General features: G+C 59.2%; 62 protein-coding genes and 2 pseudogenes (2 of these 64 running past the window's edge). 12 read left to right on the top strand and 52 right to left on the bottom strand.

Annotation, left to right across the window (positions count from 1 at the left end; genetic code table 11):
• The 6 genes from rimO to tsaA all read left to right on the top strand — a co-directional run.
• Positions 1-827, top strand: the 3' portion of a protein-coding gene (gene rimO, locus ACZZZ4_RS14810; protein WP_463548107.1) for a 30S ribosomal protein S12 methylthiotransferase RimO. The gene continues 511 nt to the left of window position 1, outside the view; the window shows 827 of its 1338 coding nt (coding positions 512-1338); its start codon lies beyond the left edge, outside the window; it ends in the stop codon at positions 825-827.
• Between the two features lie 218 nt (positions 828-1045).
• A complete protein-coding gene (locus ACZZZ4_RS14805; RefSeq protein WP_463548106.1) occupies positions 1046-1519 on the top strand; it encodes a GNAT family N-acetyltransferase in 474 nt (157 codons plus the stop codon).
• A 189-nt stretch (positions 1520-1708) separates the two neighbouring features.
• The gene (locus ACZZZ4_RS14800) at positions 1709-2419 is read left to right on the top strand and encodes an rRNA pseudouridine synthase (RefSeq protein ID WP_129998808.1); all 711 of its coding nucleotides are present in this window, start codon (positions 1709-1711) and stop codon (positions 2417-2419) included.
• A 70-nt stretch (positions 2420-2489) separates the two neighbouring features.
• On the top strand, positions 2490-2957 hold the full coding sequence (locus ACZZZ4_RS14795) for a YehS family protein (RefSeq protein WP_016771408.1): 468 nt from the start codon (positions 2490-2492) through the stop codon (positions 2955-2957).
• A gap of 167 nt (positions 2958-3124) precedes the next feature.
• Positions 3125-3895 (top strand): SDR family oxidoreductase, encoded by a 771-nt coding sequence (locus ACZZZ4_RS14790; RefSeq protein WP_463548105.1) that lies wholly within the window; start codon positions 3125-3127, stop codon positions 3893-3895.
• A 156-nt stretch (positions 3896-4051) separates the two neighbouring features.
• On the top strand, positions 4052-4759 hold the full coding sequence (gene tsaA, locus ACZZZ4_RS14785; RefSeq protein WP_463548104.1) for a tRNA (N6-threonylcarbamoyladenosine(37)-N6)-methyltransferase TrmO: 708 nt from the start codon (positions 4052-4054) through the stop codon (positions 4757-4759).
• A gap of 156 nt (positions 4760-4915) precedes the next feature.
• Here the strand turns inward: tsaA and fpr are convergent, their stop codons facing one another.
• Positions 4916-5695, bottom strand: coding sequence for a ferredoxin-NADP reductase (fpr, locus tag ACZZZ4_RS14780; RefSeq protein WP_007908723.1), 780 nt, complete (start codon positions 5693-5695; stop codon positions 4916-4918).
• 132 nt (positions 5696-5827) lie between these two features.
• Between fpr and ACZZZ4_RS14775 the strand changes: the two genes are divergently transcribed.
• The gene (locus tag ACZZZ4_RS14775) at positions 5828-6754 is read left to right on the top strand and encodes a LysR family transcriptional regulator (protein WP_024011881.1); all 927 of its coding nucleotides are present in this window, start codon (positions 5828-5830) and stop codon (positions 6752-6754) included.
• Here ACZZZ4_RS14775 and ACZZZ4_RS14770 read toward each other — a convergent pair.
• The 3 genes from ACZZZ4_RS14770 to ACZZZ4_RS14760 form a co-directional block, all read right to left on the bottom strand.
• The gene (locus ACZZZ4_RS14770; protein WP_016771411.1) at positions 6751-7113 is read right to left on the bottom strand and encodes a diacylglycerol kinase; all 363 of its coding nucleotides are present in this window, start codon (positions 7111-7113) and stop codon (positions 6751-6753) included. The genes ACZZZ4_RS14775 and ACZZZ4_RS14770 overlap by 4 nt on opposite strands.
• A gap of 74 nt (positions 7114-7187) precedes the next feature.
• Positions 7188-7838: a response regulator transcription factor ErdR gene (gene erdR, locus ACZZZ4_RS14765; RefSeq protein WP_129998806.1), complete on the bottom strand. Its 651-nt coding sequence runs from the start codon at positions 7836-7838 to the stop codon at positions 7188-7190.
• A 222-nt stretch (positions 7839-8060) separates the two neighbouring features.
• Positions 8061-8807 carry a tRNA-uridine aminocarboxypropyltransferase gene (locus ACZZZ4_RS14760; protein WP_463548103.1) on the bottom strand — a complete coding sequence of 249 codons (747 nt, stop codon included), beginning with the start codon at positions 8805-8807 and terminating at the stop codon, positions 8061-8063.
• A 189-nt stretch (positions 8808-8996) separates the two neighbouring features.
• On the opposite strand from ACZZZ4_RS14760, the gene ACZZZ4_RS14755 reads away from it, so the two are divergent.
• On the top strand, positions 8997-9422 hold the full coding sequence (locus tag ACZZZ4_RS14755; protein ID WP_463548102.1) for a PA3611 family quorum-sensing-regulated virulence factor: 426 nt from the start codon (positions 8997-8999) through the stop codon (positions 9420-9422).
• Here the strand turns inward: ACZZZ4_RS14755 and ACZZZ4_RS14750 are convergent, their stop codons facing one another.
• Positions 9423-9620, bottom strand: a complete 198-nt coding sequence (locus tag ACZZZ4_RS14750) for a hypothetical protein (RefSeq protein ID WP_463548101.1) — start codon at positions 9618-9620, stop codon at positions 9423-9425.
• A gap of 338 nt (positions 9621-9958) precedes the next feature.
• Between ACZZZ4_RS14750 and ACZZZ4_RS14745 the strand changes: the two genes are divergently transcribed.
• Positions 9959-11074, top strand: coding sequence for an LOG family protein (locus ACZZZ4_RS14745; RefSeq protein ID WP_463548100.1), 1116 nt, complete (start codon positions 9959-9961; stop codon positions 11072-11074).
• A gap of 58 nt (positions 11075-11132) precedes the next feature.
• Here the strand turns inward: ACZZZ4_RS14745 and recX are convergent, their stop codons facing one another.
• From recX to ACZZZ4_RS14545, 40 genes and pseudogenes are all read right to left on the bottom strand, one after another.
• Complete coding sequence (recX, locus tag ACZZZ4_RS14740) at positions 11133-11600, bottom strand: recombination regulator RecX (protein WP_039762574.1); 468 nt, start codon at positions 11598-11600, stop codon at positions 11133-11135.
• 8 nt (positions 11601-11608) lie between these two features.
• Positions 11609-12667, bottom strand: a complete 1059-nt coding sequence (gene recA / locus ACZZZ4_RS14735) for a recombinase RecA (protein WP_039762573.1) — start codon at positions 12665-12667, stop codon at positions 11609-11611.
• An 83-nt stretch (positions 12668-12750) separates the two neighbouring features.
• On the bottom strand, positions 12751-13251 hold the full coding sequence (locus ACZZZ4_RS14730; RefSeq protein WP_039762709.1) for a CinA family protein: 501 nt from the start codon (positions 13249-13251) through the stop codon (positions 12751-12753).
• Between the two features lie 67 nt (positions 13252-13318).
• Positions 13319-13837, bottom strand: coding sequence for a lysis system i-spanin subunit Rz (locus ACZZZ4_RS14725; RefSeq protein WP_039762571.1), 519 nt, complete (start codon positions 13835-13837; stop codon positions 13319-13321).
• A complete protein-coding gene (locus ACZZZ4_RS14720; protein ID WP_463548099.1) occupies positions 13816-14382 on the bottom strand; it encodes a glycoside hydrolase family 19 protein in 567 nt (188 codons plus the stop codon). Before ACZZZ4_RS14720 ends, ACZZZ4_RS14725 begins: the two co-directional genes overlap by 22 nt.
• A gap of 111 nt (positions 14383-14493) precedes the next feature.
• Positions 14494-14940: a tail fiber assembly protein gene (locus tag ACZZZ4_RS14715; RefSeq protein WP_039762567.1), complete on the bottom strand. Its 447-nt coding sequence runs from the start codon at positions 14938-14940 to the stop codon at positions 14494-14496.
• Entirely contained in the window at positions 14941-15828 is an 888-nt protein-coding gene (locus ACZZZ4_RS14710; protein WP_129998800.1) for a gp53-like domain-containing protein, read from the bottom strand.
• Positions 15829-15961: 133 nt separating this feature from the next.
• Positions 15962-16429 (bottom strand): tail fiber assembly protein, encoded by a 468-nt coding sequence (locus ACZZZ4_RS14705; protein ID WP_039762562.1) that lies wholly within the window; start codon positions 16427-16429, stop codon positions 15962-15964.
• Position 16430: 1 nt separating this feature from the next.
• Positions 16431-17984, bottom strand: a complete 1554-nt coding sequence (locus tag ACZZZ4_RS14700) for a hypothetical protein (protein WP_039762561.1) — start codon at positions 17982-17984, stop codon at positions 16431-16433.
• Between the two features lie 12 nt (positions 17985-17996).
• Positions 17997-18596 carry a YmfQ family protein gene (locus ACZZZ4_RS14695; RefSeq protein WP_080769426.1) on the bottom strand — a complete coding sequence of 200 codons (600 nt, stop codon included), beginning with the start codon at positions 18594-18596 and terminating at the stop codon, positions 17997-17999.
• Positions 18584-19627, bottom strand: coding sequence for a baseplate J/gp47 family protein (locus ACZZZ4_RS14690; protein WP_463548098.1), 1044 nt, complete (start codon positions 19625-19627; stop codon positions 18584-18586). The genes ACZZZ4_RS14695 and ACZZZ4_RS14690 overlap by 13 nt, the downstream gene beginning before the upstream one ends.
• Positions 19617-20015, bottom strand: a complete 399-nt coding sequence (locus ACZZZ4_RS14685; RefSeq protein WP_016771422.1) for a phage GP46 family protein — start codon at positions 20013-20015, stop codon at positions 19617-19619. Before ACZZZ4_RS14685 ends, ACZZZ4_RS14690 begins: the two co-directional genes overlap by 11 nt.
• Positions 20015-20524, bottom strand: a complete 510-nt coding sequence (locus ACZZZ4_RS14680) for a phage baseplate assembly protein V (RefSeq protein WP_463548097.1) — start codon at positions 20522-20524, stop codon at positions 20015-20017. The genes ACZZZ4_RS14685 and ACZZZ4_RS14680 overlap by 1 nt, the downstream gene beginning before the upstream one ends.
• 151 nt (positions 20525-20675) lie before the next feature.
• A complete protein-coding gene (locus ACZZZ4_RS14675) occupies positions 20676-21725 on the bottom strand; it encodes a phage baseplate assembly protein (RefSeq protein ID WP_463548096.1) in 1050 nt (349 codons plus the stop codon).
• 4 nt (positions 21726-21729) lie between these two features.
• Entirely contained in the window at positions 21730-22965 is a 1236-nt protein-coding gene (locus tag ACZZZ4_RS14670; protein ID WP_463548095.1) for a DNA circularization protein, read from the bottom strand.
• Positions 22962-24851: a phage tail protein gene (locus tag ACZZZ4_RS14665; protein ID WP_463548094.1), complete on the bottom strand. Its 1890-nt coding sequence runs from the start codon at positions 24849-24851 to the stop codon at positions 22962-22964. The genes ACZZZ4_RS14670 and ACZZZ4_RS14665 overlap by 4 nt, the downstream gene beginning before the upstream one ends.
• A 130-nt stretch (positions 24852-24981) precedes the next feature.
• Positions 24982-25278, bottom strand: a complete 297-nt coding sequence (locus tag ACZZZ4_RS14660) for a phage tail assembly protein (protein WP_007908778.1) — start codon at positions 25276-25278, stop codon at positions 24982-24984.
• Entirely contained in the window at positions 25275-25622 is a 348-nt protein-coding gene (locus ACZZZ4_RS14655; RefSeq protein WP_007908779.1) for a phage tail tube protein, read from the bottom strand. The genes ACZZZ4_RS14660 and ACZZZ4_RS14655 overlap by 4 nt, the downstream gene beginning before the upstream one ends.
• 67 nt (positions 25623-25689) lie before the next feature.
• Positions 25690-27186 (bottom strand): phage tail sheath subtilisin-like domain-containing protein, encoded by a 1497-nt coding sequence (locus ACZZZ4_RS14650; protein WP_129998795.1) that lies wholly within the window; start codon positions 27184-27186, stop codon positions 25690-25692.
• Positions 27186-27368, bottom strand: a complete 183-nt coding sequence (locus tag ACZZZ4_RS14645; protein WP_039762541.1) for a DUF2635 domain-containing protein — start codon at positions 27366-27368, stop codon at positions 27186-27188. Before ACZZZ4_RS14645 ends, ACZZZ4_RS14650 begins: the two co-directional genes overlap by 1 nt.
• The gene (locus ACZZZ4_RS14640) at positions 27365-27946 is read right to left on the bottom strand and encodes a phage tail terminator protein (RefSeq protein WP_463548093.1); all 582 of its coding nucleotides are present in this window, start codon (positions 27944-27946) and stop codon (positions 27365-27367) included. The genes ACZZZ4_RS14645 and ACZZZ4_RS14640 overlap by 4 nt, the downstream gene beginning before the upstream one ends.
• Positions 27947-28103: 157 nt before the next feature.
• Positions 28104-29126, bottom strand: coding sequence for a phage late control D family protein (locus tag ACZZZ4_RS14635; protein ID WP_415763503.1), 1023 nt, complete (start codon positions 29124-29126; stop codon positions 28104-28106).
• Between the two features lie 9 nt (positions 29127-29135).
• A complete protein-coding gene (locus ACZZZ4_RS14630) occupies positions 29136-29348 on the bottom strand; it encodes a tail protein X (protein ID WP_463548092.1) in 213 nt (70 codons plus the stop codon).
• Positions 29341-29724, bottom strand: coding sequence for a phage tail protein (locus ACZZZ4_RS14625; protein WP_129998792.1), 384 nt, complete (start codon positions 29722-29724; stop codon positions 29341-29343). Before ACZZZ4_RS14625 ends, ACZZZ4_RS14630 begins: the two co-directional genes overlap by 8 nt.
• Complete coding sequence (locus tag ACZZZ4_RS14620; RefSeq protein WP_463548091.1) at positions 29724-31922, bottom strand: phage tail tape measure protein; 2199 nt, start codon at positions 31920-31922, stop codon at positions 29724-29726. Before ACZZZ4_RS14620 ends, ACZZZ4_RS14625 begins: the two co-directional genes overlap by 1 nt.
• A 129-nt stretch (positions 31923-32051) precedes the next feature.
• Entirely contained in the window at positions 32052-32633 is a 582-nt protein-coding gene (locus ACZZZ4_RS14615; RefSeq protein WP_463548090.1) for a phage tail assembly protein, read from the bottom strand.
• A 158-nt stretch (positions 32634-32791) separates the two neighbouring features.
• Positions 32792-33298, bottom strand: a complete 507-nt coding sequence (locus ACZZZ4_RS14610; RefSeq protein ID WP_039762530.1) for a phage major tail tube protein — start codon at positions 33296-33298, stop codon at positions 32792-32794.
• A complete protein-coding gene (locus tag ACZZZ4_RS14605; RefSeq protein WP_463548089.1) occupies positions 33298-34464 on the bottom strand; it encodes a phage tail sheath protein in 1167 nt (388 codons plus the stop codon). The genes ACZZZ4_RS14610 and ACZZZ4_RS14605 overlap by 1 nt, the downstream gene beginning before the upstream one ends.
• 2 nt (positions 34465-34466) lie before the next feature.
• Complete coding sequence (locus ACZZZ4_RS14600; protein ID WP_129998788.1) at positions 34467-34652, bottom strand: hypothetical protein; 186 nt, start codon at positions 34650-34652, stop codon at positions 34467-34469.
• A 99-nt stretch (positions 34653-34751) separates the two neighbouring features.
• Positions 34752-35180, bottom strand: a complete 429-nt coding sequence (locus tag ACZZZ4_RS14595; protein ID WP_039762524.1) for a phage tail assembly chaperone — start codon at positions 35178-35180, stop codon at positions 34752-34754.
• Between the two features lies 1 nt (position 35181).
• A pseudogene (locus tag ACZZZ4_RS14590) lies at positions 35182-37565 on the bottom strand (phage tail-collar fiber domain-containing protein).
• The gene (locus ACZZZ4_RS14585) at positions 37566-38201 is read right to left on the bottom strand and encodes a phage tail protein I (RefSeq protein ID WP_463548088.1); all 636 of its coding nucleotides are present in this window, start codon (positions 38199-38201) and stop codon (positions 37566-37568) included.
• Positions 38198-39193, bottom strand: a complete 996-nt coding sequence (locus tag ACZZZ4_RS14580) for a baseplate J/gp47 family protein (protein WP_463548087.1) — start codon at positions 39191-39193, stop codon at positions 38198-38200. The genes ACZZZ4_RS14585 and ACZZZ4_RS14580 overlap by 4 nt, the downstream gene beginning before the upstream one ends.
• The gene (locus ACZZZ4_RS14575) at positions 39190-39522 is read right to left on the bottom strand and encodes a phage baseplate protein (protein WP_463548086.1); all 333 of its coding nucleotides are present in this window, start codon (positions 39520-39522) and stop codon (positions 39190-39192) included. Before ACZZZ4_RS14575 ends, ACZZZ4_RS14580 begins: the two co-directional genes overlap by 4 nt.
• 14 nt (positions 39523-39536) lie before the next feature.
• The gene (locus ACZZZ4_RS14570) at positions 39537-40145 is read right to left on the bottom strand and encodes a phage baseplate assembly protein V (protein WP_039762513.1); all 609 of its coding nucleotides are present in this window, start codon (positions 40143-40145) and stop codon (positions 39537-39539) included.
• Positions 40146-40148: 3 nt separating this feature from the next.
• Positions 40149-40670: a hypothetical protein gene (locus tag ACZZZ4_RS14565; RefSeq protein WP_129998784.1), complete on the bottom strand. Its 522-nt coding sequence runs from the start codon at positions 40668-40670 to the stop codon at positions 40149-40151.
• A 70-nt stretch (positions 40671-40740) separates the two neighbouring features.
• Complete coding sequence (locus ACZZZ4_RS14560) at positions 40741-41079, bottom strand: phage holin family protein (protein ID WP_024011844.1); 339 nt, start codon at positions 41077-41079, stop codon at positions 40741-40743.
• A gap of 138 nt (positions 41080-41217) precedes the next feature.
• Positions 41218-41622 carry a tail fiber assembly protein gene (locus ACZZZ4_RS14555; protein ID WP_463548085.1) on the bottom strand — a complete coding sequence of 135 codons (405 nt, stop codon included), beginning with the start codon at positions 41620-41622 and terminating at the stop codon, positions 41218-41220.
• A 132-nt stretch (positions 41623-41754) separates the two neighbouring features.
• Positions 41755-42171: a tail fiber assembly protein gene (locus ACZZZ4_RS14550; protein WP_039762506.1), complete on the bottom strand. Its 417-nt coding sequence runs from the start codon at positions 42169-42171 to the stop codon at positions 41755-41757.
• 517 nt (positions 42172-42688) lie between these two features.
• The gene (locus ACZZZ4_RS14545) at positions 42689-43432 is read right to left on the bottom strand and encodes a LexA family transcriptional regulator (protein ID WP_463549279.1); all 744 of its coding nucleotides are present in this window, start codon (positions 43430-43432) and stop codon (positions 42689-42691) included.
• Positions 43433-43539: 107 nt separating this feature from the next.
• Here ACZZZ4_RS14545 and ACZZZ4_RS14540 point away from each other — a divergent pair, with 107 nt between their 5' ends.
• The 3 genes from ACZZZ4_RS14540 to fdxA all read left to right on the top strand — a co-directional run bounded on the left by ACZZZ4_RS14540 (position 43540) and on the right by fdxA (position 48170).
• Positions 43540-44718 carry an acyltransferase family protein gene (locus ACZZZ4_RS14540; RefSeq protein WP_152641590.1) on the top strand — a complete coding sequence of 393 codons (1179 nt, stop codon included), beginning with the start codon at positions 43540-43542 and terminating at the stop codon, positions 44716-44718.
• Between the two features lie 394 nt (positions 44719-45112).
• Positions 45113-47683, top strand: a complete 2571-nt coding sequence (mutS, locus tag ACZZZ4_RS14535; RefSeq protein ID WP_310406895.1) for a DNA mismatch repair protein MutS — start codon at positions 45113-45115, stop codon at positions 47681-47683.
• A gap of 163 nt (positions 47684-47846) precedes the next feature.
• Positions 47847-48170 carry a ferredoxin FdxA gene (gene fdxA / locus ACZZZ4_RS14530; protein WP_310406754.1) on the top strand — a complete coding sequence of 108 codons (324 nt, stop codon included), beginning with the start codon at positions 47847-47849 and terminating at the stop codon, positions 48168-48170.
• Between the two features lie 533 nt (positions 48171-48703).
• On the opposite strand, the gene rpoS is transcribed toward fdxA, so the two are convergent.
• The 7 genes and pseudogenes from rpoS to fghA all read right to left on the bottom strand — a co-directional run.
• Entirely contained in the window at positions 48704-49711 is a 1008-nt protein-coding gene (rpoS, locus tag ACZZZ4_RS14525; RefSeq protein WP_016771451.1) for an RNA polymerase sigma factor RpoS, read from the bottom strand.
• A gap of 106 nt (positions 49712-49817) precedes the next feature.
• On the bottom strand, positions 49818-50687 hold the full coding sequence (locus ACZZZ4_RS14520) for a peptidoglycan DD-metalloendopeptidase family protein (protein ID WP_039762497.1): 870 nt from the start codon (positions 50685-50687) through the stop codon (positions 49818-49820).
• A gap of 211 nt (positions 50688-50898) precedes the next feature.
• Positions 50899-51534: a protein-L-isoaspartate(D-aspartate) O-methyltransferase gene (locus ACZZZ4_RS14515; RefSeq protein ID WP_160768345.1), complete on the bottom strand. Its 636-nt coding sequence runs from the start codon at positions 51532-51534 to the stop codon at positions 50899-50901.
• Positions 51535-51582: 48 nt separating this feature from the next.
• A pseudogene (surE, locus tag ACZZZ4_RS14510) lies at positions 51583-52320 on the bottom strand (5'/3'-nucleotidase SurE); the annotation flags it as partial.
• A complete protein-coding gene (gene truD, locus ACZZZ4_RS14505) occupies positions 52308-53366 on the bottom strand; it encodes a tRNA pseudouridine(13) synthase TruD (protein WP_463548084.1) in 1059 nt (352 codons plus the stop codon). The pseudogene surE and the gene truD, both read right to left, overlap by 13 nt.
• Positions 53363-53836 carry a 2-C-methyl-D-erythritol 2,4-cyclodiphosphate synthase gene (gene ispF / locus ACZZZ4_RS14500; protein WP_129998776.1) on the bottom strand — a complete coding sequence of 158 codons (474 nt, stop codon included), beginning with the start codon at positions 53834-53836 and terminating at the stop codon, positions 53363-53365. Before ispF ends, truD begins: the two co-directional genes overlap by 4 nt.
• A 43-nt stretch (positions 53837-53879) precedes the next feature.
• Positions 53880-54466, bottom strand: the 3' portion of a protein-coding gene (fghA, locus tag ACZZZ4_RS14495) for an S-formylglutathione hydrolase (protein ID WP_415763515.1). It continues 259 nt past the right edge of the window; the window shows 587 of its 846 coding nt (coding positions 260-846); its start codon lies beyond the right edge, outside the window — the gene reads right to left on this strand; its stop codon occupies positions 53880-53882.

Here is a 54466-nt window from a genome sequence, read left to right as displayed (position 1 = left end):
GCCGTCCGGTTGGCGATGTGCTCGACGAGGCGCAGCGCCTGGTCAAATCCGGCGTTAAAGAGCTGTTGGTGATTTCGCAAGACACCAGCGCTTACGGCATTGACGTGAAGTACCGCACCGGTTTCTGGAACGGCGCGCCGGTGAAAACCCGCATGACCGAACTCTGCGAAGCCTTGAGCACTTTGGGCGTCTGGGTCCGCTTGCACTACGTCTATCCATACCCGCATGTCGACGAGCTGATTCCGCTGATGGCCGCGGGCAAAATCCTGCCGTACCTGGATATCCCGTTCCAGCACGCCAGCCCGAAAGTGCTGAAGTCGATGAAACGCCCGGCGTTCGAAGACAAGACCCTGGCGCGGATCAAGAACTGGCGCGAAATCTGCCCGGACCTGATCATCCGTTCGACCTTCATCGTCGGCTTCCCGGGCGAAACCGAAGAAGACTTCCAGTACCTGCTCAACTGGCTGACCGAAGCCCAGCTCGACCGCGTCGGCTGCTTCCAGTACTCGCCGGTTGACGGCGCGCCAGCGAATGATCTGGATCTGGAAGTGGTGCCGGACGACGTCAAGCAGGATCGTTGGGAGCGCTTCATGGCGCACCAGCAGGCGATCAGCTCGGCACGCCTGCAAATGCGCATCGGTCGTGAGATTGAAGTGCTGGTGGATGAAGTTGACGAGCAAGGTGCGGTCGGCCGCTGCTTCTTCGACGCCCCGGAAATCGATGGCAACGTGTTTATCGACAATGGCAGCAACCTGAAGCCGGGCGACAAGGTCTGGTGCAAGGTGACCGATGCCGACGAATACGACCTGTGGGCTGAGCAGATCTAAGCACCGCAAAATACCTGTGGGAGCGAGCCTGCTCGCGAATGCGCTGGGTCAGTCGCTGTAAATATTGCCTGCCACAATGCCTTCGCGAGCAGGCTCGCTCCCACAAGTGAATAGCGCTGTATCCAGAAGCCCCGCTCTTTTACGAGATGCGGGGTTTTTTTGCGGCTATCGTTTAGCGGGGGACGGACTCCCTTGAACCGCACAAGAGGCACACGCACATGCGCCAGCATTCGGTCATTCACACACCGAAAATCAGCGATTACGAAGAACTGACCCGGGTCTGGGAGACCTCGGTCCGTGCGACTCACCAGTTCCTGCCGGACAGCTACATCGAGCTGCTGCGCAATCTGGTGCTCACCCGCTATCTTGATGCGGTCATGCTGATCTGCACCAAGGATCGCCAGCAGCGCATCACCGGGTTTGCCGGTGTGGCGGCGGGCAAGATTGAAATGTTGTTCATCGATCCTGATCATCGTGGTCAAGGCTTGGGCAAGCAGTTGCTCCGATATGCGATCGAACGGCTCAACGCCGATGAACTCGACGTCAATGAGCAGAACCCGCAAGCCTTGGGTTTTTATGAAAAGCAGGGATTTGAAGTGATCGGCCGCTCCGAGGTCGATGGCATGGGCCAGCCGTATCCGCTGCTGCATATGCGCTTGAGGCAAAACCAGCAGCGCGCGAACCATGCCTGACACCACATAGAACCCTGTGGGAGCTGGCTTGCCAGCGATGCAGACGCCGCGGTGACCGACAAATGCCAAGGCGATGCCATCGCTGGCAAGCCAGCTCCCACAGGCAAAGCGACCATCCAGCAAATGGAACCGGGCTTAACCGCTTCCACACAGGTACAATGCCCACCCCTTTTTTGTTACGGCCCCGTCATGACTGACCCGATTCGCCTCTCCAAACGCCTCATCGAACTGGTCGGTTGCTCCCGCCGGGAGGCCGAGCTGTTCATCGAGGGCGGCTGGGTCACCGTGGACGGCGAAGTCATCGATGAGCCGCAATTCAAGGTCGGCGAGCAAAAGGTCGAGCTCGACAAGGACGCCAAGGCCACCGCGCCGGAGCCGGTGACCATCCTGCTCAACGCGCCGCCCGGCATGGATGTCGACAGCGCCATGCAATCGCTCAGCGCCGAAACCCTCAGCGAAGAGCATCGCTATGGCAAGCGTCCGTTGCGCGGGCATTTCCTGCGCCTGACCGCCAGCGCCGACCTGCAGCCCAAGGCCAGCGGCCTGCTGGTGTTCACCCAGGACTGGAAAATCCTGCGCAAGCTCACCGCCGACGCTGCGAAGATCGAGCAGGAGTACATCGTCGAAGTCGAAGGTGAGATGGCTGCCCACGGCCTCAACCGTTTGCAGCATGGCCTGACCCACAAGGGCAAGGAGCTGCCGCCGGTCAAGGCCAGTTGGCAGAACGAAAACCGACTGCGCTTCGCCATGAAAAACCCGCAGCCGGGAATTATTGCGCAGTTCTGCGAAGCGGTTGGCCTGAAGGTCATCGGCATCCGCCGCATCCGCATCGGCGGCGTCTCGATCGGCAAGGTCCCGCTCGGCCAATGGCGCTACCTGTCCGGCAAAGAGAAGTTTTAAGACTTCCCCTGCCGCCCCACATTTCGGCAGCGCCCGCGAGCGCTGCCCACAACGCATCAGGAATACCGACATGGTTCATAACGACGTACTGCGCAGCGTGCGCTACATGCTCGACATCAGCGACAAGAAAGTTGTCGAAATCATCAAACTGGGCGGCATGGACGTCACGCTCGCCGATGTCATCACCTGGCTCGACAAGAAAGAAGAAGACGAAGAAGGCTTCGTGCGCTGCCCGGACGAAGTCATCGCGCACTTCCTCGACGGCCTGGTGATCTTCAAGCGCGGCAAGGACGAAAGCCGTCCGCCGCAACCGATCGAAGTACCAGTGACCAACAACATCATTCTGAAAAAACTGCGCGTGGCCTTCGAACTGAAAGAAGACGACATGCACGCGATCCTCAAGGCTGCCGAGTTTCCGGTATCCAAGCCTGAACTGAGCGCGCTGTTCCGCAAGGTCGGCCACACCAACTATCGCCCGTGCGGCGACCAGTTGCTGCGTAACTTCCTCAAAGGGCTCACGCTGCGCGTGAGAGCCTGAAAACAGCTGCAAGCTGCAAGCTGCAAGTTAGCCCCTGCTTTAACTTGCCGCTTGTGGCTTGCAACTCGAAGCTGGCCGCATGGCCCCTCATTCCCTCCGAAAATAGTGGCTCCGCTTTTCGCGGCTGACGACTAGGGTGTACTGATCCCTAATCTTCAGGACTCGCCATGCATCCCTATTTTTCCCTGCAAGGCCGCACCGCTCTGGTGACTGGCGGCACCCGTGGTATCGGCAAAATGATCGCCATGGCATTCGTCGAGGCCGGCGCCCATGTCTACGTGTGCTCGCGCGACGTTGAAGCCTGCCATCAAACCGCCGAAGAACTTGGCGCCACGGGCATTTGCCACGGCGTGGCGGCAAATCTGGCGACCGAAGAAGGCGTACGGGAATTGGCCGCGCGTCTGGGCGAGCAGATCACTCATCTGGACATTCTGGTGAACAATGCGGGCACCACGTGGGGCGCGCCGCTGGAGAGTTATCCGGTCAAGGGCTGGGAGAAGGTCATGCAGCTCAACGTGACCTCGGTGTTCAGTTGCATCCAGCAGTTTCTGCCGTTGCTGCGCAAGGCTGGCTCGGCGGCGAATCCGGCTCGGATCATAAATATCGGTTCGGTGGCGGGGATTTCTTCGTTTGGCGAGCAGGCGTATGCCTATGGGCCGAGCAAGGCCGCCCTGCATCAGTTGTCGCGAATTCTGGCGCGGGAACTGGTGAGCCAGCACATCAACGTCAACGTGATTGCGCCGGGACGGTTCCCGAGCAAGATGACCCAGCATATTGGTAATGATGAACAGGCGTTGGCTGAGGATACTGCGCTGATTCCGATGAAGCGCTGGGGGCGCGAGGAAGAGATGGCGGCGCTGGCGATCAGCCTGGCGAGTACGGCGGGGGCTTATATGACCGGGAATATCATTCCTCTGGATGGTGGGTTCAGTTTGTAGATCGGCGGTGCGGCCTTCGCGAGCAGGCTCGCTCCCACAGGATTTGTGCACGACATAGATCCACTGTGGGAGCGAGCCTGCTCGCGATAGCGGAAGCCCTGTCACCACCAGACTTGAAGCGAGCCGGGTTATCATGCCCGCCCTACCCCGCTTCGAATGCAAACCATGACTTACAGCGTGTCCCCGATCGGCTTCGTGCGCTCCTGTTTCAAGGAGAAGTTCGCCATTCCCCGCCAGCCACAACTGGCCCCGGCCGCCCGTGGCGTGCTGGAGCTGGTGGCGCCGTTCGATCAGGGTGACGCGGTGCAGGGGCTGGAGCAGGTCAGTCACGTGTGGCTGTTGTTCCTGTTTCATCAGGCACTGGAAGACAAGCCGCGCCTGAAGGTGCGCCCGCCGCGACTGGGCGGCAACAAGTCGATGGGCGTGTTCGCCACCCGCGCCACACACCGACCGAACGGCATCGGGCAATCAGTGGTGAAGCTGGACAAGGTCGAGGCCAATCGCCTGTTTATTTCCGGGATCGATCTGCTCGACGGCACGCCGGTGCTGGATATCAAACCGTACGTGCCGTATGCCGACATCATCCCGGCGGCGACCAACGACATCGCCAGCGCCGCGCCGCAGCTGATCGACGTGCAATGGGCGGATTCGGCGTTGAAACAGGCGCACACACACGCTCAGCGCCTCGGCGAGCCATTGGTTGGACTGATTGAACAGTGCCTGGCTCAGGATCCGCGTCCGGCGTATCAGACACCGACGCCGGAGCGTGAATATGGCGCACAGTTCTGGGATCTGGACGTGCGCTGGCATTACCCGACGCCCGAACAGATCCGCGTGCTGGAAGTCATCCCGGCCTCAGCGTAGACCCCGGAAACGAAAAAGCCCGCGCTGCCTCTCAGGCAACGCGGGCTTTTTGCTTTTCTGTAGGAGTGAGCCTGCTCGCGATTGCGGTGGATCAGTCAAGATGGATTTCGACTGACACGGCCCTATCGCGAGCAGGCTCACTCCTACAAAGGGGTGTTATTTTTCGACGAACGCACGCTCGATCAGGTAATCACCCGGCTCGCGCATCCGCGCCGAGATCTTCAGGCCGAAGCTGTCGAGCACTTCGCTGGTCTCGTCGAGCATGCTTGGGCTGCCGCAGATCATCGCACGGTCGTCCTGCGGGTTGATCGGTGGCAGACCGATGTCGCTGAACAGCTTGCCGCTGCGCATCAGGTCGGTGAGACGGCCCTGATTTTCGAACGGCTCGCGGGTCACGGTCGGGTAGTAGATCAGCTTGTCACGCAGCGCTTCGCCGAAGAACTCGTTCTGCGGCAGGTGCTCGGTGATGAATTCGCGGTAGGCGACTTCGTTGACGTAACGCACACCGTGGACCAGGATCACTTTTTCAAAGCGCTCGTAGGTTTCCGGGTCCTGAATGACGCTCATGAACGGCGCCAGACCGGTGCCGGTGCTCAGCAGGTACAAATGCTTGCCCGGGTTCAGGTCATCAAGAACCAGCGTGCCGGTAGGCTTCTTCGAGATGATGATCTCATCGCCTTCCTTCAAGTGCTGCAGCTGGGAGGTCAGCGGACCGTCCTGCACCTTGATGCTGAAGAACTCGAGATGCTCTTCCCAGTTCGGGCTGGCGATCGAGTAAGCGCGCATAAGCGGGCGGCCGTTGGGCTGTTGCAGGCCGATCATCACGAACTGACCGTTCTCGAAGCGCAGGCCCGGATCGCGGGTGCACTTGAAGCTGAACAGAGTGTCGTTCCAGTGATGAACACTGAGGACACGCTCGTGGTTCATGTTGCTCATGTACGTTTGACTCCTGGAGATTGGTCTGCGCGGCTCAATGAGGCTTAACGTGCGCAATTGCATCGCATTCTAATAGCGACGACAATATCTGTTAACTGGATTATTAAGATAAGGGTTATCGGTTATATCGATATGCGATTTACTCTCCGTCAACTGCAAGTCTTCGTCGCCGTCGCCCAGCAGGAAAGCGTATCCCGCGCTGCGGGTCTGCTCAACCTCTCGCAATCGGCGGCCAGCACTTCGATCACCGAGCTCGAGCGCCAGTCCAGTTGCCAGCTGTTCGACCGCGCCGGCAAACGCCTGAGCCTCAACGCCCTCGGCAAACAACTGTTGCCGCAAGCGGTGGCCCTGCTCGATCAGGCCAAGGAAATCGAAGACCTGCTCAATGGCAAATCCGGTTTCGGCTCTTTATCAGTGGGGGCGACGCTGACCATTGGCAACTATCTGGCCACCCTGCTGATCGGCAGCTTCATGCAGCGGCACCCGGAAAGTCAGGTCAAGCTGCACGTGCAGAACACTGCCAATATCGTGCAGCAAGTCGCGCATTACGAAATTGATCTGGGTCTGATTGAAGGCGATTGCAGCCACCCCGACATCGAAGTGCAGAGCTGGGTCGAGGATGAGCTGGTGGTGTTCTGTGCGCCGCAACATCCGCTGGCCAAACGCGGCAGCGCGACGATGGAAGAACTGACCCACGAGGCGTGGATCCTGCGTGAACAGGGTTCCGGCACGCGGCTGACCTTCGACCAGGCCATGCGTCACCATCGCAGCGCGCTGAACATCCGTCTTGAGCTGGAACACACCGAAGCGATCAAGCGCGCAGTGGAATCAGGGCTGGGAATTGGCTGCATTTCGCGGCTGGCGCTGCGCGATGCCTTCCGGCGCGGCAGTCTGGTGCCGGTGGAGACGCCGGACCTGGATCTGGCCCGGCAGTTCTATTTCATCTGGCACAAACAGAAATACCAGACCTCGGCCATGCGCGAGTTTCTCGAGCTGTGCCGCGCCTTCACCGCCGGGGTGCAGCGCAGCGACGAGATCGTCTTGCCGACCATTGCTTAAAGCAGAATCACCGCCCACACCAGGCCAATCATGCTCAACGCCACGAACTGCGCAGCGCTGCCCATGTCCTTGGCGTTCTTCGACAGCGGGTGCAGTTCCAGCGAGATGCGGTCGATGGCCGCTTCCACCGCTGAATTGAGCAGCTCGACAATCAGAGCGAGCAAGCAAACAGCAATCAACACCGCCTGCTCGACACGGCTGACATTGAGGAAGAATGTCAGCGGAATCAGCACCACGTTGAGCAGCACCAATTGACGGAACGCCGCTTCGCCGGTGAAGGCGGCGCGCAGGCCGTCGAGCGAATAGCCGGAAGCGTTGAGAATGCGTTTCAGGCCGGTCTGGCCCTTGAAAGGTGACATAAGAAAGAAACCAGCCAAAAAGGAGTGGGGAAGCTAGATCAACGAAAGTCAAAAAAGCGTGAAACCGCCAGCCATCACTGGCTCGGAATTGACTCAAGTTGTTGCAGCAGTAAAGCCGCTTGTGTGCGAGTGCGCACATTCAATTTGCGAAAGATCGCCGTGACGTGGGCCTTGATGGTCGCTTCCGACACGCTCAGCTCATAAGCGATCTGTTTGTTCAGCAGACCTTCGCAGACCATGGTCAGCACGCGGAACTGTTGCGGCGTCAGGCTGGCGAGGCCATCACTGGCGGCTTTCGCCTCATCGGACACGCTCACCGCTTCGAAGGCTTGCGGCGGCCAGAACACATCGCCATCAAGCACCTTGCGCACCGCTTCCTGAATCACGCTCAGATCGCTGGATTTTGGAATGAAGCCACTGGCGCCGAACTCGCGGGATTTGACCATCACCGAGGCTTCTTCCTGGGCCGAGACCATCACCACTGGAATCTGCGGGTACTGCCCGCGCAGCAGCACCAAGCCGGAAAAACCGTAGGCGCCGGGCATGTTCAGGTCCAGCAGGACCAGATCCCAGTCAGCCTTTTCGGCCAGGCGCGCTTCCAGTTCGGCAATGCTCGCCACCTCCACCAACCGCACGTCCGAGCCAAGGCCCAGCGTCACTGCCTGGTGCAGGGCGCTGCGAAACAGGGGGTGATCATCGGCAATCAGGATGTCGTATGTGGCCATTTTTCAAATGATCCTGTTTTTGATGGCCCGCCAGTGCATTCCGGTCAGACCAAAGCAACTCAAGATGCCACATTCCGGCGACATCCACAGGGGCACGTTCAACGCCAATCAGCAACAAACACGGCGTTTCAAACCTTGGCCGCACCCTAATCGGCGCCAAGCATGCCCAGCGCAGCCGGGGTGGTCAAGCAACATGGCCAGCGCTAGCGACAGTATGGGCCACTATCGGGCCAACTCCGGCTGCGGCTTTCGTATATAAGGCAGCAGCTCGGCGTGAGCGGGGGTCGATTCGTTCAGGTCCAGTTGCTGTTTCGCACCAAGGTAATGCTGGCTGAACACATCGAAATAAGCGTCCAGCGCCGAAGCGGCATCGCTGTCACCGGCCAGTTCCAGGCACAACGCTGCGACTTCGGCGGTGCACAGGTGCTCGCTGCGGGTCGAACGGCGCAAACGGTAACGCGAGAGTTTGTCCGGCAGCAGGCTGAGGATCGGTAAGCGTTCGAAATACGGACTCTTGCGGAAAATCTTCCGCGCTTCAGTCCAGGTCGCATCGAGCAGAATGAACAGCGGGCGCTTGCTGCTATCGACACTCACCGTGTTGGTTACCCGCGACGGCTCGACATATTCACCCGGAAACACCAGATATGGCTGCCATTGCGGATCGTTGAGCAGCGCAAGCATTTGCGGGTCGGGCTCGGTGCGTGACCAGATGAACGCATGGTTGTCGCGCACCACGTCGGCAATCAGCCAACCGGTATTGCTTGGCTTGAAGACTTCCTTGCCGGTCATGATCAGGCACACGCCAGAACGGGTGTCGACGCTTGGCCGCCAGGCGCACAGGCAATGACTGATGATCACTCGACAATCGCGGCAACGTTCCGAGCGAAAGCCGCGCGCCTGAATCGGCTTGATGCCTTCGTCCTCACGCTGATCGCGCAGGCGGGCCACGGCGTTGGGGGCATGGTTCATCACCGGCAACACCGGCAGACTGGGAAACTCGACACGAACGACACTCGGCAGGGCAATAAAGGCCGGCAGTTTACCAGAGCGACGGCCACAAGCCTGTACCGTCCAGACCGGCTCCCCTATAATTCGCCGCCACTGAACGCACCGCCCCGTGACGGGTCGAACCACCAGTCACCGAATCAGGAGAGTTTCATGCTGCGCCTTATCGTTCCTACCGCTGCCATTCTGCTGGCGTCGTCCTTTACCGCTCAGGCTGCGTCCCTGAGTGAGCAGAATCTGAACCGAGAGCTGCGCAACGTCGCCGCCCAAAGCAGCGTCGGCACGCCACGGGCGATCAATGAAGACATTCTTGATCAAGGCTACACCGTCGAAGGCACGCAACTGATCAACCATCTGAGCGTGCAAAAGAGCCACGCCGACAAGATGCGCGCCGATCCCAAGGCTGTGTATTTCCAATTGGGCGCGTCGGTCTGCAACAACCCGTCGTACCGCAAGCTGATGGCCAAGGGCGCGATCATGCGTTACGACTTCACCGAAGTGAAAACCAACAAAGCCATCGGTTCGGCCAGCTATCAGGAATCCGATTGCCCGAAATCCGCGCCGGCGAAGAAGAAGTAATCAGCGCGAAGCATTAGCGCGCCGCTGTTCATCCTCGGCGCGCAATTCCGCAACCAGAGCCTGCAGATAGCGCGAGCGGCGCTCGCCGCCCGCCAATCGTCGGCAGCACTCCTCCTCGAGACTCAATTGATTGGTCTTGGCCGACTCTTGCAACATCCGATACAGCTGCGTATCGATCTCCAGAACCACTCTGGTCATGCATCCCGCCTCCTTGCCACCGACAAATCCTTGAATTGCCTGCCTTGCACTAACGCAAGGTTGTCTTGCGACATCTGTAGTTGAGTAAATCAGAGTGATGGCCCTTTGCGACACGTTCAGACGAGCGGTGACGCTTTGGCGCAAATCAGAAGCGGTTGCCAGGCAAAACGTTACAGCGCACTGTTCAAGTCAGCGCGAATGCGTGCGAGGGTCTAGATTGAGAGTATTCCCGAACATTCGTTAACGGCAGAAATGGAACTGCCGGCCCTGTGTGTTTTGCAGTGCGACCCGGACGCTGGTTGTCCGGACTACCCGCTCTGTACAGAAGGAGACGTTGAATGCCTTATCAACCGAATGACCTCTTGAGCCGTCATTTTCAGGAAAGCGGCGACCTCATCCGCGAGGTCGAAGCACAGCTCAACCATGTTTCCCCCAACAGCCCGAACATCCCTATCTACCGCGACATGATTCTCACCGTGCTGCGCATGGCTCAGGAAGACCACAACCGCTGGAACGCCAAGATCACTCTGCAAGCCCTGCGTGAACTGGAGCAGGCGTTCCGTGTGCTCGAACAATTCAAGGGCCGGCGCAAGGTCACCGTGTTCGGCTCGGCACGTACGCCAGTGGAACATCCTCTGTATGCAATGGCCCGTGAGCTCGGCGCAGCGCTGACGCAGGCAGACATGATGGTTATCACTGGCGCTGGCGGCGGCATCATGGCCGCCGCCCACGAAGGGGCCGGACGTGACCACAGCCTGGGCTTCAATATCACCCTGCCCTTCGAACAGCACGCCAACCCGACCGTGGATGGCACCGACAAGCTGTTGCCCTTCCACTTTTTCTTCACCCGCAAACTGTTCTTCGTCAAAGAGGCTGATGCGCTGGTGCTGTGCCCGGGCGGCTTTGGCACCCTTGATGAAGCGCTGGAAGTGCTGACGCTGATTCAGACTGGCAAAAGCCCGTTGGTGCCGGTGGTGTTGCTGGATGTTCCGGGCGGCACCTTCTGGCAAGGTGCGCTGGACTTCATCCGCAATCAGCTGGGAGAAAATCGCTATATCCTGCCGACCGATATGAAGCTGATGCGACTGGTTTACAGCGTTGAAGAAGCGGTAGAACAGATCAATCAGTTCTACAGCAACTTCCACTCAAGCCGCTGGCTCAAGCGCCAATTTGTGATTCGCATGAACCATAAGCTCAGCGACCAGGCACTGGCGCAGATGCAGGAGGAATTTGCTGATCTGTGCCTGAGCGACGGGTTTCATCAACACGCCTACAGCGGTGAAGAACACGACGATGCGCAGTTCAGCCACTTGGCGCGATTGGCGTTTGCCTTCAATGGCCGCACTCATGGTCGGCTGAGGGAATTGGTGGACTTCATCAACCTGGCGGAAAACTGGGCCGACTCAAAACCGCCCGCAGCACAACGCTCACGCGAGCCTTTCAACGTAATTTGAAGGCAAAAAAAGGCCCGCTATTTTCTAAAAAATAGCGGGCCTTTTTTGTTGAATCGGTCTAATCGTCCATCCCTCGACCGCTGAACAAGCGGTTGATCATCTCCATCGAAAACCCCCGATACGCCAGAAACCGGCCTTGCCTGGCCCGTTCTTTCGCATCAATCGGTAAATGCCCGGAGAACTTGCGTTGCCACGTATCCTGAAGCTGCGCCTGCCAGTTGATACCGCTTTCGCGCAGGGCAATTTCAATATCGGTGCGTTGCAAACCGCGCTGGCTGAGCTCCTCACGAATTCGCAATGGGCCATAGCCGGAACGGGCGCGGTAGGAGACAAAACTTTCAAGGTAACGGGCTTCGGAAAGCAGACCCTCTTCCGTCAAACGGTCGAGGGCTGTTTCGATCAGCTCCGCCTCGGCGCCGCGCTGACGCAGCTTACGCGTCAACTCGACTCGACCATGCTCGCGACGTGCGAGCAGGTCCATGGCGGTTCGCCGCACCGCGACGAGAGTATCGAGTACAAGTGTCATTCAACGACTCAAACGTCGACATCGGCCTCGGCCATGTTATCGAGCTTGTCCCGGGAGGCCAAAGCCTTGACGTCTGCCACTGGGGCCAGCAGCTTGTCACGCAGTTGCTTCTCGAGCTTCGCGGCGATTTCCGGGTTGTCTGCCAGGAACTTGGCCGAGTTGGCCTTGCCCTGACCGATCTTGGTGCCTTCGTAGGCATACCATGCGCCGGACTTCTCGACGAAACCGTGCAGCACGCCCAGGTCGATCATCTCGCCATTGAGGTAGATGCCTTTGCCGTAAAGAATCTGGAACTCGGCCTGACGGAACGGCGAAGCCACCTTGTTCTTCACAACCTTGACGCGGGTTTCGCTGCCGACCACTTCGTCACCTTCTTTCACCGCGCCGGTACGGCGGATGTCGAGACGAACCGAGGCGTAGAACTTCAGCGCGTTACCACCAGTAGTGGTTTCCGGGCTGCCGAACATCACGCCGATTTTCATTCGGATCTGGTTGATGAAGATGACCAGGCAGTTCGCATTCTTGATGTTACCGGTGATTTTACGCAGCGCCTGAGACATCAGACGGGCTTGCAGGCCGACGTGCATGTCGCCCATTTCACCTTCGATTTCAGCCTTCGGTACCAATGCGGCCACGGAGTCGACGATGATCACGTCAACAGCGTTGGAGCGCACCAGCATGTCGGTGATTTCCAGGGCCTGTTCGCCGGTGTCCGGCTGGGAAACCAGCAGGTCATCAACGTTGACGCCCAGCTTGCCGGCGTACTCTGGATCGAGAGCGTGTTCGGCGTCGACGAATGCGCAGGTCGCGCCAGCTTTCTGCGCCTGGGCGATGACCGACAGTGTCAGTGTGGTTTTACCGGAGGATTCAGGACCGTAGATTTCAACGATACGACCTTTTGGCAGGCCGCCGATGCCGAGTGCAATGTCCAGACCCAGAGAGCCAGTAGAGATGGATGGGATCGCCTGACGGTCTTGATCGCCCATACGCATTACGGCACCCTTGCCGAATTGACGTTCGATCTGACCCAGGGCCGCAGCCAAGGCTTTCTTCTTGTTGTCGTCCATTAAAGTCCTCACGTAATCAATAAGGCCTGACGGCCAACACCTGTATAAGTAGCCAGTATTATTCCACAGCGTTCGAAGATCGCCTACCCCTGATTTTCGATTTCTCGTGCCGCTAGTCGCACAAGCCCCTCCAGCGCGGCCTTCACCGTTTGTCGGCGGACTTCGTCGCGGTTGCCAGGGAAGTGTTGAACCTCGCTGTAAATCGCATCGCCCACGCCCCAGGCCAGCCACACCGTACCCACCGGCTTGTTCGGCGTGCCGCCGTCGGGACCGGCAACACCGCTGACCGCCACGGCAAAATGCGCCAGGCTGTGCTGCTGCGCACCGCGCACCATCGCCTCGACCACTTCACGACTGACCGCGCCCACCGTCTCGAACAAATCGCCCGGCACAGTCAACTGCCGGGTTTTCTGTCGATTGGAATATGTCACGTAACCCGCTTCAAACCAGGCCGAACTGCCGGGAATCCGCGTGATCGCTTCGGCAATCCCGCCGCCTGTGCAGGACTCGGCGGTAGTAACGTGGGCATTGAGCATTTGCAGACGTCGGCCCAGTTCTGCGGCCAGTTGGGTGGTCTCTTTCACGGCGAGCTCCGGATCGTGTGGAATGCCTTCACCGTACACGAGCCGGACGCGCTTTCAATACACAGAATCATTCAAAATGTTCGGGCGCCAACGCTCTGACGTAGGCCTGACAAGCCTGCAAAGCGATCAATCCACGGTCCCCGGTGTCGGTGATGGCGATAATTCGTTGAGCATGCGCCGGGTCAAGTCGGGCGCGTACGGTTGCAGAATCCACGCCGCCGGTGCCGGCGGTGGCTGGCACCGCGCAGCCGTGGGCAACGTCGCCGGCGTCGAGAAGGACTGACAGCCGCACATCGGCAGTAGCAAGGCGATCGCGCAGGCGATCCTGATCACGTTGGGCATCGCTCAGCGCTCGATAATGGGTTTGTTCACTCGCCGCGAGCCGTTGCTCCAGGGCCAGGCGTTTATCCTGCTCGGCCTGCTGCGCGCTCAAGGCGGTCTGGGTGAGTTGATTCTGCGTCTCGGCGTTTAACCGCGCCTGTTCGGCCAATTGCCGCCCGTAGCGCCAGTCCTGAAACTGCCACGCCGCGACGAAAGCTCCGGCCACCAGCAACAACAGACCAATCACCCGCCAGGAGCCGGACATAACACCGCCCTCGCCCGCGCCCAGATTTCCAGACGATCCTGCAAACCGTTCAACCCGCCGTTGATTCGGCGGGTGATGGTGTTGAACTGGTCCGCGTCGGCCAGCTCGTTCAGGCCCTTCTGCGCCCAGAACCATGCCGCCGATTCGGCCGCCCACTGCGGTTGTTCGAGCAACTCGGGCAATGCCAACAGACGCTCATCGCCAAACAAGCCGAGGCTACACTGGCGATAGTTGGCGCGACCGGTGATTTGAATGAGTCCACGCCCTCGGTACTTTTGCCCGTCGCCATCCGCCTCGGGCGTATTGCCCAGACGCAGCGCCAGCGTGCCGGTGTCGTATTTGCTCAGGTATTGGTTGTTGCCCAGTTCGCGCACGTAACGCAATTGGCCCGACTCGTGGCCGACCTGTGCCAGAAACGCGGCGATGCGCTTGGGCGTATCGATGCGCTGCCTGGCCATGGCGGAGTTGAGTGGCGAAACAAAAACGCCCGCTTGGGAGCGGGCGTTGGGCATGATGTCGATAAGGTGTTTTTCAGTTAATTGCATGATGCTTGATCCTCCCTGGATGTTGCCCCGATTGAATCATGGTTGACGGCTGATGCCTGTCAGCCATTTCTTTCTGAAGTTTTCAGGCAATAGAGCCTCGATCAAGCTGCTTCAGATTACAGCAGCCAACCACCCCGGAGCCAACGGCCGATACTCGCTGAACGGAAAAAATGATCCCTGCGGCCAGTCACGCAACTCACGACGATAGACTTGCAATTGTGTGTATTGCTCGGTAGTCAGCGTGGTACCGCCGCCGTCCTCAAGTTCGTCCCGGTCACGCGCCACCAAACCGTCAGTGGCGGCCAGCTGGGCCGTGCGCCAGGCGCGCTCGGCGTCAGCGGCTGCATCCGGCGAGGGTGGCGGTGGATCGACCAGAATCGGGTAGCCGTTAGCCTCGCTCACGCCAATCATTTTTGGCGTAACCGCCAACTGTTGCAGTAATGAGATCCAGTAGCCCTGAGGAATCTCGATTACGTCATCGGGAATATCCGTCGAATTGATACCCGGCACATACGCGCCTTTGGTGCTGGCGCTGAATAAAACGGTGAAGGGGTTCATTCAGTAGCCCTTTGCAAAATAATTCACCGACCAACCGGCGCTGACTTGACCAGCAGCATTGCGAATTCTCAGTGTGCAGCCCTTTGCGCTGTACGCCGTTACCGCAACCATCGCCGCATCGCCCCCCGTATGTGTCGCCACCAGCGAGAAATATGCCTTGGGAAACGTCATCGGAAATGTCACGTAGACATCCCCCTCGGCGTTCGATATCCCCGTGCCCCACTGATCGATGTTGCCACTGGCGTGTTTTTGATACCCGGGATTGCTGACCATTCCGGAAAACAGCGCGGCATATTTCAAACTGGCGGTACCGTAAACAGTCCAGATGCCGCTCTCTTTGACAAAGTTGGCGCTCTCCCCGCTGTTCATCACAATCGAGGTCAGATAGGCGCCTTGGGGGCTGATCTGTGCACCGGACTTACTCGCAACCGTGACCGGTGCGCTGTTGCGGCAGTGCAGGCCAATGCTCGCACCATCAGGTACCGAGGCGACGTCAGGCAGGGTAACGGTATAGGAAACGGTCCCGCCCATTCCGATCGAGCAGCCGATATCAGCGATCGATAGTTGCGTTGCGGCGGATATTCCCCGTGCACTTGCGTAATTGCCCAACGCACGCTGAACAAACTCCGCAGTGGCCACTGACCGACCCTTATCAAACTGGGCAGCAGTCAAAAACAGCGCCGGACTGCGAAGTGCGCCCAGCAATTGATCATTGGTCGTCTCGTCCGGCGTTAGACCTGCCGCCTGCACAACACTCAGAATTTCCTGCGTTACACCATTACCCCACACAGCAGGAATCAGCGAGCCCGGCGCTCCGCTTGCAAGGTTTTCATCCACGAACCTGCCATTGACCAGTCCGATATTGGGCACACTCTTTGGATAATCCATTTTTAGTCTCCGGCTGTTATTCATTCGACGCCGAGAGTGCACGCAGCCGGCCCGGTCTTGCGACCGCTCTGCAAGTAGCAAAAATGCTGTGCAGCATTCTAAGGGCCATGTACTCGGCTCATGCACCAAACATTCAATCAGGCTGCGGTGGCCAATCGACCGCGCGAGGAAAAGCGGGCTGGCTTTCGACTCTTGAAAGCAGTACCCGGTACTTTCTCCAGAGATCAAGTTTTGCCTGAGTCAATGGCAACTGCGTGATTTCCTCATCTGTGGCCATGCCCAGCGCCTCGGAGTCCTGCAGAGTGCTCAAGTCACCCTGCAACTTTGCGATCATCGATGAAGCCAGCGCCGAGAGCGCGGAAGATTTCATACGCATTGCATCTTTCAGTTGTTCTTCGTCGGGTTCGGCAATGTCGCCGTATTCCAGAGCAGCTGCCCGTTCAAACAATTCTCGACCGTGACGCTCCGGATCGTTCGGCGAAGCCGTAAAGGGTACTTCACCCAATGATTCTCTGGTCTCTTCGAAAGTTACCAACAGGTTCAACGAGGTATGTTCCACGTCGTTCCAGCAGGGCTGACGCGCACTCAGAATTGTCATCATTTCAATAAACCCTCAGGCATAGAACAGTTGAGTCAGGGCTGGCACCGTCGGCATTTCGGATTGCCCCCATGATTCGCCAAGTGCCGGCAGGTGCGCCGCCCCAGGCAGAACCGTCGGTGGCCGTGAACCGGCAGTTGACGCCGGCAGCAAGTGCGCCCGGCCCTGTAGCGCCTCCTCCGCCAACGACTAACAACGCATAAGAACCGACCACTCCTGCTTCGGCGGTTGATTGCGCAGCGACCGCTTTGGCATTACCGATGCCGTCGGTCCAGATGCTGCCCAAATCAGTTGCATCGACTTGTGCTCGCAGAGACGTACCGTCGGCCGCCCAGCCGATCATTACCGTATTGTTCGACTGGAAGTTTCCTCCGCCCTGGCGAACCGGTGTGAACCCCAGACGAGGCTGCAAAAGATAGACGCCGTTATCGGAAGTACGCCGCATATAGGGCTGATTCGGATCATTACTGGCAAACCCTGCCCAAGTAATGCCGTCACTGAGCACCCGAGCACTGACCTGGCCGGTAATCTCGGCACGCGTCATCCCATCCGTGATGCCATAGCCCGCAAGTGTCGAGGCACTTTTCGCCAGCATCACGACTTCGTTGCTGTTCTTGTTTCGCATATAAGGAGAAGCGGAGTTCCCACCTGCGAAACCGGCCACAGAACATGTATCCGAAGCGATTTTGGCGTCCAGCAAGCCATTCGTCGCACTCTTGCTGTACACGTCCGCGACGTTGGCCTTGGTCCCGGGGTCAAAGTTGGCCGAACACCACAGGTTGCCAAAACTGGTAGCGTCCACTTGGATCAAGATGTTCTTGCCGTCCCAGCCAATGGATACCGTGTTGCCAAGTTGCCCGGCGCCACCGCCCTGTTTCACAAATGCGCTGTTGGCAGCCACTTTCGTGTACGCATCCACTATGCCGTAGCCATCAAGGGTTGTCGGATTGGAGCCGGCTGTGACTTGCCCCCGTGCATTGACCATGACCTTGCGGTATTCGCCAGATGCGACCCCGGTGTACCCCGCCAGCAATTCAAACGTCAGCGCAGTGGTGCCGACCTTGATCGGACCTGGTGTGGTCAGTTGCCAAAGGCGGGACCTGTTCACCACACCTTCATCGGTCGCAATGACAAAGCTGCTGGTCACTTGATAGTCCTGCGCGGCATCCACGGCGCGCGCCCATGAGCCGGCAGCCACCACGTAAACACCGTTTTGCGATGCATTGGCCTGGTCTTTCACCAGCACTCGATCTGCCACGGCCAGTTGTACACCGTCGATGTTCTGCAAACCGCTGAGGGCAATTGTTCCCGTGGTCGCTACCCGCACCGAGTTCTTGAAGTCATGAGCGGCAAAACTCTGGATGGCTTGCAGCAACTGCGTTGAAACATCTTCCTCGGGCTCCATCCCCGCCGCTTTGATCACGTTCAGGATCTCTTGGGTAACCGCATTGCCCCAAGTTGCCGGGATCAAAGACCCAGGTGTTCCTGCGACCGGGTTCTCGTCCACAAACTGTCCATTCACCAGCCCGACACCGGGGGTGTTTTTCGGGTAATCCATACTTTTTAACCTCTAGTCATAATTGATGTGCACACGGGTATGCGCAGGTGCACTGCGATGGATAAGGCACTCCAGGGCGCTACCGGGATTTACACCAAAGCGCTCACCCCAATAACTGGCGCCGAAACGGCGGCCGATGAATTGCCGACCACCGGTATTGAGCGTCCACATGAACTGCGCCTGCCAACTGCCAAAGTGCCCTTTACCGAAACGTGAGCGCCCCATTCGTGGTGCTCTTAACTCAGTCACGCTGGCGTTGGGATAGCCTTGGGTTCTGGCGATTTCGACGAAGTAGCCTATGGTCTGGCTACCGACTGCGAGCAGGCGCCGGCGCACCGCCAGACGACGGTCGTCGAACAACGGCTTCTGTCCAAGGCACGGATCAGGCAAATTCATGACCCGCTCCCAATCGGGTACCAACTCGCTGACGCCGGCAGGATCCATTTCGTTTTGCAGGTCAACGGCGCGGGCGTCCAGACGCGACAGCTCCTGGGAAATACTCACGAGCACTGCGTCCAGTTCAGGCACTCGTTCCGGATCCCAGGCCGGACCACTGGGCAGCAAGTTGCGTAACTGGGCCTGATATTGCACCGCAGTTCTTATGCCTCCCATATGCAACCCCCGAAGGTCAGCAACTGGTTCTCGGTCGGCACGACATTGCCAACGGGCGCGATCAGTTGGTGGTCATACTCGCCGGTGGCGCTACTGATCGCTTCGCGAATATGACTTTGCAGCAAGGTGTCGCCCAGACCGGCCTCGCGGTTGTGCAAGTCATGCAGTTGCGCTTGCACCGCGGCCCGCACGGCGCTGGTATCAGGACTCAAGCGTATTTTATAGGTGACCGGGACCTGCTCCGGAGCCAGCACATGCACTTCGGCGGTCACCGGACGCAATGGTTCTATATAGGCCTGAACCTCGGCTAATTGCTCAGCCCCGGGAATCGGCTGCGTATCGTCATCGCGCATGATGAACAGGCTGACAATGCCCATGCCGCCATCGCCGCCACGGCACCACGCACGGGTCACGCCCGGCACTTCCAGTGCCCACGTCTCGTAGTCACTGGCCGAACCGCCATGGGGAATCACCCGATAGGAACGAATCACCCGCGAGCGCAGCGACTCGAGGCTTTCGCGGGCCACGCCACCGCTGAGGCCCGGCGCCAGCACCACGAAGCTGTTGCCGACAATCCCGGCAATCGGTTGCACCGGGGTCAGCGTCAGACCGGCGTCGGCATTGCCCAGGCTGCCGGCCTCCAGCGCCGCAATCGTGGTGGTGTTGCTGCCATTGACCGTAGTGCGCGCGGTGGTGACTTTGTAGGTGCGGCCATCGTTCGCTTGCAGCAGAGTGTCAACGTCGAGCACCGCGCCAGGTGTTGCAGTAAAACCGACGCTGCCGGTAGCCACTTGTGCAGCTTTGCGCGGCTGGTTCAGGCGCAACGCGGCAATGCGTTCCAGTGTCGATTCATCGGCCTTGTCGGGCAGGATCTGTTGGGCAATCCAGTCGAGATAACCGTACAGGCCATAAGCGGCGCCGCCGAGGGTGCGGGCCAGCACTTGCGCATCGGACTGGCGCAGCGAATCGCCGGCCAGGTCGCTTTGGGTGCGCTTGATCAGCACCGGCAGCGAAGGGGTTTCAAACGGCATAGATCACCTGCCAACTGTTATCGGGGTTGATGTCCAGACGTTCACCGTCGGCCAGGGTCAGGACCGTGCGCAGGTTCAGGCGCTGGGCGTCGAGGCGTTCGCTGATAATGTCGATGGCGCTGCAGTGGCCGTCGTCGAGCAGCCATTGCAAGGCTTCGCGGGCATAGAATTCGGCGTCCATTTGCGTCTGCCGGGTCAGCTTGACCCGGCGCAGCAGCCACAGCCGCGAGCCGATGCGATCGTCGGCAACCGTGGGAAAACTGTCGCCCCACCAGCCGAAGCGTTCTTCGTCATCGAGGGCGTCGTCATCAGCGGCGCGACGCCAGGTGAACAGACTGATGAGCACGGCACGGGTCAGCGCGGCGTGGAGGTTCTGGCTGATGAACATCACTGGCCTCCTGCCGGCCCGCCGGTCTGACCGTTACCGGCCTGCACGCCAACATGCACGTGTTTGATCTGGCTGATGCCGCCAGCCAGTTGATCACCGGTGGAAACGATCTTGCCGGTCTGGTTTATCACCGGCGTGTCGAAGTTCACCGCGCTACTGGCGCGGATGTTCAGCGTGGCGGTCTCGATGTCGATGATCCGTCCGCGCTTGAAATGAATTTTGTCGCCCTCGTCGGTGTAGATCGCCACTTCACCGGCAGCGAGCGCTTGCAGGCGATAGCGGCGGTCGGCGATGACCAGGGCGATGGCATGGGAACGGTCGCCGCCGATGAAGGTGACGACCCCTTCGGCGCCAGCCAACGGATGGCTGGTGAAACCGTAGGGTTCGAAGTGTTCGAGGTCGTCGTTGACTTCACCGGCGGTGAGGCGCATTTGCAGCGATTGCAGCTTGGATGCCGAATTGGCGAGCACGACAGTGCCGCGCGCCAGCAGGCGTGTCAGTAGGCTCATGGGTTTCCTTAGACTTTGTCGACACAAACCCTGTGGGAGCGGGCTTGCCCGCGATGGCGGTGTGTCAGGGAAAAAATGTATTTGTTGTCACGACCGCTATCGCGGGCAAGCCCGCTCCCACAGGGGCCATTGTCGCCAGCAGGATCCTGCGTCAGGCCTGGGATTGCTTCGGGGGCGTCGGATCAGGATCAAACGTATGCGGCGGGGCCACTTGCAGCGTGGTCACCGAACCCTGCGCCGACAACGAATAGGTGACCTTGGAAATCAGCATGTCGCCATCGAAATCCAGCACCGGATCCTTGACCTTCACCAGCGTGTTATGGCGCCACAAATCGCCATTGCTCTGCCGCCAGCCCTGCACCTGATAGGTGGTGGTCTGTGCGCGGCCCATGCGGGTCGCGCTTTCCCATTGGGCACGCTGCTGCGCCAACTCAAAGGTCAGTTGCGTGCCTTCGTTGATCACCGTGGTGCGCCGCCGTTTGAAGCTCAGATCGGCCGCCGTCGACTCGACTTCGCTGACCGCCGCGCCGCTTTTTGCATCCGAGCCTTTCTGCTGGCCGATCACCCGGTATTCGGAGAACACCTGGCTGAAATCCATCGGCGCATTGGCCGACAGGATGTTCTTGCCCAGCTCCAGCGCATCGCTGGCGCGGCCACCGCTGCCGGGTTTGGCCAACACCAACTGGCCCAGCTCGTTGTCGGTGGAAAACACCCGCAGCAGCGACAGCAATCGGTCGATCGACTGGAATGCCGTTTCACCCGGCACGATGGTGTGTTTGGTCAGGCGTGTGGTTTCGCTGATCTCGTTGACCACTGACAGCCCATATTCGCTCGCCAGATCGCGGACGATAGTCAGCAAGGGTTGTTGCTGCCATTGGCTGGGCAGGTTGCGGGCGGCGCAATCGACCAGATCCTGGGTCTTGGAACTGCCTTCGATGGTCAGGCTGATCTGCCGCCCGTCATAGCGGATCGGTGCTTTGAACACGTAACCGGTGAGCACCAGGTCCTTGCCGATTTTCACTTCGCAGGGGTCGCCGGGTTTGATCCTTTGATCCACGGTCTGACCGGGCCACTGCCAGGTAATGTCGAGCTTGAAAGTGCGGAACTGACGCTCCAGATCGGCGGTGATTTCGACGCTTTTCCAGCCGCCGTATTCCATGTCGTTGACCGTCAGTGTGGCGTGATTGTCCATCTCGTTCATGGCGTCACTCCCGCGAGACTTTCACATCGTTGGGCGAGAAACCCGGATGGGTGATCGCGTTGCGCTGAGTCACCTCTTCGACTCGCGTGGCGTCGCCGAACTGCTTGTAGGCCACGACCACTGCCGGAAAGCTCTCCTGAAACGATTTGCTGACTTGCCGCACGCCGGAGGACGCCACCGCTTTGAGATGAGCAACCAGCGCTTCCTTTACATCGTTGATGGCCTGGAAGTGCGCAGGTCCGGCTTTCGCCAGCATTGGATCAATGGCGGCAGTCACCGCCGCGCGCAGGGCTTGCATGTCATCGCTGACAGGGACTTCCTGACGGCTGACCGGCGACGTCGACTGTTGAGCCACCGACGGTGTCGACGCCAGCTTTACCGGCGTGCTCGCCACCGGCATCGACGCGACCCACTGCGCGACTTTGACCAGCAGCGTGTCCTGCACCAGATCGGCCATGGCCTGCGCGGCGGCATTGGTGTCCTTGCCCGTGGTGATCTTCGGCGCATCGGCCTTGCGAATCGCTTCGAGTTGCTGCGACACGTCGGCAATCACGCCACGGTAGCCTTCCTTGGCGAACGCTTTCAGCTCCTTGATATCACCGAGCAAACCCTTGAATTCCGCCGCCACTTCCTTGGGCAATTCCTTCACGGCTTTGACCAGTTCAGTGATCTGGCGGTACTGCTCGATCAAAGGTTTCAGTTGCTCCTTGATCACCTCGTAAACCCCGGTGAGGCTGTTGCGCAGGTTGGTGATGCCGATCCGCGCTGCCTTGATCAACGTCATCGCCTGTTCGAAACGCGCCACCGCCGAACCCAGCAGACCGTCGGCCTTGGCCAGCAGCACTTTCTGCGTACTGACCGTGGCGGTCGGAAACGGCAGGGGTTGGTCGGGATAGAACTTCAGCGCGAATGTCACTAGCCCACCGTCCTGGCGGGTGTGGGTCATGTCGCATTCACCGACCTTGACCTGCAGACGTCCGAGCCACGGATGCACCAGTTCGCCACGGCCCTGCTCCAGCGCTTTGAGCAGCTCGTCGCGCTGCTCCAGGCAATCGGGGCCGATGAGGAACGCCGTCAGATCGTGGGTCTTGGCCTGCTGGCCGAGGTCCTCGAAAAACGGCAGGTCGCGTTGCGGGTATTCATGCAACTGCCCTTTGCGACCGACCGGGGTTTTCGCCTGGTCGATCCAGAAACCGACACCGCGAAAGGATGCCGGCAACAAACGGTCACGCCAGTTCATTGGGAACCTCCCATCGACAGTGAGCGATAGCCGATGCGTGAAGACACGGCCAGGCCAGGTTGATTGGTTTGCGGTTGTTCGGTGCGCAGGCCGGCCGGCGCATTTTCGAAGCGCACGGTCAGCCCGCCTTCAAGTTGCGTGCGGTTGTTGGCAGCGCTTTGCTGGATCAGCGCGCTGGAGGTTTGCGGCAACGAACCGCTTTGCAGTGTGCCATTGCCAACAGGCGCCGGGTTGGCAGCGAAGAACGCCGGCGCCAGTTCGCCTTTGCCTTCGGCATTGGTCTGGCGTTGTGCTTCAGTGAGAGTTTCAACCTTGCCGGTGACCTTGGCGATCAGTCCGGCGAAGCCACCCTCGAACAATTCCTTGATCGGCGCGATGACGGTTTGCAGCTTTTGCCACAACTCGCCGAACCACTCGGTGATCGGTCCCCAACTCTCGATGATCTGATCCAGAGGCTTCCATTCGAACAGGCCGTGCAAAAAATCCACGACCGGCGCGGACAGTGCCAATACAACGCCCCAGATCGCCGAAAAGACCTCACCGATTGGCTGCCAATACTGGGCAATCTGCTCCAGCGGCGACCACTCGAACAGGCTGGTGAAAAAGCCTCTGACCCGCTGCACAGATGTTTGCAGCGCCATCCAGATCGGTTCGAAAAACCCGACAATCCCACCCCAGGCACTGGTCAGCATTTCCATCGGGAAAAAATCGAACAGCGTCCGCACGATGTCCCGGGTGCTTTGCACCGCCGATTGCAGCGTCGTGAACATCGGTTCGAAGAACGTGACGACACCACCCCACGCGTCGGTAATCATCTGCATCGGCGAGAAATCGAACAGCGACACGAGGAATTCTTTCGCCGGTAGCGCGACTTTTCGCAGACCGCTGAACATCGGTTCGAAGAACGTCACGACACTACCCCACGCATCGGTAATCATCTGCATCGGCGAGAAATCGAACAGGTTTCTGAGAAACGCCATCACCGGCACACTCAAGGCCTTGAGCAATTCCCAGATCGCCGAGAACAGGCCGGTCAGCGGCCCCCAGTTTTCGATGATCATGCCGGCAGGCGACCACGCGAAAACCGACTTGAAGAAGTCGATCACTGGCGCCGTCACAGTCATGACCTTGCCCCAGATAGCCGAGAACAATCCCGTGACCGGTTGCCACAACGCCGCCAGGGCGGCCAGCGGTCGCCAGTCGAGTATCGAGCGCAACGTCGCCATCGCACCCGTCCCGGCGTTTTTCACGCCTTCCCACATCCCGGTGAAGAACGCGCTGATCGGTGTCCAGTTGGCCACGATCAATCCGGCCGCCACGGCAATGCCCACGGCGATCAGCATGATCGGGTTGGTCTTGAGCACCATGCTCATGACGTCCATCACCTGGGTCATACCGGTGACCGCGGTTTGCATGGCGGAGAAGGCAATCGCCCCCGCCGCCAGGCCTTCGACCAGTTGCGGATTGTCAGCGAGCAGGCTGCCGACCTGAGTCAGCACCGGTTCCAGACCAACCACCAAAGCCCCGACGGCCGGCACCAGCGCGGCGTCGACCGAAGCCGAAACCTTTTCCATCGAAGCGCTGAACACATTCATGTTCTGCGCCGCGACTTTCGGCGCGGCGGGCAGCTCGACGGTTTTCGCCGTATCGCTGACTTCGCTCAATTTGCCCTGGAACGCCGCCGCCGACTTGATCCCTTCCACGAAAGGCGTGATCACGCTGCCGCCCTTGAACAGACCACTGATGTCCAATTTGCCGAGGCCGGTCTGCTCGAGATTGTTTTTGAAACTCTCAACCTTCACGCGCAGGGCGCCCAGTTTGGGCGAGAGTTCATCGATGCCGGTGATCAGCACCGGTTTCGGGGTTTTCTTCTCTTCGTCTGCCATCACTGCACCTGCTGCATCGCATTGATCCGTTGCGCGTGCTCCAGCGATTCGCGGAGCACATCCAGTGGCCTGGCCATCATCTGTTCGGGGTCAACCTTCCAGAACCAGGCCAGGTCATAGGCGACGGCGATCAGGTCGGTGATGGCGCCGACGCCGCACTCATGAAAAAACTCGCAACGGCCCAGCTCAGCGCATTGAGGTCAGCCAGATCGAGCTGGTTGACCGACGACGGCGGAATGCCGGCGCACACGGCGATGTATTTGGCCGCCACGTCCATGTCGAGGCTGACTTCTTCACTCTTGTCGATCTTGTACGGCAGCGCCTTGATCGCTCGCACTTCCTGCACCGTCGGACGGCGCAGGACGAGTTCGGTCAGAGGCTCGCCGTGGGCTTCGATTGCTACTTGAAGCTTCACGGCGCCGCTCATTGCCAGGTCCCCTTGATGCCTTCGAATTTCAGTTCGATGGTGGCGTCGTCGCCCTTGGAGACTGGCTCCTCGACCAGATAGGCGCCGGCCAGCACGTAGACTTTGCCGTTGCTGAATTCGCAGGTGACGGTGATATCGGTGCCTTCGATCAGCTTCTTCAGCGGGAAGTCGGCGGTGTGCAGCGCGGTCACTTTGAACGACGGTGCGATGTCGGTTTCCTTGTAGAAACCGGGCACGACGGTTTCACGTTTGACGGCCATCAGCGGGGCTTCGCAGCCGCCATTGATGGTCAGTTGTGCGCCGTCGACCTTGACGTAGCAGGTGCCTGCAATCAGTTGACCCATGGTGTTTCTCCCTTGAATAAAAAAGCCCACGCGAGGTGGGCTGAATGCTTAGCGACGACGGCGCCGATCAGGCCGCGTCGTCGTACTGCAGACGGAACTGGTTGAGCAGCGCGAACACGCGCAGACCGTTGATGTAGTCCGGCGGGAACAGCACGTTCACGCGGCTCGGGTCCTGCACGTCACGCTCGACGATCAAGTGCTCGGCGAACAGCTCGGCGTTCTCCACATGACCTTCCAGCTCAAGCTTGGCGTACTGCGCGATCAGCTCACCGCGAATGGTCGCTGGCGTGACGATCGGTTGGCCGGCGCCGAAACGGGTGCCGTCGGAGGCCAGTTTGTGGCGGCCGTACTTGCTGGTGATCACACTTTGCAGACGACGCACGATGAACGCCGACTGATGCATGGTTTCGCTGTCCAGATAGGAGTTGTCGGCCTGACCGTAAGCGTTCTTCTGGTAGGTGGTGATCGAACGCTGGATGCGCACGTAACCGCCTTCGTAGTAAGCAGTGGCGATGCCGTAGTTGAGCAGCGACTGACGCTCGGTCAGGGTGAAACGCTCGCTTGCCGGCGCCGGGTCGACGCCCGGCAGGCTGCCGCTTTGTGTCGGGCGGCTGGCGTCGGCGGAGATGAACACCGCCGTGCGCGCTGCCAGTGCCGCCGCTTGTACCCAGAACGGTTGCGGTACGCCCGGCTCCAGCGCCTGGATGGTCATGTGCTGGTCATTACGCGCCTGGCCTGCGGCGACCAGCGTGCCGACCGTGCCGCGTTTGGCGCTGTAGACGTGACCGAACAGTTGCTTGGCCCACGACCAGCGCCCGCTGCTGTCATCCATGATCGCTTGCCAGGTATTGAGGGTGGCCAGATCGGACCACGGCAAGGCGATGAATTCGAACGGTTCATCGCCCAGTGCCGCGACGGCGGCGATCTGATCCGGCACTCCAGCGCCGCCGGTCATGGCGGTGATTGCACTGGTCAGGCCAGCCGGAGTTTCTTCGCCGTTGCTCTTGCCCAGGCGATTGAATTGCAGGCTGATGTCATTGCCGCTGTCGCCGGTCCATTTGGCGTTCAGGGTGACAATACCTTCAGCAGCGGCCGCGCTGACCGGCAGGTCGGCAGTGGCGTTGATTTTCTGCGCCAGTGCAGTGGCCGCTTGCGCGGCGGTGGCGCCATTGACCACGGTGGCTTGCACACGTACGCCGCCGACATACAGGTTGAGCATGCCCGCCTGGGTCGCGGTGCCGGTCAGAGTCAGCACACCCTTGGCGATTGCGCCTTCAGTGTTGTGCAGCGGCAGGCACCAGATCTCGCCGATCGGGTCGGCCTTACGGAAGGTCTCGTACATCGAGGCGAGCATCGAGCCCTGGCCGCCGATGCTTTTCGCCAGCGCCACGCTGGAAACCAGCACCAGTTTGCCGACTTCAGTCGGGGCAATATTGTCGTTGACCTGCGCGACGATCAAACGGCGCATGGCCGAGGTCGCGCTGTTGGCGGCCGAGTTGTCCATTTCGGCATAGAACAGCGGCACACGAATGTCCGCCGGGATGTTGCTGAATCCGATCGCCATTATTTGGCTCCCTGTGGTTTAGCCGCTTTTGCGGTTTTGAGTGTGATATCGCCGTCGGCCAGACGCCGGCGCCACCAGGCGCTGTCCAGCACTTCACGGCCTTCGGCAGGTAGCAAGTCGCCCGCCTCCGGGTCAGGTACGACACGGCCAGCGGCCGGCACTACGGTAATGCGGTTGCTCATGGGGTTACGTCTCCAGAGAAAGTCATTTCCACCCGGCCATCCGGGCCCGGGCGTTGCAGATTGGGGTCAGCCGGATCGATCGCATCGACCCGCACCGTCATCCCGGTAAAGGACGACAAAGCGTCCAGTTCGCGCTCGTGCCAACTCTCCGCAGGCTGACTTGGCAGATTGCGGCCGAGCTGGAACTCGGCATAAAAACGCAGCCGATAGAACACGCGGCTGCTGTTGATCGACGCGAGTTCACCGCCGTCGTAGACGATGGCGCTGTAGTCGGCATCGGGCTTGAACCCCACCAGTGCGCGCCACAGTTCGGCGCGCAGGTCGTGCAACAGATCCAGCGCTTTTGTCGCGTCGGTCGCGTCAAGCACCAGGACGATTTCGAAGCGCTCGCGGATCGGTTGGGTGACGAGGTTTTGGGTGGTGCTGTTGCTGGCCAGATCGGCGATTGGCAGCACGTGGGCCGAAGGTGTTGGCAGATCCGGGTTGCCTTGCAGCGCCAGATCGAGGCCCACCGAAATATGATTGGCAAGCCCAGGGCATTGCCCACGCAGTTGCGTGAGGATCGGGGTGATCTTCATGGGGGTGTTCCGAAGTAAGAGAAATTACAGTGAACGCCGCAGTCCCTGTGGGAGCGAGCCTGCTCGCGAAAGCGGTCGATCAGTCACATCGATGCTGAAGCTGACTTCCCTTTCGCGAGCAGGCTCGCTCCCACAGAAATATGCATTCGGTTCAGGATTACTGTTCAGCCTTGGGATCCAGGCACGACGCATCAATCAGGCAGCGATAGCTGTTCTCGCGACTGCCGCTGGCGGTAACCTTGTCGATCGACCAGCGTCCGCGCATGAAGTCCGGCCAGCTCGCATCGAGCAACAGCAGACCTTCGGCCGCCAGGCGCGGATCGCCCGGGCAGGTGATCTTCACCTTGTACTTTTGGCGCAGCATCTTGCGTACTTCGCCCTCGCCTACCGCGATGGCATCCGCTTCGCTGGGCTGCTTCTGGCGCACGGTCTTGAACGGCGCTACGCCCGTCTCGACCCAACGCAACACCCCGGCCGCCGCATCCCAGAAACAGGTCTTGCAGCCCTTGACCTGCTCGCGGGCCGATTCTTCCAGCGTGGCGCTGATGAATGCGTGATCGCCGGGGCGATTGTTGTGCGTAACCGACAGGGCCACGTCCGGCAGAATCTGCCCCGACAACGACTTGGTCTGCCCGGGCCGCGCCAGCACATACACGTCGCCGTAAGGCTTGGCCACGACGTTGTACTTTTTCGCCAGACGCGTGACAAAACCCATGTCGGTCTCGTTGGACTGGTCGATGTGCTCGATGCGGATCAACGAAACTTCAGGCGCGACCCGTGGCGAAAAGCCGTGGGGTTCTACCAGCTTGCGAAATAACCCGCCCAGCGTCGTCGGCCCATGACTGACGGTGCGGCGCTGCTTGAAGCCGGTTTCATCATCCTTGCTGAACGGCGCCGCAGTGGCCACCAGTGTGAGGCGAAACGGGAACAGTGTCGGCGTCAGACGCGTCACTTTGAACTGGCCTTTATCGATCATTGCGGTTTCCCGATAACCGACTTGCAAACCAATTTTTCCGCCCAGACTCGGCAGCCCTTCAAGGCCCTCCAAATCGATGGTCAGCGTCAGCTGATCGGACTCGAAACCGGCGGCATCAATGTGCTCCCAACTGATCAGACGCTGATTGAGCAGGGCCGCGTTGGCCCCGTAGATATTCACCGCCGGCGTAAATCCCAGTGCCATGCCCCCTCCTTAATCCCAGGCCGTCGCTGCTTTGACCACCGCGGGTTTCACGGCCAGTTCCGGCAGCTCGACCCAGACGCCAGCAGGCAGAATCGACCCGTGCTCGGCCAAGGTCGGGTTGAGTTTCCACAGCGCCTCTTCAGCGGTGTCATCACTGCGCCCGGTTTCCCGAAAGAGCAGCAGATTCACCGAGTCACCGGCCACGCTTCGTGCCTTACGCATTGTTGAACTCCGCCAATTCAATGACCCAATCGACCACCATCGCCGTGCCGTCATCGATGATCTGGGTCTGGGTTTCCTGAACGCTACTGATCCGCCACAGGCCCCAATTGCGACCAATCCCGTCGATCAACGGCAGCGGGGTACGCAGAGCCTGTAGCGCACGCAACTCATCGAGCCGATCCATGGCTACGGCGTACATCGACTTGCCGGTGATGGTCAGGGTTTCCGGTTTTTGTCCGGTCTGGCTGGACTTGGGTTTGCTGGTGAGGATCTGTATCTCGGTCCAGCCGCCATCAGACTTGCGCAGTAACTGGTGGTACGCAAAGTTGCGCGACAGGCCGAAGATGAAACTGCCCAGTGCCATTTGTTGTTTCATCAGGCGACTCCATCGGTCAGGGCTGCATCGCGGCGCGTGGCAAGAGGGTTGTTGGTCATCAACGGGGTGATTTGCATGAATTGGTTTTGTAGATGTTGCGCGACCAACAGACCGATCTTGTCCGAGCTGCCGGGATCGCTGCAGTAGACCTGCACAGTCGGTGCATACGTCAGCGGCTGCGCTGCAGGCTGAGCAGTCGTCAGTTCTTTACTGACCTGCTCGGGCGCAGCGAGCTTGTCCGGTGTTGGCGCAACCAGTTTCTCTCCCAGCCAACTGCCTCCTTCCGAGCCGAGCCACCCACCGATGAGCCCACCAATGAGGCCGCCTACCACCATGCCCGGCGCCAACCCGATGCTGCCTATCGATGCACCTATGGCGGAACCGGCGGCCGCACCGGCCCAGCCACCGCCAGCGGCACCCAGGCCTGTCGCCATTTTGCGCTTGTCACCGCTGGCTACGCCTTCGACGACATCGGCGGCGCCGATTGCCGCCTTCACCGGCCAAGGCATGATTCGTGACACGGGGCGAATTTCAGCGGCCGCAACGCCCAGGCGCGGAGCACTGGGCCATGCTGCCTGTTCGAATATCTTCAACCCGTTTCTGGCGCTGGAAGCCCGATTGGCAATGACGGGCCCCGCCCCCTGAGTAAGCGAGTTCACAGCGGCACCCGCTGATCCAGCCGGTTTCCAGCGATCAGGAATACGGCTGGCGGCTTTATCGACAATGCCTTTGCCTAAACGCTCCTTGAGTTGATCGGCAACCGATTCGAGAACGAAGTCGAACACTGGTTTAGCCCACTCAGCCGCCGTCAAAACGGCACCGGTGGTTTTCGGATAGGTTTCGGCCAGCTCACTCAACTTATCGGTCGAATGCGTATCGCCCGGTTTCTCGATGTCGGGTGCCAATGCGTTGCCTTTGGCGACCGACAAGCGCTCCTCTCGCGCATTCTTGATGTTCAACTGCCCTTGTTGAGTATTGGCGAGCGCCAGCGCGGACGCTTTCACCGAGGCGTTGTTGCCCAGGGCCGAGGTCGCATATTGGCGTTTATCGGTTACCTGGAAAAACGCTTCGTTGACCTGTGCCAGGTTCTGCGAAAGCGCGAGCGCGGCATTGCCACTGTCGGCAAATAGCGTGCGGGCCAATGCCGTACGTTGTTCGACGGGTTTGGCGTTCAGCGCAGCCAGCACCGTCAGCACAGCGCCTTGTTGCGAGCCTTGGTTGCCGGTATCGCGCAAGGCTTGCGCAACAGCTTTGGGATCAAGCTTCAATTGTTGCCAGGCGGCCGCTTCAGCCGCGGAGGCCTGGTCGCCTTTAGCCAACGCATCGGAAATGTTTTTCAGCGCAACGCCGGCATCATCCTTTTTCACGCCAGCGTTCAGCAGTGCTGCCGACAGCGCCGCTGCCTTTTCCGGTTGCAGGCCGGCGGCTACTGCTGACTCACCCGACTGTTGCAGGACTGCACCGATGTCGGCTGACTGCACATCCCCAGGCAGCTTGCCGAGGTGGTTGACCGCGTCTGCCAGATCAACGGCCTCGTCCCGCGTAAGCTTCATCGAGGTCCGCCAGACCTTGGCCATTTCGGCCACTTCCATCGCCGGGAGCTTGAAGGCCGCCGCCGTGATCGCCACGTCGTTGGCAAAGGTCAGCAACTCGAGCTTTTTGTCAGAAGCATTGGCGTATTGGCTGCCAAGCCCTGCTTTGGCTGCCACGCTTGCGACATTGACCAGATCCACCCCGGTAGTGCCACCCGCCGCTACTAGCGGGGCGCTGGCCATGATCAGGCTGGACTGGGCGACGTCCTTGCCATCTTTGCGCGAAATTGCGGCGACGCTGCTCAGCGCGGCCGCCGCCGTATCCATTGCCAGCGCCGACTTGCGGGTTGCTGGAAGCTCAGCATTCGCTGAGGGTTTTTCCTCGGTTTTGCGCGCGCCGGATGAGTCGCCCTTCGCTCCAGTACTGGACGTCAGTGACAAAGAACGTAGCGCCGCGAGCGTCACGTTCAACGCGTCTATCGCCGTAGTGAGCAGACTGATCTTGCCGCTGGCCGTCAGTAACGCCTGATGCAGGCCGCCCGTCTGGTCTGTGGCGAGAAGTGGTCCGGGTGCTGCTCCCAACGCCGCTGCGCTCAGGCTGATATTGGCCAGCGCGAGGCCCTTGCTGTCGTCAGCATTCGTTAGCGCAAATTGATTCACTGCCATTGCCGCTCTACTCCTGTTTCACGCCAAGGCGAGTGATCGCTATGTCGTAGCGGCGCAACGCCTTCTCGGCGTCCCATTCCAGAATCTCCGCCTCACTTACCGAGTAAATGAGCGGGACGATATCGAGGATTACTTCGATGTCGCGTTCCGAAAGTAGGCCGCCGGCTGGTTTAAAAAATCGTCTATGCGCACCTGCAATTGCGTCCAGTCCGGGACGGTCAGCTGGGCCAGATCGGGGATCATCAGGCCGGTGCAATGGGCGGTGATGAATTCGGCGCGTTCCTTCGCCGTTTTCAGTTTCTTCATCACTTTGGTGGCGCGCAGCACGGGCATTTCCAGACTCAGAGACGTCACGGTGCGGCCGGTCACGGCGAGCGGTTGCAACAGTTGAATCTCATCTGAATCGACAGACGTTTTCCCGTCTTCGACCTGTTCGAGAAAGTACGAACTCGGCCGGGTGGACATCTCATGGACGTACTGAGCGATGCTCACGTAATCCGGGCGTTTGAGCTGGTCGAGTTCCTTGACCGACAGGCCGGTGGCGAGCAACGCCAGCTCGAAAAACTGATCGTCTTCGTCATCGCCAGCGCGTTCCAGCGCTTCTTTCTGGGCGGCGTAGAACAGCGGTTTGAGCTGGATCGTTTCAATCTGCGAACCGTCATCGCCGGTGATCGGCGACAGCAGTTCGTGTTGGGGTGGCATCCACGGCATGTATGAATTCCTTGGTGATTCTTTGGGAATTATTGAAATCCCTTGTGGGAGCGGGCTTGCCCGCGATGAGGTCGGCACTTCCAACATTGAGTTGATTGACCCACAGCTATCGCGGGCAAGCCCGCTCCCACAGGTTTTGTGTGTGGCGTGCTGCTGGTTTACGGCATCAACACCGCACGCCGGGCATCACCGAGGATGTCGACGCCGTTGAGCACGAATTTCTGCGTGCGCACGTCGATGTCGATCACCGGCACGCCGTTTTCCAGGCGGTTGTAAGTGCGGCAGGACAGTTCCAGGTTGGTCTTGGGTTTCTCGCCCATTTTCACTGCGGTTTCCTCAAGGGATTTCAGCTGGCCGCCGACGGTGTGGTAGGTGAACCAGGTGTTGCCGTCCTGATCCTGACCGGCTTCGCGCACGTTCAGCAGGATGTCGTCGCCCAGCTTCACGCCCAGCGCCAGCAGCACTTCGGCGCCGAGGCCTTGCAGGGTCAGCTTGGCGCCGAGCGCTTTGCCGCCCTTGGCCATTTCTTCGACGATGAAGCGCCCGCCGCGCATCTCTTCCATGTCGAATTCGATTTTCGGCGGGGTGAATTCCTCAACGGTCGCCGACAACGGCAGGCCTTGCAGGGTGGCCGCGATGGCCTGTCTTACGCGGTTGGTAAACATTAGAGAACGTCCTCCAGGAACTGCTCGATGATTTCATCGCGGGCGTTGAGTTGATAAACCATGTGTTCGTTCGGCGCGTAGCGGCCGTAGTCGATGACCACGTACCAGGTGCCGTTCTTGTACTTCTCGACGCTGTTCAGTTCCGGGTGCAGATAGACGCTGCCGCCGGGAATGGTTTCGTCGGCAACCAGGGTCTGCAGCCAGTCGTTGATGCGCTTGACCTCCTGGTCCATGAAGGATTTGGTGAGGTTCTTGGCCATGGCTTTCTGGCCGGCCTTGACCAGCTTGCGGCTGATCGCGTCTTCGAGGCCGACGTAGCTGATGAACTTGCCGGTGACCGAGCGGTTACCCAGCAGCGAGAAGCCGCCAAGCACGGTGCGGGCGTAGTAGCTGACGCCGTAACGGTTGAGCAGATCGCCTTCGGTGGAAGTGTCGAGAATGTTGTATTCGACGACGCGCGAGACGTCTTCGGCGTAGGTCACCTGGTTGCCCGGGCTCTCCCACTGCTTGACCTTGGCCAGCGCGGCAATCGCCAGACTGGACGGCGACAGGAAGACGTTTTTCTTCGCCGCTTTCGAATACACGGCGGGCATGTTGTGCACCACCAGGCAACGGTCGAAACCGAGCTCGGCGCCGCCGAGTTCCTGGCTGTACAGCACCTGATCGGCCACCGAGACATCCTTGCCGTCCAGCACCACACGGGCCTTGATGCGCTTGCCGAACGCGGCGAACTCACCGGCCACCGCTTTGCTGCCGGTAAAGCCCGGCGCACCGATGATGGTCAGGTCTTCCGGGACACTGCCCAGCGCCGCCAGACCCAGCTTGCGGCCAGTGGCCGGCTCGACACCGCCAATCACATTGTTGACCGTGTCGGCCGGCGTCGCGCCTGCCTCGACGATGACTACGTACACCGGCACCTTGACCACTTTGAGGATCTGGTAAACCGCGTGATACAGCGTGCCCTCTTCCGACCCGGTCGGGTCGAGCAGCGCGTGAGTGGTAAAGCTGTTGATGCGGAACGGCGCGTTACGCGGAATCAGTGGATCGGCTTTCGGCGCGGTGCCGACCAGACCGATGACGTTGTCACCCAGGCCACCCATGGCCTCGGGGGATTCGCTGGCATTGACGGTAATGCCGTTGTGCTCGAAGTTCAGAACCTCAGCCATGTTCAGTCAGCCTTCTTGGCAGCGGCCTTTTTGGCCTGGGGGATAGGGGTTTTCGGTTCAAGTCGACCGGCAAAGTGCAAGGCACTGGCCTCGACATCGAGCAGATCGAGTTCTTGACCAACGCTCGACCAGTGCCCACCGCCGGTGGGGAATGGGACGAGCACGGTGTAGGTTTGGCGGGTTGCCATTTTTCGTTTCTCCATAAACGGGAAAGCCCCTCGGAGAGAGGGGCTTGGCGGGTGTTGGGTGTTTTGAAGGACAAGAAAACGCCCCGGGATTCGGAGCGGTTATTCGGGCTGCTTGGCGATCCATTCGGGTTTGACCGGGCGTCCTAGCGTCGACGGAAACTCCGACGATTGTGGCCAGTCTCGCAACTGCCGAATGTAGTTCAGCAACTCATTGAATTGGTCAGCCGTCAGGGTGGGCGACTGATTCAGGTCGAGTTGGTCGCGGTGACGTTCACGCAGCCACATGATCGCGCTGATCTGCTCGTCTCGCCAAACGCGTTCCTGCTCGGCTCTCTCGATCGGCGTCAAGGCGGGAAGATCGATCAGGATTGGCAGCCCTTCATCATCATGTCCGCAAACTTTGCCCAAGGGCCGGTTAGCAAAAACTTCCAGGTAACGATCTTCCGTAATCGGAACTACGTCGTCAGGCATATTGCTGTGCAGGGTGTCCAAATAAGTACTGCCGGTTGCCTTACTGTAATAACGCATGTCATGCACCTATTGCGATATAACGAAAGTTCGTCGTTGCCACATTTCCGTAGGCTGTGAAGGACGCCAGGGTTATCGCTGTTGCTCCCAGCGAATGGGCACCGCTTCCCGCATCTGTCGCCACCATCTGGTATACCTGAGAACGAAACGCAGTGGGGTAACTAAAGGTTTGCGTTGTTCCCTGCATGGAGGCCTGCCCCCATTGCAACATCAAACCTCCCAGCCATGATGGAAACACGATGTATCCATTAGGAGCGAGACTGGCCTCGAAGCCAAAACGAAGTTTCTTCGGTGTAACAATGACACTGTCATCCGAACTCGAATTTACTTGGCTCTGGGTGGCGACTTTGGCTGTCCCCTGGTTAGTTTCAGAGGCTCGTTGTGCCAAGGCCGAAAACGCGGCGATATCAATATTTCCCTGATTGACTGGCGCGTTCCAGGCTTTGATGCACCACATGACGGCGAGGTTGCGTGGCCGTGTAACACCGCCCTCGACAGGGTATTCGCCCACACTAAGGTCAGATGCGGTATAGGTTATTCCGACGCCGGGATAATCAGTCGAGCGGTAAACATCGGCTTGAGCCTGGGCAGGACTACAACGTAGGGTGTCGACCGAGGCGCCTCCGGGGGTATTACTGTCGAACGCCGTTAAAGTGCCGAGCTGATAACTGCCAATTGCGCGTGCCGGATCCGCCCCGCGGCCATGATCCCAACCACGCAAGAATTCACCACGCGAATCCGGCAGCCGGAAATTGCCTGCGCCTTCGTCGCCTTTGTTGAATTTTGTACCAAGATAAGCGGCCAGGTCAGGGTAAGTCGCAATGCTCTGGACACTGCCGTCGAGCTCCAGATATCCAGGAGCAACGATCCCTACCGGAAAAGCAAGAACAGCTCCCACCGGAACGGCTGACTTCAACCGTTCGACCTCCTTTGCCAATGCAGCGACATCGATAGTTCCCTGATTGACCGGGGCGTTCCAGGCTTTGATGCACCACATGACGGCGATGTTGCGGGGGCGTGCCTCTGCGCCACCAGAACTATTGAAGCCTGCCGCGAAATTGGTCATTACGGCCGTATTGCCGTTGTCTACCACTACGGCACTGGGATTGCTGCCGGACGCATTAGCGAACGCCTGCATGCGGGTGACCGTATGAGCGTGCGATTTGTTGTCGTCGGCCTGCCAGCTGCCAAGGCCACGCCCGGCATCCACCCCCGCCCATGATCCCAACCGCGCAAAAACTCCCCGCGCGCCTCAGGCAACCGAAAGTTGCCAACCCCCTCATCACCCTTATTGAACTTGCCACCCAAATAGGCGCTCAAGTCCGCGTAAGTCGCGCTGCTCTTGACGCTGTTATCCAGCTCCAGAAAACCCGGCGGCGGCGCATCAACCGGAAACGCCACAATCGATCCCACTGGCAACGCCGAAGCCTTGGCGATCAGCGCTTCAACTTCAGCTTTGGTGTACGAATCCTTGATCCCAAATCCGGCCAGCGTCTCCGGGTTTGCACCCGCAGTCGCGCGACCATATTCATCAACCGTCAAACTCTTGTAAGTCCCCGCAGCAATCCCGGTTCGCCCGGCGAGCATCTTGAATTGCAGCGCGGTCGTGCCAAGGGTGATCGGTGCGTTGGTGGTCAGGTGCCACAGCGAATCTCCATTCGCTACGCCCTCCTCCACCATAACCGTCAGGCCCGGGGTGACCTTGGCGCTGGTGTTGGCATCAGTGGCCCGCACCCAGTCGCCATTGGCAACAATCCACAGGCCATTGTCCTTGGCCAGGGTCTGGCTCGGCAACAGCACGCGATCGCCGGCCACCACGGCAACACCATCAACCTGCTGGGCTCCGCTCAACACGACATTGCCGGTGGCAGCGACGCGTACCGACTGTTTGCCATCCAGTTTGCCGAGTTCTTCGGCGAGATAACTCATGACCCAGGCACGGGTCGCCTTGACCACCGTGTCATCGATCAACAAGGTCACCAGCGACGCATTACTGGTCTCGAAAATCGAGCGAATGTAAAACTCTTTACCCGAGCCCGACGTCGCCAGCACCGGTTTGAACGACTCCGGATATTTGACGATGGCGTAAAGAATCCCGGTGTCAGTCCACAGCCCCGCTTCCCGCACATACCAGCCGCCAACATCCGGCGGAATGGTCACTTCGGCGAGCAGCCAGCTCGGGTTTTTCTCATCCTGGAACAGTGCATTGAGTGGCCCGCGCCAGACTTCGCGTTTCAGTGCGGTCGCGGTGGCGGCCGGGTTGTAGACCGCGCCGTTGCCGTCGCCGACGGAAATCTGCGTCAGCTTGATCGGCGTACCTGCGGCCTTGCACGCCGTTTCGTAGGCAATCCCTGCGTTGGTGAGCAGGGTGTAATAGTCAGCCATTCAGGCCCCCTGAGGATAAATAGTGGATGTTTCGACGGTGTACAAAGCCGCGGCCATGAACGCCTCGCCAGAGGTTTCAAGGCCTTCGGTGAACACCGGATAAACCGTAGTCAGCTCGCCGCAGAACGTCGCGGCGCCGATGACGTGATTGCCAAACGCGCTCAAGCCCACCGACACCGAGAGAATGTCCCGTTCGCTTTTGGCATCGGCCAGACGGCGGTCGAGACGTGCATCGATTTCTTCGCTGTAGGGTTGGTCGCTGAAGGCTCGTACGGAAAAGCTGTACGGCACGCCGGGCGGTGTCTGTTCGTACCAAGCACGGATTTCCGGGCGCAGTTGCAACCCCTTGGCGGCGTTTTCCAGCGCTTTTCGAGTGCCGGCCTGGCGTGCAGTGGGCCAGGCCAGTTCGACGGTCAGGCGCTTTTCCGCTTCCGGCGCATCGGTACTCCATTCGGCGACGCCACGATCGGCAGCCAGATAAGGCAGGAAGGCCACCGGCGTTTCGCTGGGGTTCATCAGTTTGGGGAACGGCGGTGCGATGCGATCGAGCAAGGCACCGAAGCCCAGATCCAGTCCGCGTTCCAGTGCCGAGCTGTTAGCCGGAAGCAAGGTTGGCCGCTGAGTTTTTTCACTCATAGCGTCAGCACCTCGATTTCGACCGCGGTGCAATACGGCGCCTGAAACGCGGTCGTCACGATCGGCGCCAGCGGTTCGAGAATCTGCAGTTGCACGGCGCCGGCGCTGTGCAGCGTGTAGTCGATCCAGCTCGGATCGACCCGACCTTCCAGGCGATGACAGCTGTCGGCGTAGGCCTGCAGGTGTGCTTGCGCCGCGACCTTGGTCAGGCCCGAATCGGGGCCGGAATTGATCTTGGCAATGACGCGGATTTTGTACCGCTGGATCTCGGCAGCCTTGACGGTGACAAGGTCGGTTTCCGGGCGCACATCCGGTCGGGCGAAATGCTGACGGACGCCGTCGAGCAATGCTTCGGAAGGTGTGCCATCGCCTTCTCGCGAAAGCACGGTGACCTGCACCTCGCCCGGCGCAGTGCGCCGCCCATTGCCATCCTTGACCTGCGCGGCGAGGCCGTCGGGATCGAAGGTGTAGGTGACGTTTACCACGCCGGAATCAGTGGACTCGACCTGCACCGTGGGCCGCTCGCCGAGGGTGAATACTTCACGGCGATACTGCATCCGCGAACCAGCCGCCGGTGCATGAGGTGCCAGGTAATAACGCAGCCGAGCGTCGTCATCACTTTCATAAATCGCCGGTACCGGCGGGAAGGCCGCCGGGTCGCCGGGATCGATCAATTGCCGCTCCAAGCCCATGTCCGCCAGCCGCGCATCCAGATTGCTGCCAGTCGCCCACCACGCCAGCATCTGCTTGATGCGCGCATTGTATTTGCGCTCATGGGTTTGCAGGCGCACGCAGAACGCTTCCAGCGCGAGGGTGAGCAATTCGCTTTCGTTTTCCAGACTGGTCTTGAGTTTTTCGGCGCTGGGCGGCGAACGAGCACCCACGTATTCGATGACGAAAGTCTTGAACTCGGCGAGCAGATCTTCAAACGCTTCGACTGTGATCAGCGCGGGTTCGGCCAGCTGATTCTGGCCCGGGATAAGCATGCTCATGTCGCCACCTCGAAAGTTTGTTGGCGGTTTTTCCAGGTGCCGGCAAATCGCAGCAGCAGGCCGTCGCCGTGGCGACTGGCAACAATCACTTGCGGCTGAAAATCATCGATACCGTTTTGCGAGTTGTAGAACGCTTGCGCGGCGTGGCTCTGCGCCAGAAGCAGAACGTCGTCACCGAGGTTCTGCCCGAGCAGCGTGGGGATCAGCGATCCATACAAAGGGCGTTTTTGCCGGGTGCCCAGCGGCGTGGTCAGGGCTCGGGTCGCGCGCTGCACGAATTGCAGCCAGTCGTCGACCGTGGCCCCGCTTTCTCTATCGATTCCGATCATGGGAGGCTCTTGAATCAGGGGCTGATGACGCGGCCCTGGTGATCGACCAAGGGGCCGCTGAAATGCACGCCCGAGGCGTCGATGCTCAGGCCGACGGCGCCCAGTTGCAGGGTGATCAACTGCGGAGTCATGGCCAGTCGCGCCGGGCCGATGCTGAACTGGAGCGACTCGCGAGAACCGTTGAACGCGGCCGGGCCGTTTTGCCAGTGCAAGGTGTGAGTGGCATCGTCGTAACCGCTTTCGCTGCCGTCGACATGCACCCGACGGGTCAGCGTCGGTACGGTCGAGGCCGCTGGGAAACGGTCACTGTTCAAACCGAACAACGCCACGCTCTGCGCACCGCTTTCACCGCTGCCATAGTTGAACAGCAGGCACTGCTCGCCCACCGTCGGGATTCGCGATTCGCTTTGCGCACCGGCGCTGGGGTTGAAAAACTTGATCGCCGGCGTGAGCAATCCGCCATGGCTGACCTGGCAAGTGTTGCTAGCCGCATCGACCGATTGACAGATACCAATACGACAGAAACTCTCGGCACGGCGATGCAGGTCTTCGATTTCCGCTTCCATTTCCGCCAGACGCTCAATGATCGGGCCGAGCTGCATACGCAGTAATGCGTCGAACATCGGTCAACCCTCCAGCGCGGTGTATTGCTCGGGATCGTCGATATTGCTGACCTCCCAGGTGCGGGCAAATTTGGGCACGCCCAGCGGATCATCGAGCAGGGTCGGACCGAGGTAGAGGGTCTGCTCGAAGGTCAGGGTCCAAGCTTTGTATGGCTGATCGCCGCGAATGAGCAAGGAGGGCAATCCATCGATATTCGTGGGCAGATCGCATTGATCGCCGGGCAATCCCCAGCGGTTGTCGGTGATCAGGTTTTTCAGCACAGCGATCAGGTCGCATGCCGTAAATGCGGTCGCAGAAAGCGCCGGCACGACTTGCAGTGACAACGTCATGACATGAGCGATACGCCCATCTGCGGCGCGCACGCCGGACGCGTTTCGGTCAAAGTCGATCAGTATCCAGGCCTGATCGCCCGCCGCTGTGAAGTCATCGGGACCGCCGACATTGAGGTTGAGACCGGCGGTGTTGCGCAGTGTCGTCGCGATGGCTGTAAACAGTTGCGACGGCTGCTGGATCGGTGTGGGCATACATGACCTCCTTTTCATTCGTCCACGCGCAGCCCTGCCGCCAACATGGCGGCACGGAAAATATTCAGGGTTAAGGCTGGTCGCGCGGCGGTACTTCGCAGACGCCGATGCGCTTGGCCGCCCAGCGTTCGTAAAGGCCGATGGCGACGTCGGCGCCGGCCATGGCGGTCAGGCAGCCAAACGCACCAGCGGCCCAGATCGACATGCCGGCGGCATACAGCAGCATGATTGCCGACACGCCGCAGATCATGCAGGCACCGGAGCGCAGGGCCAGCCGCCGTACCAGTGACCAGCCGCGGGCACCCTCCTTGTCGGCACGCCACATTTCGCCGGACACCCCTCCGACGACGGCGAGGAGGATGACCAGCCAGATCGGCATGTCCGCCAACGCTTGTTGCTCGTTTGTCATGTCACGCCTCCGTGGGCAGTGGGTGATAGATGGGAATCGAGTTCAAATAATGTCTCTTCAGGCAGGCATTCCAAAAGCCCGGCCTTGCGCCAGGCTTTTCAGCAATGCGGTCCCGCCGATCGATTACTCGAGTTGGAATCAGTAAGGTGCGACTGGCCACGCGATGTTCGCCGGATAACCCGATTGCTGATTGATGTCGCTGAGGGCGATGCAGTATTGCTTGTGGGCCAACAGCCGAGCCTGGTCGTCGCTGGTGGCGACGCCGACGTCGACTTTGAACTGCAGCGAGTTCATCAGTAACCAGTTGGCGGCCCCATTCAGCAATTGCCACTTCTGCTGTTCGGCTTCGTTTCGCAGCTCTTCTTCGGTCGGTGCAGAGAAGGTCCAGACCCCATTGAAGGTTGCGCTCCAACCCACCCGAATATCCGTACTGCCGGTTACATCAACCCAAACCGAGGTTGGCGAAGCGGGTGGTTCAAGAATCACTTCACTTTCTTTCAACTGGACAACTCGGTTGTATTCAACCAATGCATAAAGACTCATTGGGTCTTCCTCATTTACTCTTTGGCAGGAATATCGCCGTGCAACTGGCAGGTATTTAAAAGCCCGGCAACAAGGCCAGGCTTTTCGGTAATGCACTGCGCATTTCAATATTGCGGATGCGTCAAATGTCGCTTATGGCACTTCAGGCCAAATGACGCTCAGTGGATAGCCCGGCTGTTTGTTGACTTGGCTCATCGCGATGAAGAACTGCTTGTAGGCCAGCAGTGCGGCCTCTTCAGCAGGTGTTGCCAGCCCCAGCTCGACTTTTTGCACCAGTGCCGACGATGCCAGGGTGAAGTTGACTTTGTCGAAACGAGTCATTCTTTCGTTACGCATTTGAATAGCCAACATGGACGGTTGCCCCCACATATCGCTATCAGTAAATGTCCAGACGCCGTCGGTGTTCACCGCGTTCCAGGAATAATCGATCTTGGGCAATGCGCTGACATCCACCCAGACTTGATCCGCCGGAAACTCATCGGTGATCGGGTTCGCGGTTTCAAAAATGTTGTCTACTTTGCCAGCGACAACACGTGCGTATTTCTTCATGCTCATCATCCTTATTGAGTGCCGGCATCCCGGCGTTTCAGTTTCTGCCCGGTAGGCATTCCAAAAAGCCCGGCGCTTGCACGCCGGGCTTTTCAGTAATGCGCTCCTTCGCCTTCCTTCCAATCCTGTATTCGAGAAGGGAGCTGACTTTTCGGCGCTACTGGCGCGGTACGAGTCCATTCAGATTGTTTTTCCGACCGCGGTCCCTGCCCGCCGGATAACTGCTTCTGGTGCTTTACGCTGCACACCCGGGTCAGTTGCCAACCCTCTGAACCGTTGAGGCCGGTTCATCGCTGCCTGTTCTTGTGAAACTAAAGAGCTTGTCTTGCCAGCCGCTTTATCGAGCGGCTTGGTGGCAAGAATATGCATGGATGCATATACAGTCAATGCGTAAATGCATTTATTTATGCATTAAATTTGCGCTTGCGCATGAAACCCAAGCGGGCCAAGGGGTGGGGAGATTTCTGCAGGCGAAAAAAACCTGCCGAGGGGCAGGTTTCAGTTGGATGAACGAGAGTTAGCGGGCGTACATGCCCCACCAGAAGACGTGACCGAGGATGACGATCTGCTCTTCCTGGATTTCCTGGAAGCTGTAGTCCTCGTCCGGATGCTCGTCGCGATTGAAGCTGCGCAGGCGAATGCCGGTGGGCAGGCGATAAAGTTGTTTCACGCGCAACTGGCCGTTGTGATTGATCGCATACAGGTCGCCATCGATGATGTCGCCGATACCGCACTTGCCGGCGTTGACGCCGACAGTCGCACCATCGCGCAGGACCGGTAACATGCTGTTGCCGCGCACCGTTACGCATTTGGCCTGGTCGAACTGCACGCCGTTGTGGCGCAGGCTGCGCTTGCCGAAGCGCAGGCTGGAGCGTTCGCTCTCTTCGATGACGAATCTTCCTGATCCAGCTGCCAATTCGACCTCGCGTAGAAAAGGCACGGACACTTCGTCATCCTCGACGGGGGTGTCGTCGTCCCACAGCATGATGTCCTTGAGTTCCGCGTGCACATCTGCGCGGGCGCCGCTCGCCGTCAATACGACGTCCGCACGGCCGCGCAACTGATCGGTACTGACATTGAAGTAATCGGCGATCTTCGAGATGTGTTTATCCGAAGGATCGACAATTTTCCCGCTGAGAATCCGCGAGAGCGTTGATTGAGGCACGCCGGTGCGACGGTGGAGCTCCGTGGGGGAGATCCCGTGCTGGTCGAGCAGTGCTCTTAAGACAGAGGAAACGTTGCGTTTTTGCATAACGCGCATAGTGCTTGAAGTTTTACTCAAAGACAAATGCTGATTTGCATATTATCCGCATATCCCACGTCATTCTCGGCGAGGATTTGTAGAGCGACCTAGCGGCACGTGATATCGTGTGCGACCGCAAATATAACGGCTCAATGCCATCGTCAGAGCGCTCCCTCGCCATGACATCAGGCGTGACCCTCGCAGCGCTTACTGGATCAGTTATGTATAAAACCAAGATGGATCGGATCGTTTTCCTAGACTACACAAGGATTCTGGCATTTATCAGTGTTTTGGTGGGCCACAAATTTATCGTGCCGCTCATTATTACCATGGGAGACACCTCCCAACATGCTTCTATCAGACTGCTCGCCAATATCGCGTACCAGATTTGCTATGGAGGCGCTGCGGGAATCATCATATTCTTTTTGACTTCCGGCTATATCATTTCCCATGTGCTGCAGTCGGAAACCAGTACCGAGTTCATCATCAAACGGATATTCCGTATATACCCGCTGTTCATGTTCGCGGTTGTATTGGAAGCTGTATTGAACAGATATGTTCTGGGTCTGCCCTTTGCCGATATTTCCGACTGGATTCCTCGGCTACTCTTGCTGGGTGACTATTTCGGCACTCGGCCAGTCATTGGTAGCGTAGAGTGGACATTGAGAATAGAAGTGACTTTTTATGCGCTGATGGTTGCACTCAAGGCCTGCGGCTTGATGCGCCACCAGAACTACCTGCCGGCCGTGTTCATTCTTATTACTCTGGCGTTGCACTTCTTGCCGGCTTTCCCAAGTGCACCGGGATTGGCGTATGGATATTTCACCGTTTACGCGCCTTTTCTTTTCATTGGCGTATGTATCTACTTGATTGAACATCGTCGAGCAAACAACAACGTCTGCCTTCTTACTATTGCCATCATCATGTATTCATTCTTTCTTAAAGCCGTCACGATCGTACCTGACTGGAAAGAGCTGAACTACGGGTTGTTCGCCGTGATGGCATTTTCGCTTTTCTGGCTACTGCGCCGTCATCTGACTGACGGCCCGTTCATTCGGCTGCTTTCCACATTGACCTATTCGGTATATCTGTTCCATAACTGGTTCTGGACATATATTGAAATGGCCTTGAAGAGCATGGGCATGCAGGAAAATTACCTGAAAATGGCGACCGTGACCGTTCTCTTCCTCTTCTGCTATGGCGTCAACAAAACCGTCGAAGATTACGGATTGAAAATGGGCCGCAAAGTTTTGCAATGGCACCGTTCACGGCAGTTGAACACGAGCGTCAAAGCAACGGCTTGAGTTCGGAAAACCGATTGTTCCTGCCAGCCCCAAGGCCAGACCCAGTCACTGCCGATAAAAACCAGGTTCGTCCCATGTCGGGCCTGGTTGTCTTCCATTGCAGCCCCCCACCGCAGCTCTCAGCTCAGACTTGATCTTAGAGCATCGCGCAGCTATTGATCCTCTCGCCCGCCTCAAACCGCTCATTTCTTGATTAGAGATCAACCATTAGATGAAATGCCGCGTGAGACAGCGGCGTGTTGCTGCATGCACCTCAAAAGACTTCATACTCGCTCCACTGATACCACGATGGGCGGCATCACTGGCAAGCCACTCGGCCATTTTTTGATGCCATACACCCCGTTTTGGCCTCGTCATTTTTTTCGGTAAAACCAAGTCACTGATGAATAAAGCAATTTCTGACCTGTCCTCCCACACTCCGATGATGCAGCAATACTGGCGCCTGAAGAATCAGCACCCGGATCAGCTGATGTTCTATCGCATGGGCGATTTCTACGAGATCTTCTACGAAGATGCGAAGAAAGCTGCCAAGTTGCTAGACATCACCCTGACCGCGCGCGGGCAGTCGGCGGGTCAGGCGATTCCGATGTGTGGGATTCCTTACCATGCGGCGGAAGGTTACCTGGCGAAACTGGTCAAGCTCGGCGAGTCGGTGGTGATTTGCGAGCAGGTCGGCGACCCGGCCACCAGCAAAGGCCCGGTTGAACGCCAAGTGGTGCGGATCATCACGCCGGGGACGGTCAGCGATGAAGCGCTCCTCGATGAGCGTCGCGATAACCTGATTGCTGCAGTGCTGGGCGATGAGCGTCTGTTTGGTCTGGCGGTGCTGGACATCACCAGCGGCAACTTCACTGTGCTCGAAATCAAAGGCTGGGAAAACCTCCTGGCCGAGCTGGAGCGCGTGAATCCAGTTGAACTGCTGATTCCGGATGACTGGCCAAAAGACCTGCCGGCGGAAAAACGCCGTGGCGTGCGTCGTCGTGCGCCGTGGGACTTCGAGCGTGACTCTGCGTTGAAAAGTCTCTGCCAGCAATTTTCCACCCAAGACCTGAAAGGCTTCGGCTGCGAAAACCTGACCCTGGCCATTGGCGCTGCCGGTTGCCTGTTGGCCTACGCCAAGGAAACCCAGCGCACCGCCTTGCCTCACTTGCGCAGCCTGCGTCACGAACGCCTCGATGACACCGTGGTTCTCGACGGCGCCAGCCGGCGCAATCTCGAGTTGGACACCAACCTGGCCGGTGGCCGCGACAACACCCTGCAATCGGTGGTCGATCGCTGCCAGACCGCCATGGGCAGCCGATTGCTGACTCGTTGGCTGAACCGGCCGCTGCGCGATCTCACCGTGCTGCTGGCCCGCCAGACCTCAATCCGTTGCCTGCTCGACGGTTATCGCTTCGAAAAGCTGCAACCGCAGCTCAAGGAAATCGGCGACATCGAACGGATCCTGGCGCGGATCGGTCTGCGCAATGCGCGACCGCGTGACCTTGCGCGTCTGCGTGACGCTCTCGGCGCACTGCCAGAACTGCAAGTGGCGATGACCGATCTGGAAGCGCCGCACCTGCAGCATCTGGCGGCCACCACCAGCACCTACCCGGAACTGGCGGCGCTGCTGGCAAAAGCCATTATCGATAACCCGCCGGCGGTGATCCGTGACGGCGGCGTTTTGAAAACCGGTTACGACAGCGAACTCGACGAACTGCAATCACTGAGCGAAAACGCCGGCCAGTTCCTTATCGATCTCGAAGCCCGCGAAAAAGCACGTACCGGTCTGGCCAATCTGAAAGTCGGCTACAACCGCATCCATGGCTATTTCATCGAATTGCCGAGCAAGCAGGCTGAATCGGCGCCAGCGGACTACATCCGCCGGCAGACGCTGAAGGGCGCCGAGCGGTTTATCACGCCCGAGCTGAAAGAGTTCGAAGACAAAGCACTGTCGGCCAAGAGTCGCGCGCTGGCTCGGGAAAAGATGCTTTATGAAGCGCTGCTCGAAGACTTGATCAGCCAACTGCCACCGCTGCAGGACACTGCCAGCGCACTGGCCGAGCTGGACGTGCTGAGCAACCTTGCCGAGCGCGCGCTGAATCTTGACCTGAACTGCCCGCGTTTCGTCAGCGAGCCGTGCATGCGCATCACTCAGGGGCGTCACCCGGTGGTCGAGCAAGTGCTGACCACGCCGTTCGTGGCCAACGATTTGAGCCTGGACGATAACACGCGCATGTTGGTGATCACCGGGCCAAACATGGGCGGTAAATCCACCTACATGCGGCAAACCGCTTTGATCGTGCTGCTGGCGCATATCGGTAGCTTCGTGCCGGCCGCCAGTTGTGAGTTGTCGCTGGTCGACCGCATCTTCACCCGTATCGGTTCAAGCGATGATCTGGCCGGCGGTCGTTCGACCTTCATGGTCGAGATGAGCGAAACCGCCAATATCCTGCATAACGCTACCGAGCGCAGTCTGGTGCTGATGGACGAAGTCGGGCGCGGCACCAGCACCTTTGACGGTCTGTCGCTGGCGTGGGCGGCGGCCGAGCGCTTGGCTCACCTGCGCGCCTACACCTTGTTCGCCACGCACTATTTTGAACTGACCGTGCTGCCGGAAGCCGAACCTCTGGTAGCCAACGTGCACCTGAACGCTACCGAGCACAACGAACGCATCGTGTTTCTGCACCACGTTCTGCCTGGGCCGGCCAGCCAGAGCTACGGCCTGGCAGTGGCGCAACTGGCGGGTGTGCCGAGCGAAGTGATCCTGCGCGCGCGTGAGCATCTGAGTCGCCTGGAAGACACTGCCCTGCCCCACGAGGCGCCGAAACCAGCGGCCAAGGGCAAACCGTCGATACCGCAGCAAAGCGATATGTTCGCCTCGCTGCCGCATCCGGTACTCGACGAATTGGCGAAAGTGGATCTGGACGATATGACGCCACGCCGTGCGCTGGAAATGCTCTATGCACTGAAGAACCGGATATAAGCACTGAAGAAGCGGATATAACGCAAATCGCTTCAAGCTGTTAGAATCTCGCGCGGTTCGGGATGCTGCTGGCTCATAGCCTGGTCAGCAGGTATCGCTCCCGAACCTGGCGACCCCAACCGTGAAGGGGCAACGCTGCCGCCGCCTGAGGAGAAAATTAGAAATGACCTTCGTCGTCACCGACAACTGCATCAAGTGCAAGTACACCGACTGCGTAGAAGTCTGTCCGGTGGACTGCTTTTACGAAGGCCCGAACTTCCTGGTGATTCACCCGGACGAGTGCATCGACTGCGCGCTGTGTGAACCAGAATGCCCGGCTGTGGCGATCTTCTCGGAAGACGAGATCCCAAGTGGCATGGAAAACTTCATCGAGCTCAATGCCGAGCTGGCGGATGTCTGGCCGAATATTACAGAGAAGAAAGATCCGTTGCCGGGCGCTGAAGAGTGGGATGGCAAGACCGGTAAAATTGCTGACCTCGAACGCTGATCTGCCTCGCGTCGACTAAAAAGGCCCCTTGCGGGCCTTTTTGCTTTTTGCAGGTTGTACTTTTCTGCAGGCGAAAAAAGGGGCGGTATGACCCGCCCACATTTTTTCCCTATTCCCTGTATTCCGTTTTCATCGTCCTGATGAATCGCCTCCTGCGATGTCCGTTCCCCTCTTCCGTGAAGGGCGTGTCTGTCCGTCGACACAGCCCTGATATTAGAGAGTTTCCGCAGCGGAGCAATCAGGCTCAGGTGCATGACTACGCTGACATAAAGGCATAACAATTGAAAAATTTTCTGCAAAATCAGAATGTTACCGTTTGGCAACGAGTGCAATCGCCTTCCGCCGAAGTGTAAAAATAGCGAACACTTACGACACAGTAAGCAAAGGCTTACAGCGCGAGACTACAAACTCAGAAAATGCTGACCGCTCGTCTGGCACCTCGCCTGCCAGCCCCGATGCACGAGACAGGCATAAACAAAAAGCCCCGACTGATCAAATCAGCCGGGGCTTTTTGCGGGCGGTCGATCAGGCGCTTACTGAAACAGCGACTCGCTCGACAGGCCATTCTTCTCCAGGATCTCGCGAAGGCGCTTTAGGCCCTCCACCTGGATCTGCCGTACCCGCTCGCGGGTCAGACCGATCTCCAGGCCTACGTCCTCAAGCGTGCTGCTTTCGTGGCCGCGCAGGCCAAAGCGGCGGATCACCACCTCGCGCTGCTTGTCGGTCAGTTCCGACAGCCATTGATCGATGCTCTGCGACAGGTCGTCATCCTGCAGCAGTTCGCACGGATCCGTTGGACGATCATCAGTGAGGGTGTCCAGCAGGGTTTTATCCGAATCCGGACCCAGCGAGACGTCGACCGAAGAAACCCGTTCGTTCAGGCCGAGCATGCGCTTGACCTCGCCCACCGGTTTTTCCAGCAGGTTGGCGATTTCTTCGGGTGAAGGTTCGTGATCGAGTTTTTGCGTCAGCTCGCGTGCGGCCCGCAGGTACACGTTGAGCTCCTTGACCACATGAATCGGCAGCCGGATGGTCCGGGTCTGATTCATGATCGCGCGTTCGATGGTCTGACGGATCCACCAGGTGGCATAGGTTGAGAAGCGGAAGCCGCGCTCGGGATCGAACTTTTCCACCGCGCGGATCAGGCCGAGATTGCCCTCTTCGATCAGATCCAGCAGCGACAGCCCCCGATTGACGTAACGCCGGGCGATCTTGACCACCAGCCGCAGGTTACTTTCGATCATGCGCTTGCGCCCGGCCGGATCGCCACTTTGCGACAAGCGCGCAAAATGAACTTCTTCTTCCGGGGACAGCAGAGGGGAAAAGCCGATTTCGTTGAGATACAGCTGCGTGGCATCAAGTGCCCGAGTGTAGTCGATGTATTTATGTTGTTTGAGTGTGGCGGAGTGTCTGGATTTGGAACGAACGGAAGGTGGAGCAGCCCCTTCATCATTCAACATCGAATCCGAATCGATGCCGGTCTCCATAAGGAGAACCTCATCGTCGATGTCAAACTCCGGCACTTCTTTACTGAGAGCCATTGTTATAGTCCTTTGGTGAGTTCGACCCCAAGCTCAAGCGACGCCTTTATCCTTGGCAACGCTGGAGCCTGTCCCCTCTACGCGACGGAACAGGCTGGCCTTCAAATCAACGTCTTGGCAGGAACTGCAGCGGATCCACAGGTTTACCTTGGCGGCGAATCTCAAAATGCAGTTTCACCCGGTCTGTACCCGTTGACCCCATTTCGGCAATTGTCTGTCCGACCTTGACCTGCTGCCCCTCCCGAACCAACAGCCTGCGGTTATGTCCGTAAGCACTGACGTAGGTTTCGCTGTGTTTGATGATGACCAATTCGCCGTAGCCCCTTAAGCCACTCCCGGCGTATACGACCGTCCCATCAGACGCAGCTAAAACAGGCTGTCCCAAATCTCCGGCGATATCAATTCCTTTATTCAAACTACCGTTTGAAGAGAATTTTCCAATCAGAACGCCATTAGATGGCCATCCCCAGCCGGTCGGGGCCGGGCCTGCCGGAGGCAGTGGCGCGGGCGCAGGTTTGCTCGCGACGGACGGTACAACCCCTTTAGAACCGGTGGTTGTAGTGGTTGTGGTGCCATTCGCCTGGCGCCGGATTACCGTGGTTTTACTCGACGAAGAAGGTGAAGAACTGGCGTTGCTCACGACCGCAGTCGGCGTTGAACCGCTGCGCCCGTCGAAGCGAATTGTCTGACCCGGATGGATCGTATACGGCGTAGGAATGTTGTTCCGCGCGGCGAGGGTTTTGTAGTCCCAGCCGTAACGAAAGGCGATCGAAAACAAGGTATCGCCAGGACGGACTACATACTGCCCGGTGGTTACGGTAGGACGTTGTGCCACCGCATTGTTGCGATCGACAACCCGCACGTTGCTCGATTTGGTGCTGGAGCAACCGACCAGCAAGGTGCTCAAGACAAGGCCAGTCACCAGGCGCTGAAAGCTCGTGTTACCCATACGCTGCGCAATGACTGTGAGACTCACCCGCCGCTCCCTTTGTGGTGGCTGAAAATTCTGAATGCCGCACTGCGGCATGAGGTATCGCAAGTATAACGGGCCGAACCGGCTTTACCTTTAATGAAGCGAAATCACCGGGCGCACACGTTTGCCAGTGGCAAATACGCTGCGTTTAAAACCTGGCTGCCGGTGTAAGACCGGCGCCGTTGAAAGGAATTCAGCGCCTGTTTACAAATGCTCAGGCCAGTGGCCCGTTGAGCAAAGGCACGAAACGTACAGCGCCCAAAACGTGTCGGGAAAAGCCATGTTCTTCGCGCACGATCAGCATCAGTTGCTGCACTTCACCGGAGCCGACTGGAATCACCATGCGTCCACCAGGAGCCAATTGATCAAGCAAGGCCTGTGGCACATCGGTGGCCACGGCGGTGACGATGATGCCGTTGTAGGGCGCCAGCGCCGGCCAGCCTTCCCAGCCATCGCCCCAGCGAAATACCACGTTACGCAGGTTCAACTCGACCAGACGCTCCTTGGCGCGATCCTGCAGCACCTTGATGCGCTCGACGGAAAACACCCGCTCAACCAATTGCGACAACACGGCCGTCTGGTAGCCGGAGCCCGTGCCGATCTCCAGCACTTTATCCAGCGGACCCGCTTCCAGCAGCAGCTCGCTCATGCGCGCCACCATATAAGGCTGGGAAATGGTCTGGTTGTTGCCGATCGGCAGCGCGGTATCTTCATAAGCGCGATGCGCCAGCGCCTCGTCGACAAACAGGTGACGCGGTGTGCGGCGGATCACTTCCAGCACTTTGGCGTTCGATACGCCTTCTTCATACAGCCGCTGGATCAGTCGCTCGCGCGTACGCTGGGAGGTCATGCCAATGCCGCTGCGCAGGCGGTCGTCATGTTCACGCATCAGCTCAGCCCCCAGCCAGCCGTCAAGACTTCTGAAGGCATCATTGAAAGTGCGATCAAGCTGCAACGGTGTGATGGACACATAACCCTGCATCACGGCATGAAAATCGGTGCCCGGGCCGCCATCCTCAGCGTCACCGGCAGCGGCGATCCAGTAACCGGCCTTGCCGCGCGGATCGACCACTTTCATCGGGGCTGCCGCGCGAGCGCGGTGGCCGAGGCGGGTCAACTGAATGCCACGGATGTGATCGATGGGCAAATTGGGGATGTTCACGTTGAGTACCGTGCGCGGTGGCAGATCGAGCCCGGCGTGGGCCTCGACCAGTTTGCGCGCAAAGTAGGCCGCTGTCGGCAGGTTGTCCACCTGACGCGAGACCAGGGAAAAGGCAAACGATGGGCGCTGGAGAAATCGTCCTTCCAGCGCAGCCGCCACGGTTCCGGAATACAGCACGTCGTCACCAAGATTGGCGCCCAGATTAATGCCGGAAACCACCATGTCCGCTTCGCGTTCAAGCAAGCCGTTAAGGCCCAGGTGAATGCAATCGGTCGGCGTGCCGTTGAGGCTGATAAAGCCGTTGGCCAAGTATTGCGGGTGCAGCGGACGGTCGAGCGTCAGCGAACTGCTGGCGCCGCTTTTGTCCTGCTCCGGGGCGATAACCACGCATTCGGTGTAGTCCGCCAGCGCAGCATAAAGCGCGGCGAGACCGGGCGCGGTGACCCCATCGTCGTTAGAAATCAGAATACGCATGGGCTGTCCGTCTGCCCCACCGGCACCAGATCAACGAGCTCGCGCACCAATACGGTGGCGAAGCATCCGGCCGGGAGGACGAATTCCAGTTGCAGAATGTCAGGTTGGGGATAATGCCACGTCAACCCGCCAATGGGCAGCCGCAGGATGCGACGTTCATGGCTCATGCCGGCGTGGATCAACCAGTCGCGCAGCTCCGCTTCGCGGGTGGCGATCGCCTGCTCCAGTTCATGGACAGCACCAGCAGCCGGCGAGTCACCTACGCCCCACTGCGGACCGGTCGGGTGCAGGTCGAGAATCGCCAGACGCGGGTCGCTGCATTCGGTTTCACCGGCCGGGAAAAAACTGCGGCTGTCGGTGAAGGCCAGCAGATCGCCAACCAGCGCGGTGTTCCAGGTGCCATCGGCGACGCGCGCCGCCAGCACCTGGTTGAACAGAAAGCTGCGCGCCGTCGACAGCAGGCGCGAGCGCACATTGCGCTGTTCCGGCAAAGCCTTGCGTGCCGCCCACGCCCGCGCATCGACAACGTTACCGCCGTCATGGCCGAAACGCTGGGCGCCGAAATAATTGGGAATGCCCTGCTTGGCGATCAGTTGCAGGCGTTGTTCAAGCGCGTCTTTGTCGCCATTGAATTGCGTCAGGCGCAGGGTGAAACCGTTGGCCGAATGCGCACCGCGTTGCAGCTTGCGCTTATGGCGCGTGGTCTTGAGGATCTTCAGCGTGTCGTTTTCCGCCGCCGTCAGATCCGGGTCGGCCTTGCCCGGCAATTGCACGCTGAACCACTGTCGTGTCAGGGCCTGACGGTCTTTCAGGCCGGCATAGCTGACGGTGCGCAACGGCACACCCGCCGCCTTGGCGATCCGCCGCGCGGCTTCTTCGGTGTTGAGGCCGCGCTTTTCTACCCAGATCCACAGGTGTTCGCCGTCACCGCTGAACGGAATATCCAGCACTTCATCGACCTGGAAATCCTCAGCGATGGCTTTCAGTACCGCTGTGCCGAGGGGTTCGCCATAGGCCCGCGGGCCGAGCAATTGCAGTTCATTCATGCGCGCAGCAACAAGGCAACGGAGTGCACGGCGATGCCTTCTTCGCGACCGACAAAGCCAAGCTTTTCGGTGGTGGTAGCTTTGACGTTCACTTGATCCAACTCAACTTGAAGATCCGCCGCGATCAGCGCGCGCATCGATTCGATATGCGGCGCCATTTTTGGCGCCTGGGCAACGATGGTGTTGTCGACGTTGCCGACTCTCCAGCCCTTGGCGTGGATCAGACTGACCACATGACGCAAGAGCACACGGCTGTCGGCGCCCTTGAATTGCGGGTCGGTGTCCGGAAAGTGTTTGCCGATATCACCCAGCGCCGCCGCGCCGAGCAAGGCATCGCTCAAGGCGTGCAGCAGGACGTCACCGTCGGAATGAGCGAGCAGCCCGAAGCCGTGTGCAATCTGCACGCCGCCCAGAGTAATGAAATCGCCTTCAGCGAAACGGTGCACATCGTAGCCGTGGCCAATACGCATAAAAAAACGCCCCGATTTTTGTCAGGGCGTGATTCTACCTGCATTAACCGCGCAGAGCGCGCGCGTGATGCTGCAAGTGGTCGTCAATGAAGCTTGAGATGAAGAAATAGCTGTGGTCGTAACCCGGTTGCAGGCGCAGCTCCAGCGGATGCCCCGCTTGTTTTGCGGCGTGTTGCAAGGCTTCGGGTTTCAGTTGCGTGGCGAGGAAATCGTCGCGATCGCCTTGATCGACCAGCAACGGCAACTTCTCCGTCGCCTCCGCAATCAGCACACAGGCGTCCCACTCCTTCCACTTCGAACGGTCTTCGCCCAAATAGTTGGAAAAGGCCTTCTGGCCCCACGGGCAATCGATCGGATGGGTAATCGGCGAGAACGCCGACACTGATTGATAACGACCCGGATTGCGCAGCGCGCAGACCAACGCGCCGTGGCCGCCCATGGAGTGGCCGCTGATGCTGCGCTTGTCGGATGCGGGGAAATGCGCTTCGACCAGTGCAGGCAGTTCCTTCACGACATAGTCATGCATCTGATAGTGCCGCGCCCACGGTTCCTGGGTGGCGTTCAGATAAAACCCCGCACCGAGACCGAAGTCCCAGGCCTTGTTCGCATCGTCCGGAACATCCGGGCCAC

The organism is Pseudomonas sp. AC252, assembly GCF_979258105.1.
The sequence above is the reverse complement of the archived record's forward strand: the minus strand, read 5'-3'. Positions and strand labels throughout refer to the sequence as shown.

What these genes read in the sequence shown, in the direction of transcription:
- ACZZZ4_RS14680 (WP_463548097.1), bottom strand. Translation starts at nt 20,524, where the DNA reads ATGAGCCTACTGACACGCCTGCTGGCGCGCGGCACTGTCGTGCTCGCC.
- ACZZZ4_RS14805 (WP_463548106.1), top strand. Translation starts at nt 1,046, where the DNA reads ATGCGCCAGCATTCGGTCATTCACACACCGAAAATCAGCGATTACGAA.
- ACZZZ4_RS14555 (WP_463548085.1), bottom strand. Translation starts at nt 41,622, where the DNA reads ATGAGTCTTTATGCATTGGTTGAATACAACCGAGTTGTCCAGTTGAAA.
- ACZZZ4_RS14720 (WP_463548099.1), bottom strand. Translation starts at nt 14,382, where the DNA reads ATGCAATTAACTGAAAAACACCTTATCGACATCATGCCCAACGCCCGC.
- ACZZZ4_RS14760 (WP_463548103.1), bottom strand. Translation starts at nt 8,807, where the DNA reads ATGAACCATGCCCCCAACGCCGTGGCCCGCCTGCGCGATCAGCGTGAG.
- ACZZZ4_RS14605 (WP_463548089.1), bottom strand. Translation starts at nt 34,464, where the DNA reads ATGGCTGAGGTTCTGAACTTCGAGCACAACGGCATTACCGTCAATGCC.
- ACZZZ4_RS14580 (WP_463548087.1), bottom strand. Translation starts at nt 39,193, where the DNA reads ATGAGCATGCTTATCCCGGGCCAGAATCAGCTGGCCGAACCCGCGCTG.
- ACZZZ4_RS14800 (WP_129998808.1), top strand. Translation starts at nt 1,709, where the DNA reads ATGACTGACCCGATTCGCCTCTCCAAACGCCTCATCGAACTGGTCGGT.
- ACZZZ4_RS14715 (WP_039762567.1), bottom strand. Translation starts at nt 14,940, where the DNA reads ATGAACCCCTTCACCGTTTTATTCAGCGCCAGCACCAAAGGCGCGTAT.
- ACZZZ4_RS14585 (WP_463548088.1), bottom strand. Translation starts at nt 38,201, where the DNA reads ATGAGTGAAAAAACTCAGCGGCCAACCTTGCTTCCGGCTAACAGCTCG.
- ACZZZ4_RS14575 (WP_463548086.1), bottom strand. Translation starts at nt 39,522, where the DNA reads ATGATCGGAATCGATAGAGAAAGCGGGGCCACGGTCGACGACTGGCTG.
- ACZZZ4_RS14700 (WP_039762561.1), bottom strand. Translation starts at nt 17,984, where the DNA reads ATGGATTACCCGAAAAACACCCCCGGTGTCGGGCTGGTGAATGGACAG.
- ACZZZ4_RS14630 (WP_463548092.1), bottom strand. Translation starts at nt 29,348, where the DNA reads ATGCGTAAGGCACGAAGCGTGGCCGGTGACTCGGTGAATCTGCTGCTC.
- ACZZZ4_RS14600 (WP_129998788.1), bottom strand. Translation starts at nt 34,652, where the DNA reads ATGGCAACCCGCCAAACCTACACCGTGCTCGTCCCATTCCCCACCGGC.
- ACZZZ4_RS14710 (WP_129998800.1), bottom strand. Translation starts at nt 15,828, where the DNA reads ATGGATTATCCAAAGAGTGTGCCCAATATCGGACTGGTCAATGGCAGG.
- ACZZZ4_RS14695 (WP_080769426.1), bottom strand. Translation starts at nt 18,596, where the DNA reads ATGGGAGGCATAAGAACTGCGGTGCAATATCAGGCCCAGTTACGCAAC.
- ACZZZ4_RS14745 (WP_463548100.1), top strand. Translation starts at nt 9,959, where the DNA reads ATGCCTTATCAACCGAATGACCTCTTGAGCCGTCATTTTCAGGAAAGC.
- ACZZZ4_RS14750 (WP_463548101.1), bottom strand. Translation starts at nt 9,620, where the DNA reads ATGACCAGAGTGGTTCTGGAGATCGATACGCAGCTGTATCGGATGTTG.
- ACZZZ4_RS14770 (WP_016771411.1), bottom strand. Translation starts at nt 7,113, where the DNA reads ATGTCACCTTTCAAGGGCCAGACCGGCCTGAAACGCATTCTCAACGCT.
- ACZZZ4_RS14625 (WP_129998792.1), bottom strand. Translation starts at nt 29,724, where the DNA reads ATGAAACAACAAATGGCACTGGGCAGTTTCATCTTCGGCCTGTCGCGC.
- fdxA (WP_310406754.1), top strand. Translation starts at nt 47,847, where the DNA reads ATGACCTTCGTCGTCACCGACAACTGCATCAAGTGCAAGTACACCGAC.
- ACZZZ4_RS14690 (WP_463548098.1), bottom strand. Translation starts at nt 19,627, where the DNA reads ATGCCGTTTGAAACCCCTTCGCTGCCGGTGCTGATCAAGCGCACCCAA.
- ACZZZ4_RS14545 (WP_463549279.1), bottom strand. Translation starts at nt 43,432, where the DNA reads ATGCGCGTTATGCAAAAACGCAACGTTTCCTCTGTCTTAAGAGCACTG.
- erdR (WP_129998806.1), bottom strand. Translation starts at nt 7,838, where the DNA reads ATGGCCACATACGACATCCTGATTGCCGATGATCACCCCCTGTTTCGC.
- ACZZZ4_RS14515 (WP_160768345.1), bottom strand. Translation starts at nt 51,534, where the DNA reads ATGACCTCCCAGCGTACGCGCGAGCGACTGATCCAGCGGCTGTATGAA.
- ACZZZ4_RS14650 (WP_129998795.1), bottom strand. Translation starts at nt 27,186, where the DNA reads ATGGCGATCGGATTCAGCAACATCCCGGCGGACATTCGTGTGCCGCTG.
- ACZZZ4_RS14675 (WP_463548096.1), bottom strand. Translation starts at nt 21,725, where the DNA reads ATGAACGAGATGGACAATCACGCCACACTGACGGTCAACGACATGGAA.
- ACZZZ4_RS14620 (WP_463548091.1), bottom strand. Translation starts at nt 31,922, where the DNA reads ATGGCAGTGAATCAATTTGCGCTAACGAATGCTGACGACAGCAAGGGC.
- ACZZZ4_RS14610 (WP_039762530.1), bottom strand. Translation starts at nt 33,298, where the DNA reads ATGTTTACCAACCGCGTAAGACAGGCCATCGCGGCCACCCTGCAAGGC.
- ACZZZ4_RS14570 (WP_039762513.1), bottom strand. Translation starts at nt 40,145, where the DNA reads ATGTTCGACGCATTACTGCGTATGCAGCTCGGCCCGATCATTGAGCGT.
- ACZZZ4_RS14705 (WP_039762562.1), bottom strand. Translation starts at nt 16,429, where the DNA reads ATGATGACAATTCTGAGTGCGCGTCAGCCCTGCTGGAACGACGTGGAA.
- ACZZZ4_RS14790 (WP_463548105.1), top strand. Translation starts at nt 3,125, where the DNA reads ATGCATCCCTATTTTTCCCTGCAAGGCCGCACCGCTCTGGTGACTGGC.
- ACZZZ4_RS14755 (WP_463548102.1), top strand. Translation starts at nt 8,997, where the DNA reads ATGCTGCGCCTTATCGTTCCTACCGCTGCCATTCTGCTGGCGTCGTCC.
- ACZZZ4_RS14795 (WP_016771408.1), top strand. Translation starts at nt 2,490, where the DNA reads ATGGTTCATAACGACGTACTGCGCAGCGTGCGCTACATGCTCGACATC.
- ACZZZ4_RS14640 (WP_463548093.1), bottom strand. Translation starts at nt 27,946, where the DNA reads ATGAAGATCACCCCGATCCTCACGCAACTGCGTGGGCAATGCCCTGGG.
- ACZZZ4_RS14725 (WP_039762571.1), bottom strand. Translation starts at nt 13,837, where the DNA reads ATGTCCGGCTCCTGGCGGGTGATTGGTCTGTTGTTGCTGGTGGCCGGA.
- ACZZZ4_RS14665 (WP_463548094.1), bottom strand. Translation starts at nt 24,851, where the DNA reads ATGGCAGACGAAGAGAAGAAAACCCCGAAACCGGTGCTGATCACCGGC.
- tsaA (WP_463548104.1), top strand. Translation starts at nt 4,052, where the DNA reads ATGCAAACCATGACTTACAGCGTGTCCCCGATCGGCTTCGTGCGCTCC.
- ACZZZ4_RS14550 (WP_039762506.1), bottom strand. Translation starts at nt 42,171, where the DNA reads ATGAAGAAATACGCACGTGTTGTCGCTGGCAAAGTAGACAACATTTTT.
- ACZZZ4_RS14595 (WP_039762524.1), bottom strand. Translation starts at nt 35,180, where the DNA reads ATGCGTTATTACAGTAAGGCAACCGGCAGTACTTATTTGGACACCCTG.
- ACZZZ4_RS14565 (WP_129998784.1), bottom strand. Translation starts at nt 40,670, where the DNA reads ATGCCCACACCGATCCAGCAGCCGTCGCAACTGTTTACAGCCATCGCG.
- ACZZZ4_RS14560 (WP_024011844.1), bottom strand. Translation starts at nt 41,079, where the DNA reads ATGACAAACGAGCAACAAGCGTTGGCGGACATGCCGATCTGGCTGGTC.
- ACZZZ4_RS14775 (WP_024011881.1), top strand. Translation starts at nt 5,828, where the DNA reads ATGCGATTTACTCTCCGTCAACTGCAAGTCTTCGTCGCCGTCGCCCAG.
- ACZZZ4_RS14645 (WP_039762541.1), bottom strand. Translation starts at nt 27,368, where the DNA reads ATGAGCAACCGCATTACCGTAGTGCCGGCCGCTGGCCGTGTCGTACCT.
- ACZZZ4_RS14655 (WP_007908779.1), bottom strand. Translation starts at nt 25,622, where the DNA reads ATGGGTCAACTGATTGCAGGCACCTGCTACGTCAAGGTCGACGGCGCA.
- ACZZZ4_RS14615 (WP_463548090.1), bottom strand. Translation starts at nt 32,633, where the DNA reads ATGCCGTGGATGCCACCCCAACACGAACTGCTGTCGCCGATCACCGGC.
- recX (WP_039762574.1), bottom strand. Translation starts at nt 11,600, where the DNA reads ATGACACTTGTACTCGATACTCTCGTCGCGGTGCGGCGAACCGCCATG.
- ACZZZ4_RS14635 (WP_415763503.1), bottom strand. Translation starts at nt 29,126, where the DNA reads ATGGCACTGGGATTTACGCCGGCGGTGAATATCTACGGGGCCAACGCG.
- recA (WP_039762573.1), bottom strand. Translation starts at nt 12,667, where the DNA reads ATGGACGACAACAAGAAGAAAGCCTTGGCTGCGGCCCTGGGTCAGATC.
- rpoS (WP_016771451.1), bottom strand. Translation starts at nt 49,711, where the DNA reads ATGGCTCTCAGTAAAGAAGTGCCGGAGTTTGACATCGACGATGAGGTT.
- ACZZZ4_RS14660 (WP_007908778.1), bottom strand. Translation starts at nt 25,278, where the DNA reads ATGAGCGGCGCCGTGAAGCTTCAAGTAGCAATCGAAGCCCACGGCGAG.
- fpr (WP_007908723.1), bottom strand. Translation starts at nt 5,695, where the DNA reads ATGAGCAACATGAACCACGAGCGTGTCCTCAGTGTTCATCACTGGAAC.
- truD (WP_463548084.1), bottom strand. Translation starts at nt 53,366, where the DNA reads ATGAATGAACTGCAATTGCTCGGCCCGCGGGCCTATGGCGAACCCCTC.
- ispF (WP_129998776.1), bottom strand. Translation starts at nt 53,836, where the DNA reads ATGCGTATTGGCCACGGCTACGATGTGCACCGTTTCGCTGAAGGCGAT.
- ACZZZ4_RS14685 (WP_016771422.1), bottom strand. Translation starts at nt 20,015, where the DNA reads ATGTTCATCAGCCAGAACCTCCACGCCGCGCTGACCCGTGCCGTGCTC.
- ACZZZ4_RS14670 (WP_463548095.1), bottom strand. Translation starts at nt 22,965, where the DNA reads ATGAACTGGCGTGACCGTTTGTTGCCGGCATCCTTTCGCGGTGTCGGT.